This is a genomic window from Pseudoalteromonas sp. 2CM39R, assembly GCF_023161845.1.
The window spans coordinates 114,326-171,996 of the sequence record NZ_JALNTM010000010.1 but is presented as its reverse complement, the minus strand read 5'-3'; the positions used below and the strand labels follow the sequence as shown (position 1 = coordinate 171,996).

Annotated in this window: 52 protein-coding genes (2 of these 52 running past the window's edge); 22 read left to right on the top strand and 30 right to left on the bottom strand. The window is 42.5% G+C overall.

All coding sequences use genetic code 11. The features are described from left to right. The 5 genes from MTF66_RS21940 to MTF66_RS21920 all read right to left on the bottom strand — a co-directional run. Nucleotides 1–1,609: the 5' portion of an ABC transporter permease gene (locus tag MTF66_RS21940; RefSeq protein ID WP_248528722.1), read on the bottom strand. 842 nt of this gene lie to the left of the window's left edge; only the first 1,609 of its 2,451 coding nucleotides appear in the window; its start codon is at nucleotides 1,607–1,609; the stop codon falls past the left edge of the window. Beyond that, the gene (locus MTF66_RS21935) at nucleotides 1,609–2,361 is read right to left on the bottom strand and encodes an ABC transporter ATP-binding protein (RefSeq protein ID WP_054562941.1); all 753 of its coding nucleotides are present in this window, start codon (nucleotides 2,359–2,361) and stop codon (nucleotides 1,609–1,611) included. The genes MTF66_RS21940 and MTF66_RS21935 overlap by 1 nt, the downstream gene beginning before the upstream one ends. Beyond that, nucleotides 2,358–3,635, bottom strand: a complete 1,278-nt coding sequence (locus tag MTF66_RS21930) for an efflux RND transporter periplasmic adaptor subunit (RefSeq protein WP_248528719.1) — start codon at nucleotides 3,633–3,635, stop codon at nucleotides 2,358–2,360. Before MTF66_RS21930 ends, MTF66_RS21935 begins: the two co-directional genes overlap by 4 nt. A 154-nt stretch (nucleotides 3,636–3,789) precedes the next feature. Further along, the gene (locus tag MTF66_RS21925) at nucleotides 3,790–4,452 is read right to left on the bottom strand and encodes a response regulator transcription factor (protein ID WP_054552322.1); all 663 of its coding nucleotides are present in this window, start codon (nucleotides 4,450–4,452) and stop codon (nucleotides 3,790–3,792) included. Nucleotides 4,453–4,564: 112 nt separating this feature from the next. Beyond that, nucleotides 4,565–6,856, bottom strand: coding sequence for a TonB-dependent receptor (locus MTF66_RS21920; RefSeq protein WP_248528717.1), 2,292 nt, complete (start codon nucleotides 6,854–6,856; stop codon nucleotides 4,565–4,567). Between the two features lie 295 nt (nucleotides 6,857–7,151). On the opposite strand from MTF66_RS21920, the gene MTF66_RS21915 reads away from it, so the two are divergent. From MTF66_RS21915 to MTF66_RS21855, 13 genes are all read left to right on the top strand, one after another. Beyond that, on the top strand, nucleotides 7,152–8,453 hold the full coding sequence (locus tag MTF66_RS21915; protein ID WP_054562937.1) for a GntP family permease: 1,302 nt from the start codon (nucleotides 7,152–7,154) through the stop codon (nucleotides 8,451–8,453). Nucleotides 8,454–8,462: 9 nt separating this feature from the next. Then, nucleotides 8,463–9,650, top strand: a complete 1,188-nt coding sequence (locus MTF66_RS21910; RefSeq protein WP_063527829.1) for a homoserine O-acetyltransferase — start codon at nucleotides 8,463–8,465, stop codon at nucleotides 9,648–9,650. A 4-nt stretch (nucleotides 9,651–9,654) separates the two neighbouring features. Next, a complete protein-coding gene (locus MTF66_RS21905; protein ID WP_054552326.1) occupies nucleotides 9,655–10,416 on the top strand; it encodes a 3-hydroxybutyrate dehydrogenase in 762 nt (253 codons plus the stop codon). 9 nt (nucleotides 10,417–10,425) lie between these two features. Beyond that, complete coding sequence (locus tag MTF66_RS21900; RefSeq protein ID WP_119853699.1) at nucleotides 10,426–11,133, top strand: CoA transferase subunit A; 708 nt, start codon at nucleotides 10,426–10,428, stop codon at nucleotides 11,131–11,133. Nucleotides 11,134–11,144: 11 nt separating this feature from the next. After that, nucleotides 11,145–11,804 carry a 3-oxoacid CoA-transferase subunit B gene (locus tag MTF66_RS21895; RefSeq protein WP_054562936.1) on the top strand — a complete coding sequence of 220 codons (660 nt, stop codon included), beginning with the start codon at nucleotides 11,145–11,147 and terminating at the stop codon, nucleotides 11,802–11,804. Nucleotides 11,805–12,031: 227 nt separating this feature from the next. After that, on the top strand, nucleotides 12,032–13,273 hold the full coding sequence (locus MTF66_RS21890) for an OprO/OprP family phosphate-selective porin (protein ID WP_235377697.1): 1,242 nt from the start codon (nucleotides 12,032–12,034) through the stop codon (nucleotides 13,271–13,273). A 12-nt stretch (nucleotides 13,274–13,285) separates the two neighbouring features. Next, nucleotides 13,286–14,251: a Bug family tripartite tricarboxylate transporter substrate binding protein gene (locus tag MTF66_RS21885; protein WP_374237575.1), complete on the top strand. Its 966-nt coding sequence runs from the start codon at nucleotides 13,286–13,288 to the stop codon at nucleotides 14,249–14,251. A gap of 9 nt (nucleotides 14,252–14,260) precedes the next feature. Further along, a complete protein-coding gene (locus tag MTF66_RS21880; protein ID WP_248528714.1) occupies nucleotides 14,261–14,725 on the top strand; it encodes a tripartite tricarboxylate transporter TctB family protein in 465 nt (154 codons plus the stop codon). A 3-nt stretch (nucleotides 14,726–14,728) separates the two neighbouring features. Beyond that, the gene (locus MTF66_RS21875) at nucleotides 14,729–16,267 is read left to right on the top strand and encodes a tripartite tricarboxylate transporter permease (protein ID WP_054552331.1); all 1,539 of its coding nucleotides are present in this window, start codon (nucleotides 14,729–14,731) and stop codon (nucleotides 16,265–16,267) included. A 14-nt stretch (nucleotides 16,268–16,281) separates the two neighbouring features. Further along, the gene (locus MTF66_RS21870; protein WP_248528712.1) at nucleotides 16,282–17,904 is read left to right on the top strand and encodes a sensor histidine kinase; all 1,623 of its coding nucleotides are present in this window, start codon (nucleotides 16,282–16,284) and stop codon (nucleotides 17,902–17,904) included. 37 nt (nucleotides 17,905–17,941) lie between these two features. Next, nucleotides 17,942–18,670, top strand: coding sequence for a response regulator (locus MTF66_RS21865; protein ID WP_248528710.1), 729 nt, complete (start codon nucleotides 17,942–17,944; stop codon nucleotides 18,668–18,670). Nucleotides 18,671–18,879: 209 nt separating this feature from the next. Further along, entirely contained in the window at nucleotides 18,880–20,967 is a 2,088-nt protein-coding gene (gene fusA / locus MTF66_RS21860; protein ID WP_248528707.1) for an elongation factor G, read from the top strand. A gap of 434 nt (nucleotides 20,968–21,401) precedes the next feature. Further along, the gene (locus tag MTF66_RS21855; RefSeq protein WP_152996539.1) at nucleotides 21,402–21,818 is read left to right on the top strand and encodes a hypothetical protein; all 417 of its coding nucleotides are present in this window, start codon (nucleotides 21,402–21,404) and stop codon (nucleotides 21,816–21,818) included. A gap of 85 nt (nucleotides 21,819–21,903) precedes the next feature. Here the strand turns inward: MTF66_RS21855 and MTF66_RS21850 are convergent, their stop codons facing one another. The 12 genes from MTF66_RS21850 to MTF66_RS21795 form a co-directional block, all read right to left on the bottom strand. Then, entirely contained in the window at nucleotides 21,904–24,681 is a 2,778-nt protein-coding gene (locus tag MTF66_RS21850) for an ExeM/NucH family extracellular endonuclease (RefSeq protein ID WP_248528704.1), read from the bottom strand. Nucleotides 24,682–24,813: 132 nt separating this feature from the next. After that, complete coding sequence (gene hemB, locus MTF66_RS21845) at nucleotides 24,814–25,824, bottom strand: porphobilinogen synthase (protein ID WP_062566302.1); 1,011 nt, start codon at nucleotides 25,822–25,824, stop codon at nucleotides 24,814–24,816. A 13-nt stretch (nucleotides 25,825–25,837) separates the two neighbouring features. Beyond that, nucleotides 25,838–27,694 carry a diguanylate cyclase gene (locus MTF66_RS21840; protein ID WP_248528701.1) on the bottom strand — a complete coding sequence of 619 codons (1,857 nt, stop codon included), beginning with the start codon at nucleotides 27,692–27,694 and terminating at the stop codon, nucleotides 25,838–25,840. Between the two features lies 1 nt (nucleotide 27,695). Further along, the gene (locus MTF66_RS21835; RefSeq protein WP_248528697.1) at nucleotides 27,696–28,478 is read right to left on the bottom strand and encodes a TatD family hydrolase; all 783 of its coding nucleotides are present in this window, start codon (nucleotides 28,476–28,478) and stop codon (nucleotides 27,696–27,698) included. Then, a complete protein-coding gene (locus tag MTF66_RS21830; RefSeq protein WP_248528694.1) occupies nucleotides 28,478–29,017 on the bottom strand; it encodes a hypothetical protein in 540 nt (179 codons plus the stop codon). The genes MTF66_RS21835 and MTF66_RS21830 overlap by 1 nt, the downstream gene beginning before the upstream one ends. Continuing rightward, nucleotides 29,018–29,758, bottom strand: coding sequence for a twin-arginine translocase subunit TatC (tatC, locus tag MTF66_RS21825; RefSeq protein ID WP_248528692.1), 741 nt, complete (start codon nucleotides 29,756–29,758; stop codon nucleotides 29,018–29,020). Nucleotides 29,759–29,808: 50 nt separating this feature from the next. After that, a complete protein-coding gene (gene tatB / locus MTF66_RS21820) occupies nucleotides 29,809–30,141 on the bottom strand; it encodes a Sec-independent protein translocase protein TatB (RefSeq protein ID WP_054562925.1) in 333 nt (110 codons plus the stop codon). A 5-nt stretch (nucleotides 30,142–30,146) separates the two neighbouring features. Further along, nucleotides 30,147–30,386, bottom strand: a complete 240-nt coding sequence (gene tatA / locus MTF66_RS21815) for a Sec-independent protein translocase subunit TatA (RefSeq protein ID WP_054562924.1) — start codon at nucleotides 30,384–30,386, stop codon at nucleotides 30,147–30,149. 76 nt (nucleotides 30,387–30,462) lie between these two features. After that, complete coding sequence (ubiB, locus tag MTF66_RS21810) at nucleotides 30,463–32,064, bottom strand: ubiquinone biosynthesis regulatory protein kinase UbiB (protein ID WP_175079415.1); 1,602 nt, start codon at nucleotides 32,062–32,064, stop codon at nucleotides 30,463–30,465. Nucleotides 32,065–32,081: 17 nt separating this feature from the next. Continuing rightward, on the bottom strand, nucleotides 32,082–32,687 hold the full coding sequence (locus MTF66_RS21805; RefSeq protein WP_058586104.1) for an SCP2 domain-containing protein: 606 nt from the start codon (nucleotides 32,685–32,687) through the stop codon (nucleotides 32,082–32,084). A 28-nt stretch (nucleotides 32,688–32,715) separates the two neighbouring features. Next, nucleotides 32,716–33,471 carry a bifunctional demethylmenaquinone methyltransferase/2-methoxy-6-polyprenyl-1,4-benzoquinol methylase UbiE gene (ubiE, locus tag MTF66_RS21800; RefSeq protein ID WP_055020565.1) on the bottom strand — a complete coding sequence of 252 codons (756 nt, stop codon included), beginning with the start codon at nucleotides 33,469–33,471 and terminating at the stop codon, nucleotides 32,716–32,718. 121 nt (nucleotides 33,472–33,592) lie between these two features. Further along, nucleotides 33,593–34,579, bottom strand: a complete 987-nt coding sequence (locus MTF66_RS21795; protein ID WP_055020636.1) for a GGDEF domain-containing protein — start codon at nucleotides 34,577–34,579, stop codon at nucleotides 33,593–33,595. A gap of 359 nt (nucleotides 34,580–34,938) precedes the next feature. Here MTF66_RS21795 and MTF66_RS21790 point away from each other — a divergent pair, with 359 nt between their 5' ends. Next, on the top strand, nucleotides 34,939–36,717 hold the full coding sequence (locus tag MTF66_RS21790) for a DUF885 family protein (RefSeq protein ID WP_054562920.1): 1,779 nt from the start codon (nucleotides 34,939–34,941) through the stop codon (nucleotides 36,715–36,717). A gap of 112 nt (nucleotides 36,718–36,829) precedes the next feature. Then, entirely contained in the window at nucleotides 36,830–38,314 is a 1,485-nt protein-coding gene (locus tag MTF66_RS21785; protein WP_248528689.1) for an FMN-binding glutamate synthase family protein, read from the top strand. 51 nt (nucleotides 38,315–38,365) lie between these two features. On the opposite strand, the gene mtnK is transcribed toward MTF66_RS21785, so the two are convergent. After that, a complete protein-coding gene (gene mtnK, locus MTF66_RS21780) occupies nucleotides 38,366–39,583 on the bottom strand; it encodes an S-methyl-5-thioribose kinase (protein WP_248528687.1) in 1,218 nt (405 codons plus the stop codon). Nucleotides 39,584–39,728: 145 nt separating this feature from the next. Between mtnK and mtnA the strand changes: the two genes are divergently transcribed. Beyond that, nucleotides 39,729–40,757 (top strand): S-methyl-5-thioribose-1-phosphate isomerase, encoded by a 1,029-nt coding sequence (mtnA, locus tag MTF66_RS21775; protein ID WP_248528684.1) that lies wholly within the window; start codon nucleotides 39,729–39,731, stop codon nucleotides 40,755–40,757. 1 nt (nucleotide 40,758) lies between these two features. Here mtnA and MTF66_RS21770 read toward each other — a convergent pair whose 3' ends face one another. The 5 genes from MTF66_RS21770 to MTF66_RS21750 form a co-directional block, all read right to left on the bottom strand. Continuing rightward, on the bottom strand, nucleotides 40,759–42,921 hold the full coding sequence (locus MTF66_RS21770; protein ID WP_248528681.1) for a winged helix-turn-helix domain-containing protein: 2,163 nt from the start codon (nucleotides 42,919–42,921) through the stop codon (nucleotides 40,759–40,761). Nucleotides 42,922–43,052: 131 nt separating this feature from the next. Further along, a complete protein-coding gene (locus MTF66_RS21765) occupies nucleotides 43,053–43,394 on the bottom strand; it encodes a gamma-glutamylcyclotransferase family protein (RefSeq protein WP_248528678.1) in 342 nt (113 codons plus the stop codon). 1 nt (nucleotide 43,395) lies between these two features. Continuing rightward, a complete protein-coding gene (locus MTF66_RS21760; protein WP_248528675.1) occupies nucleotides 43,396–43,938 on the bottom strand; it encodes an acireductone dioxygenase in 543 nt (180 codons plus the stop codon). Continuing rightward, nucleotides 43,935–44,621, bottom strand: coding sequence for an acireductone synthase (gene mtnC / locus MTF66_RS21755; RefSeq protein ID WP_248528672.1), 687 nt, complete (start codon nucleotides 44,619–44,621; stop codon nucleotides 43,935–43,937). Before mtnC ends, MTF66_RS21760 begins: the two co-directional genes overlap by 4 nt. Next, nucleotides 44,618–45,247: a methylthioribulose 1-phosphate dehydratase gene (locus tag MTF66_RS21750; protein WP_055020556.1), complete on the bottom strand. Its 630-nt coding sequence runs from the start codon at nucleotides 45,245–45,247 to the stop codon at nucleotides 44,618–44,620. Before MTF66_RS21750 ends, mtnC begins: the two co-directional genes overlap by 4 nt. A gap of 99 nt (nucleotides 45,248–45,346) precedes the next feature. Here MTF66_RS21750 and MTF66_RS21745 point away from each other — a divergent pair, with 99 nt between their 5' ends. The 3 genes from MTF66_RS21745 to MTF66_RS21735 all read left to right on the top strand — a co-directional run bounded on the left by MTF66_RS21745 (nucleotide 45,347) and on the right by MTF66_RS21735 (nucleotide 48,731). Next, the gene (locus tag MTF66_RS21745) at nucleotides 45,347–46,489 is read left to right on the top strand and encodes a methionine aminotransferase (RefSeq protein ID WP_308200160.1); all 1,143 of its coding nucleotides are present in this window, start codon (nucleotides 45,347–45,349) and stop codon (nucleotides 46,487–46,489) included. Continuing rightward, nucleotides 46,477–47,250: an amidohydrolase gene (locus tag MTF66_RS21740; protein ID WP_248528669.1), complete on the top strand. Its 774-nt coding sequence runs from the start codon at nucleotides 46,477–46,479 to the stop codon at nucleotides 47,248–47,250. Before MTF66_RS21745 ends, MTF66_RS21740 begins: the two co-directional genes overlap by 13 nt. A gap of 65 nt (nucleotides 47,251–47,315) precedes the next feature. Beyond that, nucleotides 47,316–48,731, top strand: a complete 1,416-nt coding sequence (locus MTF66_RS21735) for a mannose-1-phosphate guanylyltransferase/mannose-6-phosphate isomerase (RefSeq protein ID WP_248528666.1) — start codon at nucleotides 47,316–47,318, stop codon at nucleotides 48,729–48,731. A 240-nt stretch (nucleotides 48,732–48,971) separates the two neighbouring features. On the opposite strand, the gene MTF66_RS21730 is transcribed toward MTF66_RS21735, so the two are convergent. Both MTF66_RS21730 and MTF66_RS21725 read right to left on the bottom strand, forming a co-directional pair. Next, entirely contained in the window at nucleotides 48,972–49,403 is a 432-nt protein-coding gene (locus MTF66_RS21730; RefSeq protein WP_248528664.1) for a TIGR02444 family protein, read from the bottom strand. Continuing rightward, nucleotides 49,390–51,309 (bottom strand): ATP-binding cassette domain-containing protein, encoded by a 1,920-nt coding sequence (locus MTF66_RS21725; protein WP_248528661.1) that lies wholly within the window; start codon nucleotides 51,307–51,309, stop codon nucleotides 49,390–49,392. The genes MTF66_RS21730 and MTF66_RS21725 overlap by 14 nt, the downstream gene beginning before the upstream one ends. A 129-nt stretch (nucleotides 51,310–51,438) precedes the next feature. On the opposite strand from MTF66_RS21725, the gene MTF66_RS21720 reads away from it, so the two are divergent. Then, nucleotides 51,439–51,642 (top strand): YheV family putative zinc ribbon protein, encoded by a 204-nt coding sequence (locus MTF66_RS21720; protein WP_054562906.1) that lies wholly within the window; start codon nucleotides 51,439–51,441, stop codon nucleotides 51,640–51,642. Between the two features lie 42 nt (nucleotides 51,643–51,684). On the opposite strand, the gene MTF66_RS21715 is transcribed toward MTF66_RS21720, so the two are convergent. Together MTF66_RS21715 and MTF66_RS21710 are read right to left on the bottom strand one after the other, a co-directional pair. Further along, nucleotides 51,685–51,897, bottom strand: coding sequence for a SlyX family protein (locus MTF66_RS21715; protein WP_054554490.1), 213 nt, complete (start codon nucleotides 51,895–51,897; stop codon nucleotides 51,685–51,687). Then, the gene (locus MTF66_RS21710; RefSeq protein WP_063529198.1) at nucleotides 51,884–52,882 is read right to left on the bottom strand and encodes a WD40 repeat domain-containing protein; all 999 of its coding nucleotides are present in this window, start codon (nucleotides 52,880–52,882) and stop codon (nucleotides 51,884–51,886) included. The genes MTF66_RS21715 and MTF66_RS21710 overlap by 14 nt, the downstream gene beginning before the upstream one ends. A gap of 200 nt (nucleotides 52,883–53,082) precedes the next feature. On the opposite strand from MTF66_RS21710, the gene fkpA reads away from it, so the two are divergent. Continuing rightward, entirely contained in the window at nucleotides 53,083–53,838 is a 756-nt protein-coding gene (fkpA, locus tag MTF66_RS21705; RefSeq protein ID WP_054562904.1) for an FKBP-type peptidyl-prolyl cis-trans isomerase, read from the top strand. A gap of 54 nt (nucleotides 53,839–53,892) precedes the next feature. Here fkpA and MTF66_RS21700 read toward each other — a convergent pair whose 3' ends face one another. Together MTF66_RS21700 and MTF66_RS21695 are read right to left on the bottom strand one after the other, a co-directional pair. Continuing rightward, a complete protein-coding gene (locus MTF66_RS21700; protein ID WP_248528658.1) occupies nucleotides 53,893–54,939 on the bottom strand; it encodes an LD-carboxypeptidase in 1,047 nt (348 codons plus the stop codon). Nucleotides 54,940–55,080: 141 nt separating this feature from the next. Continuing rightward, nucleotides 55,081–55,551 carry an Rsd/AlgQ family anti-sigma factor gene (locus tag MTF66_RS21695; RefSeq protein WP_054562902.1) on the bottom strand — a complete coding sequence of 157 codons (471 nt, stop codon included), beginning with the start codon at nucleotides 55,549–55,551 and terminating at the stop codon, nucleotides 55,081–55,083. 613 nt (nucleotides 55,552–56,164) lie between these two features. On the opposite strand from MTF66_RS21695, the gene hemE reads away from it, so the two are divergent. After that, nucleotides 56,165–57,229 (top strand): uroporphyrinogen decarboxylase, encoded by a 1,065-nt coding sequence (hemE, locus tag MTF66_RS21690; protein ID WP_054562901.1) that lies wholly within the window; start codon nucleotides 56,165–56,167, stop codon nucleotides 57,227–57,229. Nucleotides 57,230–57,288: 59 nt separating this feature from the next. On the opposite strand, the gene sthA is transcribed toward hemE, so the two are convergent. Continuing rightward, nucleotides 57,289–57,671, bottom strand: the 3' portion of a protein-coding gene (sthA, locus tag MTF66_RS21685; RefSeq protein WP_058586120.1) for a Si-specific NAD(P)(+) transhydrogenase. It continues 1,048 nt past the right edge of the window; the window shows 383 of its 1,431 coding nt (coding positions 1,049–1,431); its start codon lies beyond the right edge, outside the window — the gene reads right to left on this strand; its stop codon occupies nucleotides 57,289–57,291.

Below are 57,671 nucleotides of genomic sequence, written 5' to 3'. Positions count from 1 at the left end.
TTTTACCGTTTACATCAGTCAAGGTGTTGGCGTTTTGTCTTTGCGAAACAGGGCTGTGACCCAGGGCAACATCATCAATACCTTGGCTATCAAGCAAAACCTGCTTGTATTGCAGCATATGTTCGTAGCGCTCTGCCAATGACATTTGATTATTTGGCTGGAATAGGTTGGCAAAATATAGGTTTTCGGTATCACTGCCGAGCGGACGGTTTATCGTGCCCATGGCTTTACTCACTACCATCACTGAAAAGCTAACGAGCAACGCGGCAACAAACATTTGTGAGCCAATTAAAATACGCACTGTACGACCTGATACCTGCGAAACTCCGCCTTTACCACTGTTCTGCATTTGCGTATTTAGGGTTTTGTAATTTACCAAACGCGCTGTAATTACAGAGAAAATATAAGCAAGAGCAATACAAAGTATGATGGCAACAATGACCAACGTGCTATCCACGGCCAAGCTATTAACCAGTGGTAAACGCCCTTCTGCTAGTACTTTAAATAAACGTATGCCCCATACCGATAAAAACAGCGCAATGCTTACCGATAAGGTCATTAAAATCAGTGACTGTAAAAAGATACTTTTAAATAATGTGCTGCGTTTTGCACCTAACACCGCCTGCAAAGCGAGGGTTTTATGTTGAGCAAGAGCGCGCGAGAAGAATAAAGTGCTTACATTAAGTACTGCAATAATTAGTAGCCCTACTGCACCGGCTAACATCATTAAGCTTAAGTCATCGTTATTACCCAGCTCAACATCACGATACGGGGTTACTTCAGGTTTTACATCGGTGATACCGCCATTGTTTAGCCACTCCGATTTAACCGTATCAATTTGCTGTTTTAAATCGACTTTAACTTGATCTATGGTGACCCCAGGCTTTAAAACTGCAATCAGTTTTAGGTTTTTAAAAGTGTTTGTCCATGGGCTTTGCCAATCGTCATTGTGAAAGAAACGACGGTCCGCACTTGATGGAAACCATACCTCAACATCACTTGCTTTAAACATGTAAGGTGGGCTGAATGAATCATCAACAACACCCACGATACGGTGAACATAATCGGTTTCACCCGCCATGACTGAAAGTGTTTTACCAATAATGTTCGGGTCGCTGTTGTAATGCTTGCGCCAAAAATTGGCAGATATAACAACGCGGTCATCAGGAGTTTCCAGCGTTTCTCCAAGATCAAAACCTTGTCCCATTAAAAATGGCGTGTTTAATAAGTCAAAATAGTTGCCGCCAACATACAGCACTGGTTCTTTCGGTTCGCCATCAAGGTTTGCAAAGATTTGCTCACCCGCATTGATCATCATACTTTGTTCAAAGCTTTGGTTATGCTTAAGCCAATGCACCATCGACTGATAGCTTTGAAAGCCGGTGGCATCGTAGTCATCATAGGTAAGTGATTGCTCAACCACTACCATGCGGCTTTCATCGTACACATCAAGGGGCTTTAAAAAGTAGCTGTTAACAAGGCTAAGCACCACAAACAAGGTGGCCAATGTTAAAGCAAGTGTTGCGATAACTGCAGTGACAAAGCCCGGTGCATTCATTAATGATGCCCACGCTAAGCTTAATTGGGCGCGTGTTTTGGTTAATTTCATTACATCACCTCAGCGCTTTCAAGTGCATGCTCAGTATTGTCGCTGCTAGGTGCTTGGCGAGCTTCAGAGTAGGAAACAATTTCACCATCTAGCAATTTAAGTTGCGTTTTAGCACGTCCGGCATAACGTAAATCATGGGTTACCATGCAAATCGTGGTGCCTTTTTTATTCAGCTCATCAAGCAAGTCCATGACGGCATCACCATTTTTTGAATCTAAGTTACCAGTTGGCTCATCCACCAATAAAATGCTTGGCTTGCCAGCCAGTGCACGGGCAATGGCAATACGCTGTTGCTGACCACCAGATAATTGGTTTGGTTTGTGCTGAGAGCGGTGGCCCATTTCAACTTCATCAAGGGCCTGTTTTACCGCAAGCTCTATTTCGCTCGGGCTCATGGCTGGCTCTCGATAAGTGAGCGGCAGTGCTACGTTGTCAAACACCGATAATTCATCAATTAGGTTAAACGACTGAAATATAAAACCAATGTGAAGGTTTCTAAGTTCAGCTTGCTGATCCATATCGAGGGTTTTTGTGTCGACTTCTTTAATGAAATAGTCGCCAGCAGTTGGGCTATCGAGTAAGCCTAATAATGACAGCAACGTCGATTTACCACAGCCAGATGGGCCGCTAATGCAGATATAGTCACCTTGGTTAATATTCAGGCTGATGTCTTTTAATGCATAGGTTTCAACATTTTGGCCGCGATAAACTTTGGCGATTTTGTTTAATGAGATAAGCGTATTGGTTTTCATAAACTGTCCTGTTCGATTTTTATTGTTGCCAAATGCTGCCATTTAGAAAGGTCTGAAATGATCAGCTGTTCGCCCACGGTGGCACCGCTCAAAAGTTGAATTTGATTGTCACTGAGTGTACCAAATTCGATATTGGTTGGCGTTGCTAACTGGGTATTTGGATTAAGTTTAAATAGCGTGGCTTCGCTATTTGCTTGCGCCTTTTGTGGCACGTTAATGGTTAATGCATCGGGAATAATGTTGCTAACCACATAGCCTTCAATGCTTAAATCTGGGCGGGCATTCGCAGGCAATGTGCCTTGTAAATCAAGTTCGATAATGACTCGACCATCGGTTACAATAGGGTCAATTCGGGTGACTTTGGCATCAACTTCACCGTGATCTGCTTGGCTAAAGGTGTTTACTTTCGCTGCCATATTGAGTGCCACTTTTTCGGCATCTGCTTGCTTAACGCTTAGCTCTGCTTTGAGTGCTTTATTTGAGCCAACCACCGCAAGGCGGGTACCGGGCACGAGATTTTGGCCAAGTTCAACATTCAATTCTTGTAGCATGCCATCTATACCTGCCGTTATTTGCAGCTGATCAAAAGCGCGTTGCTCAACCTGATAATTAAGCTCAAATTGGCTTAATAGTTCTTGCTGTATTTTGCTACGTTGTAAGTGCATTTCTTTAAGCTGTGCAAGGCGTTGCTGCTCGATACTTACGCGCTCTGTAAGCTGTGCAACGTTTAGCATGCTTCGTTTGTAATCGAGGCTTGAAACAATCCCTTGCTCGATCAGTTTGCTTTCAGCATCGACTCTAAGCTCTGCACTTTGCAGCTCACTTTTTAATATGGCGAGATTTGCTTGGCGCTCAAGTAGTTCACTTTGCTGGTTAATTCTTTGCTCATTAACACTGGCTTTTTGGCGAGCAAGTTCTAGCCGAGCGACCGATAAACGCTGCGCTTGCTGTGGGTTGACGAGGCTTAAAATCACTGTGTCTTTTTTAACGATAGTGCCGGGGTATACATGGATAGCTTCGACCATTGCGGTGTCGTTATTGGTTAAATAACGTTGATACTTTGGCTTTAAACGACCAAAGCCACGTATTTTTACCACAAAATCGGCTTGTTCTACGGTTGCTATTTGCAGTTGGCTTGCAGCAACCACAGTGGGTGTCGCCCATTGATACACCATTAAAGCGCCAAGAGCCGATACGCCAATAGCTGCACCAGCCAGCCATTTTTTAGCTTTTGATTGCTGAGGTTTGCGTTTTAGTGTGCTGTCTAAATCCATGATACTGAGAAATATAAATAATCATGGAATAGCTAAGGCGAGTTTTGTGCCAAAAGTTAAAGTGTTGAAAAATAATAACTTATTGTTTTTTTAGAACGTGAGCTTTTCCCACTACTGGGAAAGCGAGTTTTAAAACTGGGAGTGAATGTTTAAATTAGCTTTCTTCGATTTTGCCAACCTGCGAAAGCTGATTAAACAAAATGCCCGCTTGAGTACGGTTATAAACATTGAGTTTGCGTAAAATCGCTGATACATGTTGTTTGATTGTGGTTTCTTGAATCGACATTTCAAAGGCGATTTGTTTATTCAATAAACCGTCGGCAATCATCGCTAGTACGCGGTATTGCTGGGGGGTTAGTTTTTCAAGGTTACGAGCAAATTCGCTTTGTTCGTCGTTGATCACCACATCGGTTAAATCCACTTCAGGTGGTAACCAAGTGTCGCCGTTGAGTACATGGCTAATTGCTTCACTGATGACATCTAAAGAAGATGACTTAGGAATATAGCCAGCAGCACCAAGGCTCATAGCTTGTTTGATTATGGCGGGTGTCTCATTGGCTGAGACCATGATCACTAAGATATCAGGGTAGTGGTTACGCAGTTGCGAAAGGGCTTGTAGGCCATTTGCACCTGGGATCGTAAGGTCTAAAAATATTAATTCAATCTCAGGGTGAGCGCTTAACAGTGCAAACAAACCATCAATGTCACTGGTTTCTTTAATATGTTCTTCAGGCACTGATGTCGCGGCAGCTTGACGCAGCGCACTTCTAAATAACGGGTGATCATCGGCGATTATGGTGTTCACAGCTAAAGACATTCCCTCGATTCTCCAATGCGTTATGTTATAAGTGATTTTGCGCTTTGAAACAAGGTTTGCCTGAAGGGAAGTTTCAGACAAACCTTTCTCACACAAGGATTTAGATTCTATTTTAGAAACGGTAACCAACAGTGAAGGCTACAGTGCGAGGGTCGCCGTAGTAACCAATCAGGGTATTATCACCACCTAAACCTGGGGTGTATTTGCTGATATCAGTTGGGTCTGTTGGATCAGGTGCCACGAATTGGTAACCACCAATCATGTACTCTTCATCCGTTAAGTTTTTACCGTAAAGACCTGCAGTCCAGTGACCATCAGTGCTGTACCAAGTGATACCCATATTAAAGATACCGTAAGCATCTTGCGTTAATAGGCTATCTTCTTCGAATAGCGCGTAGTCGCCTCTGTGGTAGTAGTTACCATTGACAACAAAGTCACCCATTTCTGTGTACATACGGTACGTTGCACCCAGGTTAAAGGTTAAATCAGGTGTGTTTGATACCGTAAAGCGGTCTGATTTATCGAATGCTTCACCGGTTTCTGGGTCGTAATCAATTACGTTATCGAAGCTACTATCGATGTAACCCACTGATGCATCAAAGCTGAGTGATTCTGTTGCAACATAGTTAAGCTCAAGCTCAATACCATCTGATGTTGACTCACCAATGTTACCTAAGCGTTGGTTCAGATCTGCAGCGCTATCGCCCGGTAATACCGAAATATATTGACGGTCTTTATGGTCAAGGGTGAATAAAGTGACGTTTGCACGTAAGTTGTTGTTCCACTCACTCTTCATACCGATTTCGAATGAATCAACGATTTCTGGTTTTGCTGCTGGCTCTGCAGTCGTTGCACGTGGGTTGAAAGTACCTGACTTAAAGCCTTGCGCATAACTTGCAAAGAACATGATGTCACGATTGTATTGGTATTCAACACCTGCACGTGGTGTGAAGCGTGACCATTCTTCTTCATCATCGAGTACTGTTGGAACCAGTTGGCCTTCTGGGCGAGTATAACCTGGCACCCAACCTGACTCAGGGTAAACAATATCAAAGATTAGGCCATTGTTAACCTGTGCTTCTTTTTTGTCTTTGGTGTAACGCGCGCCGAGTGTCATTGACCATTTATCGGTTAAATCAATTGAGCTTTGGATATACGCTGCTTTACTGTTTGAGTTACTACAACCGCTTACTTCACGAGTCAGACCCGGAGCACCTAGGCTTTGACCTAAGATACCTAAAATAGCCTCAAATTGACCGCAAGATTCACCATCATAGTAGTAAAGACCCGAAACCAGTTTGTAGTTATCACCTTGATGATTTAGCTGTAACTCATGAGTGGTTTGCTCATCATCGTAAATAGCAGGTACATCGAAAATTTGAATTGACGTGTTATCAAAGTCGATATTCGTTGGTGAGTAGCTCTCACGGCTTGAACCAATATATTTAATGCTAGTGCTGTCAGTCATATCCCAACGAGCAGTTAGGCTATAGCCTTCTAGTTCAACTTTGTTCCATGTTGGTAAGCTGGTGTAAGAGTCATACACGCTGTCTGGAACTGGTGCATCAGTAAGAATACTTGGTAGTAAACGGTAACCACCTTTTGCGTTTGATTTGTCTTCTGTTTTATCCCACGCGAAACGGAAGAATAAGTCGTCAGTCGGAGTGTATTCGAGTGTAACGCGTGCTGCGGTTACGTCTTTGTTGTAGTTTTCGCGGTCTTGGTTATCAAGAGCCGATGTTAAAAACTCGCCAAAGCCGTCACGATTTAACGTTGCAAAACCAAAACCAACGTAAAGTTTTTCGTCAACAATTGGTAATTGGCCGGTGATTTTTAAATCTTTCTGGTTATAGCTACCAACAGTGCCTTGAATATTTAAGGTAGCATCACCGCTCATTTCTTTGGTGACATATTTAATCGCACCACCTATGGTATTTTTACCGTAAAGCGTCCCTTGTGGGCCGCGTAATACTTCGATTTGTTGCACATCAAGAAGGTCAAGCACGGCACCTTGTGGACGAGCAAGGTAGACATCATCAATATAAATACCTACGCCTGGCTCATACCCCCAAAGAGGATCTTGCTGACCTACACCACGAATAAACGCGGTAATTGTAGAGTTAGTACCACGGCTTGCTTGCAGGGTGGTATTTGGCGAGAACTGCTGAACTTCGGTCATAACGACGATGCCATTTTCTGCCAGTTCTTCAGCACCCACTGAGGTTACAGTAACAGGAACTTCTTGCAGGTTTTCAACAGTTTTACGTGCTGTTACCTGAATACGTTCAAGTTCACCTTTTTTTGCTGCAGGTTCGGCTTGTTCTGCCGCTTGAGCACTGACACCTGCCAAAGCAAGTGATACAGCCAGAGTAAGTGGCGCGACTTTTGGGTTAAGCTTTATCATGTTGTATTCCTTGTTATTGTTGTCATTAGTCTTATGGCCACTCACATTGATGTTGCCGAAGACTTAATAAGATTTGCCCGTGTCACCTGTCAATTAATGTAGAAGATAGTTGCAGAAATTGAATTAGTACCATAGTGCTATACCCGCCACAGCCCTTTATTTATCAAGCAATTAAGCTATTTTTAAAACAGATAGTACCTTAGTGTTATGTATTTTTTTAACGCTTAGGGTAAGACTGAAAGCATTATTCCGATGTCACCTCATCTGTGTAATAACAATAATTATAGGAATGTCTATGCTGAGCATGATAGGACTGTTAGGCGGTTTAATACTGCTGATCATTTTAACGCTGCGTGGGGTAAATTTATTTATCGCTGCGCCAATCTGTGCACTGTTAGTTGCACTTAGTAGTGGCATGGCCATTTTCCCTGTATCGGCAGATACAAACTTTATTAACGCCTATATGGATGGCTTTGCAGGCTTCTTAAGTGCGTGGTTCTTTATGTTCTTACTGGGTTCTTTATTCGGTAAGTTCATGGAAGACACCGGTGCTGCAGACAGTGTTGCGAGCTACATTGTGGGTAAACTAGGTATGAAGCACGCCGTTCTTGCGGTTGTGATTGCCTGTGCTGTTTTAACCTACGGTGGCGTGAGCGTCTTTATTGTTGCGTTTTCTGTCTATCCAATGGCATTAAGTCTGTTTAAAGATGCAAACTTACCGCGCCGCTTTATTCCAGCAACGCTGGCATTTGGTTCGGTGACCTTTACCATGACCTCGGCAGGCTCGCCAGAAATTCAAAACTGGATCCCAGTTAAGCACCTTGGTACGTCACCCTATGCGGCATGGGAAGTGAGCTTAGTCGTGGCTATTTTTATGGCGACAGCAGGTTACTTTTGGTTAAACAAGATGATCAAAAAGGCCGTTGCTAATGGCGAAACCTTTGAAGCGCGTGATGATGACCCTGTCATTATTGAGCGTCGTCGTCCGCATCCAATTACGGGTGTGATCCCGCTGATCGTAGTGCTGCTTTTATCATTTACGCTACATGATGTACTACAGCAAACAGCGCTTATTGTTGCCTTACTTGGTGGTGTACTGAGTATTGTGATTATTAACTTTAAGCATTTTCACGATATGGGCAACGCTATTAATGTTGGTACAACCGGCGCTTTAGTAGCAATCGGTAATACCGCTGCTGTGGTTGGTTTTGGCGCTGTGGCGAAAGTATCACCGGCATTTACCGCCGCTGTCGATGTGATGACTCATATGCCGGGGAATGAGTTGGTTGGTGCTGCGGTTGCGGTCAGTGTGATTGCTGGTTTAACTGGCTCTGCTTCTGGCGGACAAGCCATTGCATTACCACTTGTCGCACCAGGTTATTTAGACATGGGTGTAAACCCTGAACAACTGCACCGAGTAGTGGCGATTAGTTCTGGAGCCCTCGATACCTTGCCGCATAATGGTTATGTGGTCACAACAATACGCGCTATCTGTAAAGAAACGCATCAACGAGCGTATTGGTCAATGGCAGCTCTGACAGCGGTTATTCCGCTTATCGGTGTCGCATTGGCACTTGGACTCTTTATTATCTTTTAAGGAACAGCAATGAAAACCAAATTAATAATTTTGCTATGGCTGGTTGTATTTAGTAGCACTGCCTTTGGCGCTGCAAACAAAGCCGACACCATGCTGGTGGAAAAACAGCATTTTACGACAAAAGATTTTACCACTGTGTCTGGTGTGACTTTAGAGCAAGTGGATATTGGCTGGGAAAGTTACGGAAAACTAAACGCCAATAAAGATAACGTGATTTTAATCACTCATTATTTCTCTGGTACTTCTCATGCCGCAGGTAAATATAAAGCGGATGACGCCCTACCGGGTTATTGGGATGCGATTATCGGCCCAGGTAAAGCTATCGATACGAATAAATATTATGTGATTAGCTCAGATACCTTAGTGAATGCCAACTGGCATGATGAAAATGTAATCACCACAGGCCCTGCATCAACTAATCCAAAAACAGGCAAACCTTATGGCTTAGATTTTCCTGTGGTTACGATTACTGACTTTGTGAATGTGCAAAAGCGCTTACTCGACAGCCTAGGTATCACTAAATTACATGCTGTGATGGGCGCATCAATGGGCTCGTTTCAAGCACTTGAGTGGGCAACACGTTACCCAGATAAAGTAGAGCGTTTAATTCATGTGATTGGCGCTGCAACCATGGATGCATGGACAGTCGCGGCACTTGAAAAATGGGCGTTACCAATTCGTTTAGATAAAAACTGGCAGCAAGGTAATTACTACGGTAAAGAGCGCCCGTTAGATGGCTTAGCGGCAACCATGCTTAATATTACACAAGATGCGATGCATCCAATTATTTATAACGCGAGCTTCCCTGACTTTAATGTATTGGATGAAGGTGCATTAAAAGATATTCGCACTTTGCCTAAGTTAAACCAAGTACTCGCTCAACGTGCAATGGCACGAGCGAAAACGCAAGATGCCAACCATGTACTTTATTTGGTCCGGGCATCACAACTATTTACCGCTGGCATGCAAAGTGATTTAACAACGGCACTTAAAAATGTCTCTGCCAAAACATTATTACTACCCGCAACGAACGACTTACTGCTTCGCCCTGAAAACATGCGTACTGTGTTTGACACCATGAAAGCGGCAGGTAAAGACGTTGAGATTTCAGAAATTGAAGGGGGCTGGGGACACCTTGATGGTATTTTCTCAATCGCCCCTAAAGCGCAGCTTATCAGTGAGTTTTTAGAGGAGTAGCCCGATGAGCAAAACAGTTTTAATTACCGGTGCAGCCAGTGGTATCGGTCTATATGTTGCCCAGCAACTGGCGATGCAAGGTCACACTATTATTGTGACTGATTTAAATCAGCAAGCTGCACAACAAGCGGCGGCAGGCATTGTTGAGCAAGGTGGTAGCGCCGAAGGGTATGCGCTTAATGTGGCAGATAGTGATGCAATAGAGCAGTTTTTCACTGAGCTTAATCAGCCAATTGATGTACTTATTAATAATGCGGGTATTCAGCACGTGGCAAAGCTTGAAGATTTCCCGGCTGATAAATGGCAGTTCTTACAGCAAGTTATGCTCGTTGGCCCGGCGATGATGACCAAGGCCGTACTCCCTCGCATGCGTGAGCAAGATTTTGGTCGCATCATTAATATTGGTTCAATCCATGCCATGGTGGCGTCTAAATATAAGTCGGCTTATATCGCTGCAAAACATGGCTTAATCGGCTTTGCTAAAACCATGGCACTTGAAACTGGCGATGCCAATATCACGATTAATACCGTGTGCCCAGCGTATGTAAAAACGCCGCTTGTGGAGCAACAAATTGCCTCGCAAGCCAAAGAGCATGGCATTTCTGAGCAACAAGTGATCGACACGATTATGCTAGCACCGATGCCAAAAAAAGCATTTATCGGCTTAGATGAGATCCTGCATACCGTTAGCTTTTTAATGGCCGATGCAGCACGCAATATTACCGCCCAAGCAATCGCCATTGATGGCGGTTGGACTGCACAATAGGAGGAGCCAATGGCAGGTTTTGATAAAGTAGTTACAAGTTATAGCGAAGCGATGGCTGGCCTTGAAGATGGCATGACAGTGATAGCCGGTGGTTTTGGTTTATGCGGTATTCCTGAAGGACTAATTGCGCAAATTAAACATCAAGGCACCCGTGGTTTAACAGTGGTATCGAATAACTGTGGCGTTGATGGTTTTGGTTTAGGAGTGCTACTTGAAGACAAGCAAATCAGCAAGATGGTTGCCTCTTACGTTGGTGAAAACGCGTTATTTGAGCAGCAGTTATTAAATGGTGAACTTGAAGTTGAGCTCACACCGCAAGGCACTTTAGCTGAAAAAATGCGAGCTGGTGGTGCGGGTATTCCTGCATTTTATACCGCAACGGGTGTCGGTACACCGGTGGCTGACGGTAAAGAAACCCGCAATATTAATGGTCGCGATTATTTATTAGAGCCAAGCATTACTGGCGACTTTGCGATAGTTAAAGCGTGGAAAGCAGATCGCTACGGTAACTGCATTTATCGTCATACGGCAATGAACTTTAATCCGATGGCTGCAACCGCAGGCAAAATTACGGTTCTTGAAGTTGAAGAAATTGTTGAGCCAGGTGAGCTGGAGCCAAGCCAAATTCACACGCCGGGTATCTATATTGACCGAGTGATTAAAGGTGAATTTGAAAAACGCATCGAGAAAGTTACCACTAAGCAAGAGAATCAATAAGGAGCACGCTGATGGCATTATCACGAGAACAAATCGCTAAACGCGTGGCGATGGAACTACAGGATGGTTACTACGTTAACTTAGGTATAGGTATTCCAACCTTGGTTGCTAATTACGTCCCTGATGGCATCGAAGTGATGCTGCAATCTGAAAATGGTTTACTCGGTATGGGGCCATACCCAAGTGCAGACCAAGTTGATGCCGATATGATCAACGCAGGTAAAGAAACGGTCACCGCTGCAACGGGGGCGGCTATATTTAGCTCCGCAGAAAGCTTTGCCATGATCCGCGGCGGCCATGTTGATTTAACCGTGCTGGGCGCGTTTGAAGTAGACCAAAACGGCAACATTGCCAGTTGGATGATCCCGAAAAAACTGGTTAAAGGAATGGGCGGTGCGATGGACTTAGTTGCCGGTGCTAAAAACATTATTTGTACCATGACCCATGCCAACAAGCATGGTGAATCAAAACTGTTGACCGAATGTAGTTTGCCGTTAACGGGTGTTGGTTGTATCAATAAAGTGATCACCGATTTGGCACTTTTAGAAATTAAAGACGGTGCATTTCATTTATTAGAGCGTGCTCCAGGTGTCTCGGTTGATGAGATTATTGCTAAGACACAGGGCAAACTTATTGTCTCTGGTGACGTTCCTGAGATGACTTTTAGCTAGTTTTGCGACTTTTAAGCAGCTAATTTGCCTAGATTTTATACTAACCCCCAGTAATGTGCTTTTTGTTCATGAGTTTTATGAACAAAAAGCCATTTATCACCATCAATGCAACTTACCCCCTAAACATTTCGTTAATCTATCGTTAACACTATGCTCCAAACCAGATCGCCATTTGCAGTAGGCCGATCAACGACAACAAATAATTATAATCTGGTGTGGAGTAATTCATGAAAGCAAGTAACACACAGCTCGCTTTAGCCGTTGCAGCGGCGTTAGCAAGTACATCAGCATTCGCACAAAGCGACACTGAACAACTACAGCAACAACTCGATGCACTTCAAAAAGAAGTGGATTCATTAAAAACATCTAGCGGCTTCAATCTAGAATTTGGTGGCCGCGTGCAACTTGACTACAACTATTTTGACGGTGCTTACAATGCCGACAATGATGGCGCTGGAGGCAGCGACTTCTTCCCACGTCGTATCCGTACTTATGTTGAAAGTGAACATGGTAACTGGGATCACAAATTACTACTCGAATTTTCTGAAGGCACGGCTGAAATCGTGTTAGCGCGGGTACGTTATGCATTCGACAACGGCTTAAAAGTAAAAGCTGGTAAAATTCGTGAAGATATGTCGCTCAATGCGCTAACCAGTTCTAAACACATTAATACCATTGAGCGTAGCACCCTTGCTAACACCTTCTCGCCTTTCTTCCGCTGGGGTATCTCGGCTTATCAATACTTTAAAGATTCAGGCTTACGTTACGCCGTGGGTGTTTACAAAAACGATGCGTTTGGTGCCTCAGGCCATGACGAAGATGACAAACTGACATTGGCTGTAACAGGTCGCTTAACGTGGTCAAGTGCAGCGCCGGGTGATGTGATTCATTTAGGTGCTTGGCACTCTTATCGTGATATGGGCGACAATGATTTAAGCGCTCGTTTTGCCCGTGGTGAAGTGCGTGAAACCAATGTTCGCTTAGTGGATTACGCAGTCGGTGGTGAAACCGCAGCGCTAAATAGCATGTCGCAAAGCGGTCTTGAGTTTGCCTACCAAGCTAATGCATTCACTCTAGAGGCTGAATATGCCAGCCGCTACCTCGATACGGTAGATAGTAGCAACGAACTTGATGGTGAACGTTTTGATGGCTTCCATGTTTCGGCAAGTTACTTCTTAGGCGGTGAGCAGCGCCATTACAAAGCAGGCTCAGCATTATTTGTACAACCGAAAGGAATTAAAGATGCATGGGAGCTTGTTGCACGTGTGTCACAAATGAACGCTAGCAGCAAACAGCAAGGTACCGACGTAACCACTTATACATTAGGCACATCATATTACCTAAGCAGCGATATCAAATTTATGGGCAACCTGATTTACAGCGATGTTGATGGTGCCGGTGCTTCTACGCTGGTAGGTGATGAAGATTCAGGTATGGGCATCAGTGCTCGTATGCAGTACTTATTTTAGGAGTCGTGCATTATGACTATGTTTAAATCATTAAAAAGCTCTGTTTTAGCAGCTTCATTATTAGTAGCCAGCCCACTGGCATTAGCAAACTTACACTTTTTGGTACCGGGTGGCCCAGGCGGCGGTTGGGATACCACAGCACGTGGTGTCGGTGAAGCAATGGTAAAAGCGGGCATTGAAGATAATGCATCGTTTCAGAATATGTCGGGCGGCGGCGGTGGCCGTGCAATTGCTTACTTGATTGAGTCGGGCACTAAAAAAGGCGATATTTTGATGGTTAACTCAACGCCTATCGTACTGCGCGCATTATCAGGCAAAATTCCTTACAGCTATCGCGATTTAACACCAGTTGCTAGCATGATTGCTGATTATGGTGCATTTGTGGTGCGTAATGACTCGCCATTTAAAACATGGCAAGACGTTATTGATGCAATGAAAAAAGACCCAGGCTCTGTAAAAGTAGCAGGTGGCTCTGCGCGCGGCAGCATGGATCACTTAGTGGCTGCACAAGCGGTTAAAGCGGCGGGTCTTGATGGTCGTCGATTACGTTACATTCCTTATGATGCCGGTGGTAAAGCGAAAGCTGGTTTACTGTCGGGTGAGGTCAACTTACTTTCAACAGGCTTAAGTGAAGCACTCGAAGTCGCTAATGGTGGTCAGGCACGTATTTTAGCGGTGACTTCTGCAGATAAATTGCCAGATTATCCAGCAATTCCAACCTTAAAGTCGCTAGGTTACGACATGGAGTTCGTAAACTGGCGCGGCTTTTTTGCAACCCCAGATTTACCAGCAAACAAACTAGCCGAGTACACAGAAAAGCTACGTAAGTTGCAACAAACCCCTGAATGGGAAGCGGTTCGTGCCCGTAATGGTTGGCTAAATCTATTTCAAGAAAAAGAAGCGTTTATTAAATCGCTTGAGCAGCAAGAAGCGCAATTACGCGTTGTAATGAAAGAACTTGGTTTTATCCGAGGCTAAGGTTAGACGATGTTAAACCGTGAACTAATTGGACCGAGTTTATTCTTGGTCCTCTTTACCCTATACGCCCTTGTGGCTTGGCAAATTCCACTTATGCCATTTGAAGAGTACGAAAGCGTTACTTCTGCAACCTTACCAAAAGTGTATGCAGTATTTGGTATCGTGGTGTGTGTACTATCGATTGGTGCCAACTTATTAAAGCAAGCGCCTGCAGAAAAAGCAGAGCTACTCAGTAAGGGCAACTTACTACGTACCTTTGCACTGTTGGTTTTAATGGTTGCTTATAGCGCCATGCTTGAACCGTTCGGCTTTTTAATTGCCACCAGTGCATTTTTAATTACGGGCTTTTTTATCATGGGCGAACGCCGTAAGACAGTGCTGCTGTTTGCTTCTGTGCCTGTGGCTGTGGTTTTTTGGTTTTTAATGACACAAGTACTGGGCATTTACTTAGTACCTGGCAACCTGTGGAGTTAAGTTATGCTTGATGGAATTATGTTAGGTTTGTCGACCGTACTCGACTGGAACAACTTGTTATATGTGATTGTAGGCTGCTTTGTTGGCACGTTCATCGGTATGCTACCTGGCCTTGGTCCAATTACCGCGATTGCGTTGATGATCCCGATCACTTACAGCATCGGTGCTGATTCGGGCATGATTTTAATGGCCGGTGTTTACTACGGGGCTATATTCGGTGGCTCTACTTCTTCTATTTTGATTAATGCGCCGGGTGTAGCGGGTACGGTAGCGTCATCGTTTGATGGCTACCCGCTAGCAAAGCAGGGTAAGGCAGGTAAAGCCCTTGCGATTGCGGCTTATTCATCCTTTATAGGCGGGACGATCGGCGCCATTTTATTGATGGTGGCTGCGCCATTATTAGCGAAAGTGTCATTAAGTTTCCAATCGCCTGATTATGTTGTACTGATGTTTTTAGGCTTAACGGCTATCGCTGCGTTCTCTAATAAAGGGCAATTTTTAAAAGCCATGATGATGACGGTATTTGGCTTAATGCTGGCAACGGTAGGTATTGATCCCTCTTCAGGTACCGAGCGCTTTACTTTTGGCCAAGCTGATTTATTAGATGGTATTAGCTTTTTATTAGTAGCAATGGCAACGTTTGCGTTGGCTGAGGCACTAATTAATGTGGCGCGCCCTGAAGCTGAACCAGATAAAAAAATTGATGATCCTGATACGCCAAAAATTGGTTCAACAAAACTGACTAAAGAAGAAGTAAAAGACATGGCTCCTGTGGTTGGTCGCTCATCTTTACTTGGTTTTATTGTCGGTGTTTTACCTGGCGCAGGGGCAACCATTGCCAGCTTTATGGCCTATGCCACTGAACGTAACCTTGCTCCAAAGGCGCTGAAAGATAAATTTGGTAAAGGCTCAATGCGTGGCTTAGCCGCACCTGAGTCTGCTAATAATGCTGCCTGTACGGGCTCATTTGTACCATTACTGACTTTAGGTATTCCAGGCTCTGGTACGACAGCGATCATGCTAGGTGCATTAATTGCCTACGGTATTCAGCCGGGCCCTATGTTAATGCAAGAAAACCCAAGCGTGTTTTGGGCTGTCATTGTTAGTATGTACTTTGGCAATATTGTATTGCTGATTTTGAATCTGCCGTTGATCCCATATTTCGCTAAAGTGTTGGCAATGCCTAAATCTGTGCTGACAGTGATGATTTTATTCTTCAGCTTAATTGGTGTGTATTTAGTGTCATTTAACACCTTTGATTTATTTATGATGGTGGGCTTTGCGCTGGTGGCCTTGGTGCTTCGATTGTTAGCTTTCCCGATGGCGCCTTTATTACTTGGCTTTATCCTCGGTGATATGATTGAGCGAAACTTCCGTCGTGCCATGATGATTTCAGATGGCTCGCTGAGCTTTTTATGGGACCGCCCATTAACACTGAGTATTTTTGTGATTTCGATCTTAGTGTTGTTGTTCCCACTGAAAGACTATATTGTCCAACGTCGTAAAGAAAAAGCAGCTACGCAAGCAGAGCAACATGCTTAGAACAAGGCACTGATATGAGATACACCAATACGCTAAACCCATTTCAGCATGTGGTTAAAAAACCTAAGCGCTTAGAAACGCGACTCATTATTTGGGTTACCGGTCTATGTGTTTTACAGGCTGTATTGTTTGGCGCTTTGGTGTATCAGATCACTGCAGAAAGCTTACATAACCACATGGGTGATAAAGCGCTTGCGCTCGCAACCAGTATTGCCTCACGAGATGATGTGCAAAACGCATTGCAAACCAAGCAAGGGCTTTATGAGTTAAATACGCAAATAGAGCATATTCGTGAACTCACTGCAGCTAGCTTTATTGTGATTGGCGATAACAATACCCGTCGCATTGTTCACCCAGACCCCGACAAGCTCGGTAAGCCGATGGTGGGGGGGGATAGTAAAGCGGCGCTACGTGGTGAGCGTTATGTGTCGATTGCAAAAGGGAGTTTGGGCGAGTCTATTCGTGGCAAAGTCCCGGTGCTTTCAGAGCGAGGCGAAGTCATCGGCTTGGTTTCGGTTGGCTTTTTAGTGCAATCAATTGAACCGCTTATTCGTGCTCGCAGTGCTGAAATTATGCTTTGGGGCTTATTGTTAGTAGGTTTAAGCATTTTGGCCGCGGTGTATATCGGTCAACGGGTTCGTAATGCTATTTTTGGGTTACAGCCTGACGAAATAGCACGGTTGTTCTCTGAGCAGGATGCTATTTTGAATACTGTTCGTAGCGGCATTATCGCCCTTGATCCTGAAGGTAATGTGCGTAACTTAAATCAACGTGCCTGCGAAATCCTCGGTAAACCGATTAGCTGTATTCATCAGCCGCTTAAGCTTGCAGACTTACTTCCTGAACATAGCGAGTTTTTAATGCATAACCAACAGCGTCCGATTGTAGGTTTTGAATTATTTGCAGCCGATAAACGCATTGTGTTGTCGCGATATGCATTGCAAGTGCAGGGTCAGGCTGATGGTATTTTGCTAAGTATGCGCCCTGCGGATGAGCTTGAATATTTATCGCAACAATTAACCAAAGTGCAAGCCTTTGCTGAGTTATTACGAGTGCAAACGCATGATTACTCGAACAAGCTAAACTTAATTGGTGCGTTAATTCAGATGGGGCAAACGGATCAGGCGATTGATCTCATTGGTCAAGAAAGTAAAGGCTCGCAAGCGCAGATCCATCATTTACTCGAAAGGATCCAAGATCCGGTACTAGCAGGTTTATTGGTTGGTAAATACCATAAAGCCCGTGAATTAAACGTGATTCTTGAGCTCAACCCAGACAGCTTATTGGGATCGATCACCCGTAAAGATATGCTCGAACGGGTTGTCTCGATACTTGGCAATTTGATTGATAACGCAATTGAAGCTGCTATTCGAGCTAGCGATACACGTACTCCTAAGGTTCGTGTTACGGTTGACGAAACCAGTAAAACATTATTGTTTGATGTTGAAGACAGCGGCTTTGGTTTAGGCGATGACAAGGATGTGATATTCACACCACAATACAGTTCTAAGTCAGGGGCAGAGCATGGTATTGGCTTATATTTAGTTAAAACCAACTTAGATTCGTGTCGTGGTAGTTTAGAAATAGGTGAGTCTGATCTGATGGGGGCACGTTTAAGTGTCTACATTCCAAAATAATAAAAACTGATCAGCCTCTAAATAAAAGGTAAAGAACATGACTTATTCAGTTGTCATTGTTGAAGATGAAGTAGAAGTAGCCCAATTGTTGGCGCAATACTTATTACTTCCACATGGCGTTGCTGGTCAACAAGGGGCGCGGCAAACCCTGCGTCAGGGGCAGTATCAGGTTGTGGGTATTGCAGGCAATCTTGTCACCGCGAAAGCGCTGTTATCGGCCATTAATGCCGATTTAATTTTACTCGATATTCATTTACCTGATGGCAATGGACTTGATTTACTCAATGAACTACGCCGCGAAGAAATGAAAAGCGAAGTAATGCTGTTAACCGCAGCAAAAGAAGTAGAAACACTGGAAAAAGCCATGCAGCTTGGCGCTTGTGACTTCTTAGTTAAACCATTAATGCTAAATCGCTTAGATCAAGCACTTGCTCGATTCGAAGCAAGGCAGCAATGTTTATCGGATGCTGATGAAGTAACCCAATCTATGGTCGATACTTTATTTGGATCGCAAGAGCAGTTAAAAACACCCGTTAGGTTGCCAAAAGGGGTGGATCAGCTCACTTTGCAAAAGATCTTAAAAGCCTTTAAGGCGAATATTGGCACGACTTTTACTGCTCAGCAAATGGGGGATTTAGTGGGTGTAAGTCGCTCAACGGCCCGTCGTTACCTTGAATATCTGCTTGAAGCAGAACAAGTCGGTGCTGATCAGAGCTACGGAAGCATTGGCCGACCCGAGCGCTGTTATAAAATGACAAGTAGCTAATCACATCATTTAATAACCTAATCATCGCTAAATTAGCGATTTTAGTAGCATAAATTCACTGATCGGCACCTTAAAAAGTGCCGCTTATCTTGACCATAGAAAAATTTTATAAAATTGATTGCATTTTAAGCGACTTCGATGGTGATGTTCGCTTTAAGTAATGCTATACTCCCGCCGAATAATTTTTCGACTTTATTAAGAGTAAAATAATGGCAGATTTATCGAAGTACAGAAATATTGGTATTTTCGCCCACGTTGACGCGGGTAAAACTACCACCACTGAGCGTATCCTTAAGCTTACGGGTAAAATTCATAAGACTGGTGAGGTACACGACGGTGAGTCTACTACTGACTTCATGGACCAAGAAGCTGAGCGCGGTATTACAATCCAATCAGCTGCTGTAACTTGTGAGTGGAAAGGCCACCGCTTAAACGTTATCGATACTCCGGGACACGTTGACTTCACAGTAGAAGTATACCGTTCACTTAAAGTATTAGACGGTGGTGTCGGTGTATTCTGTGGTTCTGGTGGTGTTGAGCCGCAGTCAGAAACTAACTGGCGTTATGCGAACGAATCAGAAGTTGCACGTGTAATCTTCGTAAACAAACTAGACCGTATGGGTGCTGATTTCTACCGTGTTGTTGGTCAAGTTGAGAAAGTACTTGGTGCTAACCCACTAGTTATGACTTTACCAATCGGTATCGAAGACCAATTCACTGGTGTTGTAGACGTACTTGAGAAAAAAGCATACGTTTGGGATGACACTGGTCTTCCTGAAAACTACGAAGTACAAGACGTTCCAGCTGACATGGTAGACAAAGTTGATGAATACCATGAGATGCTTGTTGAGTCTGCTGTTGAGCAAGACGAAGACTTAATGATGGCTTACATGGATGGTGAAGAGCCGTCTTTAGAAGACATCAAGCGTTGTATCCGTAAAGGTACTCGTGATCTTGCATTCTTCCCAACTTACTGTGGTTCTGCATTCAAAAACAAAGGTATGCAGTTAGTACTAGACGCGGTTGTAGATTACCTACCTTCGCCTACAGAAGTTGATCCTCAACCTCTAACTGATAAAGACACAGGTGAGCCTACTGGTGAAGTAGCAACTGTTTCTGCAGATGAGCCACTTAAAGCGTTAGCGTTCAAAATCATGGACGACCGTTTCGGTGCACTTACGTTCATCCGTATCTACGCTGGTCGTATGAAGAAAGGTGACACAGTACTTAACTCAGCAACTGGTAAAACAGAGCGTATCGGCCGTATGGTTGAGATGCAAGCTGATGAGCGTAACGAACTTACTGAAGCACAAGCGGGTGACATCATCGCTGTTGTTGGTATGAAGAACGTTCAAACTGGTCACACTCTTTGTGATCCTAAGCACGAATGTACACTTGAAGCGATGATCTTCCCTGATCCAGTAATCTCAATCGCTGTTGCTCCTAAAGACAAAGGCGGTAACGAGAAGATGGGTATCGCGATCGGTAAGATGGTTGCAGAAGATCCTTCATTCCAAGTTGAAACTGACGAAGATTCAGGCGAAACCATCCTTAAAGGTATGGGTGAGCTTCACTTAGATATCAAAGTAGATATCCTTAAGCGTACTTACGGCGTAGACCTAGTTGTTGGTCAACCTCAGGTTGCTTACCGTGAAACTATCACGAAAGAAATCGAAGATAGCTACACGCATAAGAAACAATCTGGTGGTTCTGGTCAATTCGGTAAGATCGATTACCGCATCAAGCCAGGCGAGCAAAACTCAGGCTTCACGTTCTCTTCATCAGTTGTTGGTGGTAACGTACCTAAAGAATTCTGGCCTGCAGTTGAGAAAGGCTTCGCATCAATGATGCAAGAAGGTGTTCTAGCTGGCTTCCCAGTATTAGACGTTGAAGTTGAACTTTTCGACGGTGCTTTCCACGCAGTTGACTCATCAGCAATCGCGTTCGAAATCGCTGCTAAAGGCGCTTTCCGTCAGTCTATCCCTAAAGCGGGTGCACAACTTCTTGAGCCAATCATGAAAGTTGACGTATTCACTCCGGAAGACAACGTAGGTGACGTAATCGGTGACCTTAACCGTCGTCGTGGTATGATCAAAGACCAAGAAGCTGGCGCAATGGGCGTTCGCATCAAGGGTGATGTACCACTTTCTGAAATGTTCGGTTACATCGGCCACTTACGTACTATCACTTCTGGTCGTGGTCAGTTCTCTATGGAGTTCTCACACTACGCACCATGTCCTGCAAACGTTGCTGAAACAGTAATCGCTGCAGAAAAAGAGAAAAAAGCTGCTAAGTAATTAGCCTCTTAACTTCTATTAAAAAAACCCGCACTTGTTGCGGGTTTTTTATTGCCTAAAAATCATAAATGTATTGTCGTAATTTTTTCGATTACAAAATAATCATTTCTTTCCTTTGTATGTTAATTAACCATTCAGCTTTGAGTTATTAATGTACCGGTACAGGCATCGCACTTTTAAAGTATTTTCTAAATAGTGAATACGATTTAAGTGCTGCCGCTCTTAAATTGTACGATTTTAATACAAATTTAATTTTCCAGAAATATATAAGGTTATTAGTATGTTGTAAGCTAATTACTTTGTTCTAGTAAAAAAGTGCTTTTTTGTACCTTGTGTACCTTTTTTAGTCTATGTAAAATGGCGCCCGAATGATTTTTTAATCATTTTGTATTAAACGTCTGCTTATTAAATATTACAACTATAGAAATATACTCATGAAAACGATTAAGTTAAGTCCTAATTGGACTCTACAGGGAAGCAAGATAGCACTAGCTATTCTTGTTGCATTAAGCGTTAGTTTGCTAGGAGCATCAATTTTGATGCTATTGTTGCCCGTTCTGCTATTTATTACTCTATTAAATTTTTTAGAATTGCGCTTCTTACACTGTTACAAGGCGGGGATTTGTTATTCGCGAGGATTAGGTAAGCGTTACATCAACGCTGAAGATATTGTCACTGTTGAATTTAACCCAATGGCATTCATCACAGTATTTAAAATTACCTTAGCGAATGGTAAAACACACCAGTTTATGAACTGGCAGATTGATGAGCAGCAACAGAGTGACATCGCTAAGCTCTATAAGTCAAAAGCAGGTTGTGCCATAAAGCCTAATCTGCAATGTAAAGCCTAATACTGGCAAGTCTCAATATTGCTAAATAAAGTGAACTGAAATAAAAAAGGCCGCGAAATGCGGCCTTATTCATATGCAGTGTCGTTTATTTTTTCATACGACGACGAAGTGCAAACGGTAAAGCAAGTAAGCTTAACCAAGCAAATGAACCAGAATCATCGTCTTTTGACTCTTCTTCTGTTTCTTCTTCAACTTCTTCAGCTACATCTTCTGCTTCATCATCAGCCTCATCGTTTGTGATGTTGATGTATAGCAGTTGTGCTTCTGATAGGTTACCTGCGCTATCTTCTGCACGGATCATCAGCGTAAGCTTGTCTTCTTCTTCGAAGTCTAGCTCTTTAGCCACTGTGATTTCACCTGCAGCACTGATTGCAATCGCATCAGCATGCTCACCTTCAATACTAAAGCTTACTACTGGGGTGTAATCAGCATCACCATCAGAGAAAACTAGTTGGCCAATCACAGCGCCAATTTCACTATTTTCTACGATTTCGAATGATTGACTCGCTTCGATTACTGGTGCCTGCTCTGCAGGAATAGGCTCTGCAGATTGAATATCAACAATCACTGGGTCGTGATCAGATGCGCGGTATGCATTGTCAGCGTATAGGCTAGCTTGTTGTGTCGATGACTTATACTCAAGGTTGTAGTCTAGGCTAATTGGCTCATCGGCATTGATATGCCAATCCGTAGCAGCAACAACTTTAGCAAGCATAGATTCAGAGACTAGTGCGTGGTCAAGGCTGCCAATGCGGCCAGAGAAGCTATAAGAGTAACCAAATGTGTCGCCGTCTAGTTCAGCAACCGCACTCTTTAGACCTTTGTCTGCAAATGCACGGATAGGATCTTCCATCGCATAAGCGTTCATATCACCGACTAGGATGATATCTTCATCTTCAACCTCAGTTGGGTAAGTTGCTAACCAATCAGCATATGCATTTGCACCTGCAACACGGATTTCATTCCAACATGCTTGACCATCGCCTAAGTCAGCATTATTACCTTCAGCGCTACCACAGCCGCCTTTAGATTTTAGGTGGGCAACGGCAACAGTGAAGATTTCTTCGCTTTCAAGAGATTGGAAGCTTTGTGCAATTGGCGGGCGATTACTGTAATTGAAAGGTTCTACTGTTGTATGAGCAGCCTTACCAACTTCAGATACTTTATTTGAGCGATAAATCAGTGCTGTTGTGATTGCATCAGTACCAATTTGGTCAACACCGAAATCAACAAATGCGTAGGTATTTTCTGCATCTTCATCATTAAGTGCAGATACTAGGCTAGCAATAGCGCTATTTTCACCGAAACCGTCATTTTCGATTTCCATTAAGCCAATAACATCAGCGTTAATAGCTGTAATTGCGCTAACTAATTTAGCTTCTTGGCGAATCAGCTCTTCTTCGCTATCTGCACCACGGCTAGTAGGGAAGCCAGCGCCTTGGCCATCACCATTGAAATAGTTTAATACGTTGAAGCTTGCTACACGTAGGTCTGCACCTTCGTTAAGCTCTGGTGCATCTGTACGAGGGTTAGTCGCAGTGAATTCAGGTTGTACTGTAGGGTGAATACGGTAACGGTCGAAGCTGTAACCCATTACACCGGTAATTGTATTAACAGTATCGCCTAAACGTAACGTGTTATAGGCATCAAGACCCGTACCTGGGTAGGCAATAGGATCAAGGTTTTGCTTTGTTGAACCATCGTCGATTAAGATTTGTTTTTTCAGGTTTTCAGCTTCAACAGCATTTGCTGCATCACCTGGTAGCGCAACTTGAGTACCTTGGTATAAACGCTCAGTACCTAAGTCAACTTCACCATAGCGACCAAGACCGTAGTTGTTATTAACGACTAAAGGTTGATCTATAGTTACTAACATACCTTCGTAAGCTTCAAGGTCTGCCACGTCAGTAACTGGTAAAGAAATAGCGGTTGCGTCAGTAGATAAACCTGTCGCACAGATCTCAACTTGGCTAACATCGCCTAGTTGTGTTGCGCTGTAGTATTCAGCCACGCTACCTTTAACGCGCACATGGTCACCAACAGCAACGTCGGTATCTGCGAAATAAACGAATACACCTTCAGAAGTAAGTGCATTTTCATCAATATCAGCAGCAAGTGAGCTAATGAAGAAGCCTTTTAGTTGATCATCACCTTGGAAGTCAGCTGTAACAACACCTTCAACTTCTACTTCAGTGTCTATAAGCGGGCTGTCGCCGCCTTCACCTTGAATTGCGCTGATTAAGGTTTTTTCTGCACCACACTCAAGAGGAGTAACTGGCTCTGGTTCAGGCGTTGGCTCTGTGCTCTCACCATATTGACCTATATTGCTGAAATCGTCTTGGTCGAATTGCTCCCACTCATCGCTTGGGTTAAACGCTGAGGTTGCATCAGTACGGCCTGAAGTGATTGTAGCTTTACGGCGCAGTGTTTTATTTTGTGTTGAAACGCCGCCTTCATCCCATGCTGAACCTGGATCTACGCCCAGTTGACCAAAGCTATCAACAATTGCACCGTCTTTAGTTAGCACTAATGCGTCATCACCGTTGAAATAAGTGATTGTTGATTCAGTATTGCCTTTTGCTTTTAGTTCATTAACTGAGCCTGCATTAACAATAACATAGGTCGCATTGGCGGCTAAAGTGCCGCTAAGGTCTAACGTGCTGTTTGCCTCGGTTTTACCATTTGAGTATAAAGAGATGGTGTAACCGTCAAGCGATAGCTCAGCACCAGAAGTGTTGTAAAGCTCTACCGCTTTATTGTTAGAGCTTCCTTCAACGTATTCAGAGATGATTAGGTTGGCAGAAGCAGGTGCGCTCAGGCTTGCAATCACAAGCGCGAGCGGCGTTAATTTTGTATTTATCATTATTTTTCCCGTGTATGTATTATAAAAGTCCCAATATGGGACACAGTACTTTAAGAAAAATCTATGACAAATTAAATACAAAATGTTAATAAAATAGGAATAATTACCAATTTTTAGAACATTTACTTTAGGTTAGTTATTTTTTAACCAAATAGCTGCTTGTTTTGCAAAATAAGTCAGGATGCCATCGGCGCCAGCACGTTTAAATGCTAATAACGATTCCATGATTATTGCTTCTTCTGCAAGCCAACCGTTATCAATGGCTGCTTTATGCATGGCATATTCACCACTTACTTGGTAAGCAAATGTCGGTACACCAAACTCATCTTTTACGCGGCGTACTACATCTAAATACGGCATACCTGGTTTTACCATTACCATATCTGCACCTTCTTGCAGATCGAGGGCTACTTCACGAATAGCTTCATCAGAGTTGGCAGGGTCCATTTGATAAGTCTTTTTGTCGGCACCTTTTAAGTTGCCTGCAGAGCCAACTGCATCACGGAATGGGCCATAGTAGCTTGAAGCGTATTTAGCAGAGTAAGCCATGATACGAGTGTGGATATGACCTTCAGCTTCGAGTGCTTCACGAATTGCACCAATACGTCCATCCATCATGTCTGATGGTGCAACTACATCCGCACCTGCTTCGGCATGCGATAGCGCTTGTTTAACTAAAATTTCAGTTGTTACATCGTTAATCACATAACCGTCTTCATCGATAATGCCGTCTTGACCATGAACGGTGAATGGGTCAAGTGCAACATCTGTGATCACACCTAATGTAGGAAAAGCTTCTTTAAGCGCGCGGACAGTGCGTTGTGCTAATGCATCTGGGTTATAGGCTTCTTCAGCAAGTAGAGATTTTTTATCGCTCGGTGTTACCGGGAAAATAGCCACTGCAGGAACACCTAATTCAACAAGCTCTTTTGCTTCTTCAAGTAGTAAATCAATAGAAAGACGCTCAATGCCAGGCATAGACTCAATAGCTTCGCGGCGATTTTTACCTTCTAACACAAATACAGGAAAAATAAGGTCATTAACAGTTAGTTGGTTTTCAGCCATTAGGCGACGAGAGAAGTCATCACGACGCATGCGGCGCATACGTGTATAAGGGAAAAGGTCGAGTCCTGATTGGGCCATGCTTTGTATACTCCTAGTCTGGTAGAGGATAACTCACTACGCGATTTCGACCTGTTTGCTTGGCATGATATAAGGCTTTGTCGGCATAGTCAGTGAATAAACTTGGGTTATTAATGTCTTCAGCAATTGCGCTGTAAACACCTGCACTCAAAGTAAATTTAATCGTTGTTCCGGCAACTATTATATCAGTATTTTGGGCTGCTTTGCGTATTTGTTCGGCAATTTCTAATGCACCTGCCAGTGGCGTATTAGGCAACAGCACGACAAATTCTTCACCGCCGTAGCGCGCCACTTCATCGAGAGGTCGTTTCAGGTGCTGTTTAATGACATCGGCAGCTGATTGAATGGTTTGATCACCGGTTAAATGACCGTAGGTGTCATTAATTGCTTTAAAATGGTCAATATCCAACATGATGATGGCTAAAGGGGTTTGTTCACGTCGCGAGCGTCGAATATCCATCAGTAGCTTTTTATCGAAGTAACGGCGGTTCTTGGTTTTTGTCAGCGCGTCTTCCATATTGAGCTGTTCAAGCTCTCGGTTTTTCTCTTCAAGCTCGCGTAATGTCACTTGTAACTCAAAGGTACGCTCCTCGATATTCGCTTCAAGGTCTTGGCGAGCTTGTTCTTGCAGTTCAAGGCGCTCGCGCATTAAGGTATCTTTAGCTTTGCTTTCAGCTAAGGCATTTTGTTGTGCTGCAACTTCAGCATCGCGCTGCATCAAAAACAGTTTTATAACTGCATAGCTTAAACTTAAGCTACAAACCAAAAAGCAAATAAAGGTAAGTGAAAGCACCCCGATATTTAAATTAAACGGGTTAAATACCCCAAGTGCGCTGTAAATAATAGCGCAGAAAAAAGCGAATAGGGCTATTAGAAAAGCGCTACAAGGCTGTTTATACTCACGGTTAAACTGCTTTAGAGCAATACTTGCAAAGATGATAAGCACCACAGGTAAACTTAATAAGCAAAGTGTAATTGCAATATGAATTGGTAAGAACCACATTATTACGGTGACAAGCACTACGACCCAAGCTAACCAATACTGAAAACGATTTAAGCGAGATTTGGCAAAGCCGAATATATAGCCTTGCAAGGGCACAAATAACGCACCACAGATAAAAAATAGAGTCGGAATAGTCAATTGTTGAAACGATGAACCGCTCGGTTGTAAGTAACGATAACCATAGCCATAAAGGTAGGCTAGCGACAACCAAAGTAAGGTAAGTAATAACCCTGTGTAGGCGAAATAGCGGCGTCTAGAAAAGCCATAAAGTACTAAATTAGTGAGTGCGAGAGATAAAATAAAACCGACTAATAAGCCGTACAATAAATTGAACTTACTTTTATGTTTTAGATATTCAGAGGGGCTCCAAAGGCTTAGAGGCACTCTTAAACCACCATTGTTTTTAACTTTGAGGAAGATTTCGGAATGGCTGGCTTTTGGAATAGTTAATGAGGCTAGCAGCGATTCATTTTTAATTTGCCGACTAGCTAAAGGAACGGCATCACCTATTTTGGTGTTAAATAACACATGCCCACCTTGCAGATGAAAGACGCTCACTTCATCGAGTAAAGGGTTATCTATCGATAATATCAGGGGGACATCATCTAATGAGGTGTTTTTTATGGATAGCTTGAGCCACAGAGACTTTAAAGTCATGCCTAGATTTAAGGTTTCACCTCGGTTTTTCAGCCATTTTACATTAGCATTGCTAAAAGCTTGTTGTTGAGTAATAGGATCAAGGGTGTACTCAACATTTAGCGTGTGTTGAGACTTAAATTGTGAGCTAACAATAAGTGGGTTAGCCAATAAATAAGGAGTAAATAAAAAAACGAAGAGTACGCCACAAAGTGACCATAGGCGCTTCATCTTAACCCTTTATGGAAAATAATTGCTGAAAGTTTAGTGTAGTTTGTTTTGCCACTTCAGTAAATTCACAGCCTTTTAAATCAGCAATTTGCTGACACACATAAGGAAGGTTCTGAGGTTCATTGCGACGAGACTTCGGTCTTGGTCTAATATTTCTTGGCATTAAAAAAGGCGCATCAGTCTCGATTAACAAGCGTTCTAAAGGGATTGATGGCACTAAGGCTTGTAGTTGCTCACCACGGCGTTCATCGCAGACCCAGCCCGTAACACCGATATAAAGCCCCATTGCTAGGTAACTTTGTAGCGCTTTTTCATCCCCCGTAAAACAGTGCAATACGCCTCGTACTTTGAAGTCACTTAAAATTGCGAGCATATCTTCACTAGCATCTCGCTCATGCAAGTACACTGGCATATTCAGCTGCTCAGCTAGCTGCAGTTGGCGTCTAAAAACGCTGCGCTGAACGTCCCGAGGAGAAAAGTCACGATTGTAATCGAGGCCACATTCACCAATAGCAACTACTTCATGGTTTTGGCTAAGCGTTGTTAAGTGTTCTTCAAGGTGTGCGTCGGCGGTTTTTGCATCATGAGGGTGAACCCCCGCAGTGCTAAATTGCTTAAATTGTTTGGCGAGGTTAAGAGAGGCTTGGCTAGTTTGCAGATCGCAGCCGATAAGAAGCAGCTGCGTTACATTTGCCTCAGCGGCACGTTGTAACACAGCTTCATGAATATCATCAAATTGATGATTGCTTAAGTTGACGCCTGCATCAACCAGCGAAATGCTCATTAGTTAGTGCGCTTAACACGAATCGAACGGTTTTGGCCTTCAATTTTTAAAAGGAAAGAATTGAAAACGCCACGTTCAATAACCACAACATCTTGTTTTTTTAGACGTAAGCTATCAGAGCCAACTTGACGCCATTGTTGACCATTATCAAGTTCGATGATGAGCTCACCGTAAGGGGCTTTTTTCACGCTTTTTACACTAGCGCTAATTTGGTCATCGTTTACTTTAGCAACTTCTTTATGCTCTAAACCAAAGTCTTCATTTTTTGTTCTTACGATTTGTTCATTTGTTGCTCCTGCTGCGGCAACAGGTGCTGAGGAAGCAGCTGCAGCTGAGCTTGCAACAGGTTGTTCAATTTGTTTTTTTGTCGCAGGCTTTGATAGTGATTTACCTGCCATCACGTTGTCGTAACAAAGTAAGCGGTTAAAATCATTTTCAACAAAAGTACACGCTTGTAGTGCTTGTAAGTTAACTTCGTTTGCTTGTGCAGTGCCAGTAATCGTTAACAGTGCAACTAATGGAATGAGTTGTTTTTTCATTTATTCCTCTGATTCCTGTTGAGGTTTGGCGGTATAAAATGCAGCCAAAATTAAACCTAATTCAAATAATAACAGCATGGGTAATGCTAGTAATGTTTGTGACAGTACATCAGGAGGTGTTAAGAACATAGCAATTACAAATACACCTACCACGATATAAGGTCGTTTTTCTTTTAAACTTTTCGTTGTTGTTGCGCCACTCCAGCATAACAGCATGATGGCAACTGGTATTTCAAAGGCAATACCAAAAGCAAAAAATAGCTTTAAAGCAAAACTTAAGTAGCTACTAATATCGGGCGCTAATGTCATCATATCAGGGCCAGTGTTAGTGAAAAACCCTAAAATAATGGGTAGCACTACAAAGTAGCAAAATGCGATACCACTATAAAATAGCAAGATGCTAGAGGCCAAAATTGGCATTAGCATACGCTTTTCATGTTGATACAAGCCAGGTGCTATAAAGCTCCAAACTTGGTGCAGTATCATAGGAATAGCAGCAAATAACGCCACAAATAAGGTGAGTTTAAACGGTGCAATAAAGGGGGATGTAACATCCGTTGCAATCATGGTGGCAGTGCTAGGCAAGTTTGCAATAAGTGGTGCTGCAATAAAGTCATAAATATCGTTGGCAAAGTACACCAAGCTAATAAATATAATCAAAATGCTTAACAAAGCTTTCATGAGTCGATTTCGTAACTCAATTAAGTGGCCAACAAAGCCTGTGTGAGCTTGCTCGGTCATAGTTTACTATTCATCATCATTGTTATTGACCACAAAAGCAGAGACTAAATTCACTTTTTTTCGTCATTATTGTTACTTTCTGCTTTTTCAGGCGTGTCTTTTTTGTAACTGTGGGTGACTGACTGAGCAGCCTTTTGAAGTTCGTTTACAGAGTCTTGCAGATCTGGAGATAGTTCTTGCAAGTTTTGTTGCTCTGCTTTTTTTAAGTTTTCGTGAAGCTCATGGATACGGAGTTCTTCGTTCACTTCTGCTTTCACTGAGTTGGCGACTGACTTTAAGGTTTTTACCCAGCGGCTAACCGTGCGAATTGCCACAGGCAAGCGCTCTGGGCCTAATACAATTAGACCCACGATCAGTACGACAACAAGTTCCCACATCCCCATGTTGATTAAGCCTTATGGTCGTCTTTGCTTTTCTCTACGGTTTCTTTGTTTTGCGTGTTAGAAGCTTGTTCTATTTGCTCGCTTTTAGCGCTAGCTTGGTCATCATCAGACACGGCTTTTTTAAAGCCTTTTACTGCGCTACCTAAATCACCGCCGATGCCACGAAGTTTTTTTGTGCCAAATAACAACACGATGATTGCCAAAATAATGATTAATTGCCAAATACTGATACCACCAAAACCCATGGGTTACTCCGTTTTTTCAAATTTATCGAATAGACTTGTCTCGATTATACTCACCAAAACATAAATAGCACTTAGTTTATGCACTACGCCACGCTGCAATAAAGCCTGCTATAGCAAAGCCTGCGGTAATTGCACTGGCAACTAAGTCATGCTGCAAATAACATAAGCCTGAAACAATCAAGCAGCTGCCAGCAAAGATGCTAAGTAACAAAGGTTTAGCGGATTGCGGCGCTGGCAATTGTACAGGTTGTTGTTGACGCTTTAAGTTTTGATAAATTAAATCTGGTAATTCAGGCATTTTTTCTGCCCAAAATGGCAAGTTTGCATACATTTTTTTCATTACTGCAAGCGGACCAACTTGTTCTTTGACCCAATCTTCTAGAAAAGGTTTAGCGGTTTTCCATAAATCAAGCTGCGGATACAGTTGTCTGCCAAGGCCTTCAACATACAACAGCGTCTTTTGCAGTAACACTAATTGCGGTTGAACTTGCATATTAAAGCGACGAGCCGTATTAAACAGATTGACTAACACATGGCCAAACGAGATTTCGGCCAGTGGTTTATTGAAAATTGGCTCACACACAGTACGAATGGCAAATTCAAACTCTTCAATGCTGGTATCGGCGGGTACCCAGCCAGAATCAACGTGTAGCTGTGCTACTTGGCGGTAATCACGATTGAAAAAGGCAATAAAGTTCTCTGCTAAATAGCGCTTATCTTCACGATTAAGGGTGCCTACAATACCGCAATCAATACCTATGTATTTTGGGTTATGAGGGTTTTCGCGAGAAACGAAGATATTACCTGGGTGCATATCAGCGTGGAAGAAGCTATCACGGAATACTTGTGTGAAAAATACTTCGACACCGCGCTCAGCTAGTAGCTGCATATTGGTATTTTGTGCCAGCAATGCTTCGGTATCTGATACCGGAATACCGTAAATGCGCTCCATTACTAATACGTTACTGCGGCTGTAGTCGCTGTAAACAAAAGGAATGTAGAGCGAATCTGAATCTTCAAAGTTACGGCGTAGCTGAATCGCATTCGCCCCTTCGCGCATTAGGTCGAGCTCATCGAGCAAAGTTTTTTTGTACTCGTTTACTACCTCAATAGGGCGTAAACGTTTCGCTTCTTTTAATAACTTAGCAACTAAGCGTGCGACTTTTTGCATTAGCATTAAGTCGGCATCAATTTGCTCTTTAATGTTAGGGCGAATGACTTTAATCACCACATCTTGTGGCGCGCCATGCTCATCAATTAAGGTTGCCGTGTGAACTTGTGCAATCGAGGCTGATGCTAAAGGTGTTTGCGAAAAATCACTAAACAATTCACTAATATCATTAATACCCAGCGCTTTTTCGATAAGTTGCTGGGCAAGTTCACCTTCAAAAGGTTCAACTTGATCTTGTAGTAGTGCAAGCTCTAATGCGACATCATGAGGAAGTAAATCACGGCGTGTTGAAAGCATTTGGCCAAACTTGATCCATACAGGGCCAAGCTCTTGCAGAGCAAGTCGTAAGCGCATACCTGCAGGTTTATCTTTATGTTGGTTACGTAACCAAAATAAGCTGCCACGGGCGAGTTTGGCAAACCAAGGCACTCGTTTACGTGGAATTAATTCGTCTAAGCCATAGCTCAGTAGGGTTTTAGTGATGTAATAAAGACGAGCAGACGACACACAAGTTCCTTAGCGCATTAGCGAGACTGTAACAGCGCGTTAATTCGCATCTCTAATTGAGATACTTGGCTTTTTAATTGGCGGTTTTGCTGTTTAAATTCAGCAAGCTCAAGAGGGTGTATAGTCACTGCTAACTCATCTTGGCAAAGCGTTGTTAAGGTGTTTTCTAACTTGCTTTTCGTTTGTGAGCCACGACGTTTTAAAGCTTGAATAGAGAGCCACAACTGTTGTGCTGGGGCATCGCCAATGTACCGAGAAAAATGTTCTGGCCAATCAATATCAAGCTCAGCAAAGGCATTACTGAAACCTTGTGCAAGATTTAAATCGCCTTGTAAGTCGAGCTTATCTTGGCGAATTAGTTGCGTGAGCATTGATGGATCTTTAAGCGCCAACAAGGTGTCGATATCGGCGCTGATCATGCAATCAAAACTACGCTCTTGCGTACTGTATAAGTGAATTTGCTCGTCGCTGTAAACGCACAAAATTGACTGTTGCCAATCACGTATCTCAATCAACAGCTGTTTATCAGCAATTGCTGCAAGCTTACCCTTTAACTGAGGGTCTAACTGCAGCAGTTGATTAATGATTCGTTCGACTAGTGATAACAGAGCGTTTGCTAACATCGCGTTACCTACTTAATTTACAGAGTTTTTAGTATTTAAAACCACGGTGAAGGGCAACAATACCGCCAGTAAGGTTTTGATAACTGGTTTGTTCAAAACCCGCATCTTCCATCATGCCTTTTAATGTTTCTTGATCTGGATGCATACGAATAGATTCTGCAAGATATTGATAAGACTCGCCATCATTCGCTACCAGCTCACCCATCTTAGGTAAGATATTAAATGAGTAGAAATCGTAGGCTTTGCTTAATATTTCTTGTTCTGGTTTTGAGAACTCAAGCACGAGTAAACGGCCACCTGGCTTAAGAATACGATACATTGAACGCAGAGCTTTATCTTTATCGGTCACGTTACGAAGACCAAAGGCAATCGTAATTAAGTCGAAGCTGTTATCAGGAAATGGTAATGCTTCTGCATTCATTTGAACATATTCGATATTGCCAACACGACCAAGGTTACGAAGTTTCTCACGGCCAACTTTCAGCATTGAAGAGTTAATATCGCCTAAGATAACCTGACCGGTTTCACCCACTAACTGACTAAATTTAGCGGTTAAATCACCTGTACCGCCGGCAAGATCTAATACATAGTGACCTTTGCGAACACCTGAACTTGCAATAGTTTGGCGTTTCCATAAACGATGAATACCGAACGACATAAGATCATTCATTACGTCATACTTTGCAGCGACTGAGTGGAATACATCTGCAACCATTGATGCTTTGTCGTTTTCAGCAACGGTTTTATAGCCAAAATGCGTGGTCTTTTCTTGATTCTCGTTCATGATTAATCTCTATCGTGGCAATAAAGACTAGTGTACTTGATTGTAGCTGTGGGGTGCAATTTGATTATAACTAAATCATCAGATTAGCATGGCTTTTCATGACTTAGCGCAGTTTTGAACTTTATTGGCCAGCAATAAAACTACTTTGTCCAAGTGACTTGGCTTTAGCGGCTGCTAAAGAGGCTTTACGAGCTAAACTGTTAAAGTCGCCATCGCCTTCATGTTTAGCGATGCCTAGGGCTAGGGTGATAGCTGGAAGTTTGGTGCCATTTTTTGAGCTGACAAAGCGCAGCTTTTCTACACCATTTCGTACTTTTTCGGCAATTAAGTTGGCAGTTTCAGGCTCTATATCAGCAAGTAGGATGGTAAATTCATCTTTACTTGTGCGCCCAGGTAAACCGCTTTCTTGTACGTATTTTTGCACTTGCTTGGCGACTTTACTCAAAATAACTTCACCAATTACATCGCCATAGTTTTCAATAAAATGGTTTAAGTTCTCAATGTGAATAGAGATAGCGCAAACCGCTTTATTTTGGCCGACCCAGAGTTGGGTTTGTTGATTCAAGTAGTGGCGCTTGTATAAGCCAGTTTGTTGGTCGGTAATGTGTTGTTTGCGTAATTGAGTGAGTTGTTTTTGAGTTTTTTCTTGCAGTGATTTGGCTTTTGCTATTTCTTGCTTAAATTGACGATGCTGGTTGAGCAGTACTTCTGATTGCTTACTGAGCATTTTTAATGCGTGACGTGTTTGCTCAATATTGTTTTCATCGATTGAATGCACACAGTCACTAACTTGATCAGCAAAGCGCACAATATTTTGTTCGTTATTGCTAGCATTACGTGAAAGAGTGTTAATTACTGAGTCAACGTTGCGAACAATGGCGGTTTTCATTTTATGGCCTTGCTCAATAAAATCGAAATAAAGCTGTTCTACATAGACACAATCGATGGTTTTTCTTTGCGCGATGGCACGGTCAATAGCGGCGTTAAGTTTTGGATTAGACTGGCTGACGTAGGTGTAAACAACTTGGTAGTTAAGTGGTGACGGCGGTAATGCATGATGTTCTAAAAAGATACATACCTTTGTCATTTTTTCTTGAGCAATAGCCATGGGATCATGGAACATCATTTTTCAATACCACTAAATACGCATATCAACCAATTAATCATCTCTTCCGTAAAGTTTATTTGCTTCCAAGCATAAATACTGAGTCTACAGTAATCTGTAATCAGTCTATTTAAAAGCAAAATCGCTAATTTTGGAACTTAAATTTGTTTCGTTTGTGTCTATTAGCTGATTTTCTCAACAACTTTAACAAGTGTAATTAAAAATTGCTTAAACCTTGCTCATTCTTATTTACACAACGCTGTTAATTTGAGCGTATTTAATCTGAGCTTGGTCGCATTTGCTTGGGTTTTAGCCAGTGCTGCGCTACTTTAGCGATACTGATTAAAACTAAAAAGAATGCTATGAAACAAACACTGTCGCGAACTTTAAACCGTTCTGTTATTGCGGTTGCTTTAGCTTGTACTTTAAGCGCTTGCCAAGTAACAAATATTGATGCTGATCAGCAATTTACTCAAGTAGCCGAAAATATTGTTAATTACCGCCAAAGCATCAGCCCATATGGTAAAGAAAATGGTGTTGATGGTTATTTATTAGAAAATCTATCGGCTGAATTTTTAGAACAAAAATATAAGAAGAATACTGAGTTACTTGCCGAGCTAGACGCTATCGACCGTGATAAGTTATCGGAAGAAAACCGAATTAACCTGACTATTTTGCGTGGCCAAGTGCAAAATAGTGTCGATGAATATGTGTTTAATGCGCACTATATGCCGCTGACATCTGAGTATGGCTTCCATTCTAGCCTATCATTTATGATATCAAGCTCAGATTACACAAAACCACAAGATTACCAGCTATATCTTGCTAAATTACAGCAAATTCCTCGCTATTTTTCGCAAAATATCGGCTGGATGCGAAAAGGCCTTGAAGTGGGTCTAACTCAACCAAAGGCTGTTTTAGAAGGCTATCAAGACTCAATCACGGCTTATATTGTTGATGATGCGACACAGTCTGAATTTTACAAACCATTTTTAAATAACACGGCAGGTTTAAGTGATAGCGAGTTTGCAGCGCTACAAAAGCAAGCGCAAACCATTATCAAAGAACAAGTTATTCCGGCATATCAAGGTTACTTAACTTTCTTTAACAATGAGTATCAACCGGGTGCACGTACAGATATTGGTATTTCAAGTACGCCGAATGGCAAAGCGTTTTACGAAAATCGCGCTAAGTACTACACCACCACAGATATGACGCCAAAAGAAATCCATGAGTTGGGTTTACAAGAAGTTGCGCGTATTCGTGCAGAAATGGAAAAAATTATTGAGAAAGTAGGCTTTGAAGGCTCGTTTGCTGATTTTGTGCACTTTTTACGTACTGATCCGCAATTTTACGCAAAAACACCAAAAGATTTACTAAAAGAAGCGTCTTACATCGCCAAGAAAATGGATGCGCAGTTACCTAAGTTATTCCACACCTTGCCAAGAATGCCGTACGGTGTTGCGCCAGTGCCAGAGAGTATTGCCCCTAAATATACAACCGGCCGTTACTCAGGTTCTCGCCGTGATGACCAAGCAGGTTATTACTGGGTTAATACCTATGCGCTAGATAAGCGCCCGTTGTATGTTCTTGAAGCATTAACTTTACACGAAGCTGTACCAGGGCATCATTTACAAATCTCGCTAAATGCTGAACTTGAGTCATTACCAAGCTATCGCCGTAATGCATATTTATCGGCATTTGGTGAAGGTTGGGGCTTATATTCGGAGTTTTTAGGTATCGAGGCGGGCTTTTATCAAGACCCATACAGTGATTTTGGTCGTTTAACCTATGAAATGTGGCGTGCAGCACGTTTAGTGGTTGATACAGGTATGCATATGTATGGCTGGAGCCGCGAACGCGCAATGAAGTTTATGAGCGAAAACACCGCGCTATCATTACATAACGTGAAGACCGAAACTGACCGTTATATTTCATGGCCTGCACAAGCGTTGTCATACAAAATTGGTGAGCTAACAATTAAACGTTTACGCCACGAAGCTGAACAAGCGCTTGGTCAAGATTTCGATATTCGCGAATTCCACCATCAAATATTACGTCATGGCTCAGTGCCAATGTCAGTGCTTGAAGAGCAAATTCAACTTTATATTAAAGCTGAATTAGCCAAACGAGCAGCATAGCGGCATAAAAGAAACGAAAAGGCGTGACTTACATCACGCCTTTTTTGTTTATTGCACGTAATATAAACACCTTATATGCTTTGAAGGATGTCATTTCACAAAGGGGCCTTGGATGAGTGATTTTATAATTTTTAGTATCGATGTTTTTGCCAGCTTGTTTATTTTTGCACTCGGCATAGGCTTGCTGGTGATTGTGTGCTTTTACATTAGTGATGTGACGCAATCTAAGCAGGCGATTCGCCGTAATTACCCTGTGATCGGCCGCTTTCGTTATTTTTTTGAACGCCAAGGTGAATTCTTCCGACAATACTTTTTTGCCATGGATAGGGAAGAGCTACCATTTAATCGTGCTGAGCGAAGCTGGGTTTACCGCGCTGCGAAAAATGTTGACCGCACTACTGCCTTTGGTTCAACCCAAAGCCTTGAAGCAACGGGAACGGTGATGTTTATGAACTGTGCGTTTCCAACCTTAGATGAAGATGCACTCGACCCGAGCGAAGTTACGTTAGGGCCTTATTGCCACGCTCCTTATACAACAAACTCGTTATTTAATATTTCAGGTATGAGCTTTGGTGCCTTATCTAAGCCAGCGGTGCGCGCACTATCGCGAGGTGCAAAGTTAGCTGGTTGTTGGATGAATACCGGTGAAGGAGGGCTCAGCCCTTACCACCTTGAAGGTGGCGCTGATATTGTGTTTCAGATTGGCACGGCAAAATATGGTGTACGAGATGAGCACGGTAAATTAAGCACCGAAAAACTCAAAGCGATTGCTGATCACGAACAAGTTAAAATGTTCGAAATTAAAATGAGTCAAGGTGCTAAACCCGGTAAAGGGGGTATGTTACCAGGGCGCAAAGTGACTGCTGAAATTGCAAAAATTCGGGGTATTCCTGAAGGGCATGACTCTATTAGTCCAAATGGTCATCCAGAGATTAAATGCCCAGCAGATTTACTCGATATGATTGAAACGGTACGCAGTACCACAGGTAAACCAACCGGTTTTAAAGCGGTTATTGGTGAATACACTTGGCTCGAAAGCTTGTTCAGCGAAATTAATAATCGTGGTATTGAATCTGCCCCTGATTTTATCACTATTGATAGTGCCGACGGTGGAACGGGCGCTGCCCCTCAACCCTTGATGGATTCAGTTGGTTTACCATTACGAGAGAGCCTACCTTTGGTTGTTGATCTGCTAAAAAAACATGGTCTCAGAGAGCGTGTAAAAGTGATTGCATCGGGTAAGCTAATCGTACCGTCAAAAGTGGCTTGGGCACTCGCTCTGGGCGCTGATTTTATTGTGTCGGCGCGTGGTCATATGTTTTCGCTTGGTTGTATTCAGGCTCTACAATGTAATAAAGATACCTGCCCGACTGGTATTACGACTCATAATGAACGCTTACAACGAGGCCTAGATGTGACCGATAAGGCGCAACGAGTCGCTAATTATAATAAGTTTATTCATTATGGTGCAGGGCTGATTGCTCATTCATGTGGTGTATCAAGTGCCCGTGAGTTAGCTCGGCAGCATGTGCGAGTGGTACAAGAAAATGGTTTATCAGAGCCGCTCGATAAAATGTATGAGCACTACAATAAATAATCTAGTTGAATAATTAAAAGGCGCATTAAGCGCCTTTTTACTTTTTGACAATTAGTTTAATAAACTGATTAATAACGAAAAAAACTCATCTTTATTGTTACAGCTTGTGGCATTGAGCATCAGTTGCTCGCCAAGTACAAGCGTTTGTTGTTGTACTGCTAAACGAGCTTGTACATCTTCAATACCGTCTATATCTGCAACATGGGCTAAACCAATAGTACGGCGAATAAGTTCAGCGCCACAGTAGCCAATCGCATCACGCAATACGTGTTGTAAGTAATCTTCGCTAAAAGCGAGGTTTGCAAAGCTAATATCAGTTGCCTCGCTGCTTGCTAGGTTTAGCCAGTGTTGTTCAAATTGGCTATAACAGTCTTGTAAGCAGGTTAATAAATGGGTTTGATACTGACGGCGTTTTGCTTGCTCTGTAATACGGGCGTTTTGGGCACAGTAATTTAGTAGCAAGTTACCCATAAATGAGCCGATATCAAAGCCAACAGGGCCAAAAAAGCCAAACTCTGGGTCGATCATTTTAGTGGTTTTGCTATCAACAAAAATGCTGCCACTGTGCATATCGCCATGCAATAAAGTTTGTGGGCACGATAAAAATTTAGCTTTTAATTTGGCCGCTGCCAGTTTTAAACCATCATTATTTCGAATACTTTCGACGTGCTCATTAAGCTCAGTTGGGAAATTATTGCGCTCATGCTCAATGTACGGATCAGTAAAGAATAAGTCTTCTGTGATCTTACATAAATCAGGATTAATAAATTGACTGACTTTGGCTTTTTTATCTTCAGCAGATAAGTAAAAGTCTGAGTTATAAAAGCCTGTTCGGCTTAAATAGAGCGCAACATGACTGGCCAATAATGGAAATTGCTCTGCGTTGATTTGTGCGCCACGTAAAATTTGTAACTCACCTAAATCTTCTAACACGGTTAATGCCAGCTCTACATTGTGATGCAATATCGCCACGGTATGCTCTGGGCATAACTTACCATGATTAATCAATACTTCGGCTTCGATTCTGGCGCGGTCTAACGATAATGGCCATGACTCACCTACGCAGCGGGCATAAGGGAGTGCTTGCTTAAGAATTACACTGTTGTTGTGCTGATCAGCAACCCGAAAAACTAAGTTTAAGTTTCCGTCTCCAAACTCGTATGCAGTCAGTGTTGCATCAGCAGGGAAGACTGAAATTAGTTCACTTTTAACAAGTTCTTTAATGTAATCAACAGCATGCTCTGCATTAAAGGCAGTGTATTTAGCCATGGCTTTATCTCGTAATACAATTAACTTTGAGCATTCTATACCTGCAACCGTTTAGATGTCCATACATCTAGCTTGTTAGTTGTTAAAACTGATGTAAAATAACTATTCACTTAAATTAGTTATTCATTAGTTATTCGGATTCAGTATGCAAGATCTCATCGCCAGCAGTATTAAATATCAGCAAGGTACGCTAACCGTGCTTGATCAGTATTTGTTGCCACATCAACAGCATTGGCATATATGTAACGATGTTGAAACGATGAAAGATTTGATTCTGACTTTGAAAATCCGTGGAGCGCCTTTAATCGGCTTAGGTGCTAGCTTATTGGTTGCACACCTAGCCGAGCAGGGCATGAGTCAATCAGCACTTGCGGTTGCTATAGATGAACTAGAAGCAACCCGCCCAACAGCGGTAAACCTTATGCACTGCATGGCCAAGTTACGCGTAGCGCTTGCAGAAACTGATTATGTTGCAGCTATTGTCTCTACTGCTGAGCAGTTATTTAAAGAAGATATTGCCCTTTGCGATAGCATGGCAGAGCGTGGTGCTGCCTTGGTTGATAAAGGCGATAACATTTTAACCCACTGTAATACCGGTGCGTTAGCGACTGCGGGCGTAGGCACTGCATTAGGTGTGATTTATAAAGCGCAGCAACGTCATGGTGATATTCATGTTTGGGTTGATGAAACAAGGCCGTTACTGCAAGGCGGCCGCTTAACGGCTTTTGAGCTTGAGCGCTGGCAAATTCCTTATACCTTGATTTGCGATAACATGGCGGCCAGTTTAATGGCGGCAGGTAAAGTCGATAAAATCTTTGTTGGTGCCGATCGCATTGCTGCAAACGGTGATTTTGCCAATAAGGTAGGCACATATAACCTTGCAGTGTTAGCGCGTTTTCATAACATTCCATTTTATGTCGTTGCGCCACTTACGACACTTGATACACAAACGGTGTGTGGTTCAGATATCGAAATTGAGCAACGCAGCCCTAATGAAGTGCGCGGTGTTAGTGGTAGTTTTGGTGAAGCAATGTGGGCACCGACTAACGCGAAGGTTTATAACCCAGCATTTGATGTTACACCGGCGAGCCTAGTCACAGGCTGGGTGCTCGATAGCGGCGTTTATAACCAGTCCGATATCGAGCAAGGTATTCTAAAACAGTTAAAGTCGTAAATTACTCTGCGCTTTTTTTAGTGTAAAGCTCAATGCTATTTTGATTGTTGGCAGTTAAGAAGGTCACTGCCAGCTTGTTGTTTTTAGCATTAAGGCGCGATATATAGTGAGAAGGCTTCATTTGAAGTACTGACTCAACGCCCTGCATTTTGGCTAAATTAATGCTGAAAACTTCAGTATCAGTGGCGATATACAAGCTATGTAGGTTACTTGCCATCGACACAATAGAAGGCTTTAACTCAGTTAGTTTGTCTGGTGTAGTCAGCTCACTATAGGTATTGTTATCGCTGTCTAAAAGCAGGTATTTATCGTATTTAGAATGCACAATCAGCTGTGTATCGTCATACCATGCAATAGCTAGGGGTGTATCTATAGTGCTTTTGATCACTTCATCGCTGTTGGTGTGAAGAATCATTATTTGATTTAGCTGATTGCTAAGATCGGTATATAGCACGGCAATCTTGTTACCTCTTATAGCTGCCAGCTTGGTACTACCTGGAAGTGTCCAGTGCTTAATTTCTGAGAAATCAGCAGCATTTAATAATGTTAATTGCTGATTGGTTTTATTAAAACTAACAAGTCGGCTACTGTCACTATTTGCTGCAATTACTGAACTATCTTCACCAATTTTGCCAGTGATATTGATGTATTGGTTTGCTTTTCTGAGCCAGTGTTGTCGTTCTGAAAACTCAAAGTCAGAGAAGTACACATCATTATTGGCTAATGCGACTAAGTCGTCTTCATGCTTATTCGCTGTGGCGATGTAACTCATTGTTTTTGAATTAAGGTCAAAGACTGCGGCATCTTTATCGTGAAGGTCTGTGCTGATCAACACACTTTCTTTGCTTAAAGGGTAAGCATAATTTGCTCGTTTTACTGGCGCTTTTATAGCGGGTTGTCGACTCATACTATCAAAAGAGAATGATTCAATAGTTGAGGTGCCGCGGCTATACCAAATTAGTGAGTTGGTCTGCTCATCATATGTGGCTACCCATGCACGGTAATCGTTGGTAGTTAAAAGCTTTAGCGAGCTGCCATCTAAATTCGCCATGTATATCTCTACTTGGCCAACATTATGGCGCTCAAAGATGATGCGGCTCGGGTTTTTTATAGTTGTTAAAATAAAGTCCCCAGTGCCAGTGATGTTGGGTGTGCTAATGCGAATTTCTTCACCGGTTTTTAAATCTTGTGCATATAAAGCATATAAATGAGTTAAGCCACGGTAATTATTACGCCTTGAAATTGCGACATCACCCACTTCAATGTACTGACTTGGCTGAGAATTAAGCAAAGATTGGTTGATACGTGGCTTTATTAACGCTTCACTTGATAACAGGTTGCTTGCTTGCCAAGTGATGCAATCGCTGTAGTCTTTGTTTTCACAAGAGCCGTAAAATAATCGCTCTCCATCCTCAGACCAACCCTGTAAAAAGATATTGCCAGAAGCAATCACGTATTCTTTTTTAGTGGTTAGGTCGACGACAAAAAGACTTTGACCATCATTTTCTAGAATATAAGCAAGCTTAGTTTTGTCATGGCTTAGCATTAAACGATAGTGAGAGCCTTTATGCCATGAAATGGTTTCAGCTTGCAGGTCTAAAAATGGCGCTTCGTTTTGTACTTCATCATTTGCTTTAGGCTGTTGTGAAAATAACCAAATAGCAGTAATCAATAAACCAAGCACTAACGCTGCAAAAGGCCATGGCCAGCGTGAAGAATTCGCTTTTTGTTCATTAATGGCCGTAGGTTTAACTTGAGTATCAGCGTCTTTATCTACTGTTATTACATTTTCTGTTTTTAGCGGCTCTGTACTCACAGTGTGATCAAGAGGCTTAACTTCAATAAATAGGCTATAACCTTTGCGATAATGGGTTTTAATGGTTTGCCCGGGCTGTTTTTCTGATTTAAGAGTTTTTCTTAGTTCAGAGATGGCACGGTTAATGGCATTGTCATCAACAAAGCTTTGTTGCCAAATATTCTCAACCAGCTCTTGGCGAGTGATAATGCGATCATTATGCTCAATAAAGAAACACAGTAATTTAAATAATAAAGGTTCTAGTTCACGCTTATGAGTACCATCGCTGATGGTTTGCTGCTGAGTGTTAAGTTGCCACTCACCTACATAAATAACGGTATCGCGTAAGGGTGAAAATGCCGACCCCATGTTTAGTCCTTTAACTAAAAATTTATACCAATGCACTTAAATAAGCGATTTAGTATTAGTAATAATCTTGATGGGGAGGATAATAGCAGCTTTTGTTCTTAATTTGGGTCTTTTTGTTTTATATTTGTAAATTAAAGGCTGTTTTTTGCAACATATAGCCAAGCTTGGTTGTTACATTGGAATGTTTCTGCAATTCGCTGATAATCATCTACTTCGTAAGCATCTGCCTGAGCAAGCTCTTGTTCGGTGATTAAATAAATAGCGCCATTAACAATATCACTTTGTTTGCTTGTTTTGATTAAAGCCGGGTGAAAACGTTGACCACTACTTTTAAGTACGGCTTCGTCGGTGATCTCGACTTCACCAATGACATACCCAGTTAGCGTAGCAGGTTGACCTTCGAGCAAACGCCCGAAGGTATCAAGCTGAACCTGCGGGTACTGTAAGGTACCGTACGAGAATAGTTTTTCCATGTTAGTCCAACAGTGGGAAGTTGGTAGCAATGGTTGACTCTGTGCTTTTAGCAATCCAACCTTCGGTATTATTGAATAAGCGAATTGCAGTGAATTCAGGGTCGCTGCCCATATCAAACCAATGTGGTGTGAGTTCTGGTACTGAAATTAGGTCGCCTTGTTGGCACAGCACTTGATACACTTTGTCGCCTAAGTGTAAGCAGAATAAACCTTGGCCTTTCACAAAAAAACGAACTTCATCTTCGCTATGTGTATGTTCAAACAAGAACTTACTGCGTAGTTCGCTGGCATTTGGATTACCCTTAGCAAGCGAAATAACATCCACTGTTTGATAGCCCCCTTCAGCTTTTAAGCGCTCTATATCTTTAGCATAAGCAGTTAAAATTGCGTCATGACTGGTCTCTTTGTCAATCTGTGCTGTTGCTTGCCACTGCTCAAAGCGAACGCCAACTGTATTTAGTTCATTGGCAATAACGCTTAAGTCTTCACTATGAAACAGTATGTCGTTTGCGTTGTTATCGTTATAAATAGTTAATTGACTCATGCTAACAGCTCCGCGCTAAATTCCGAAAAGTCGTTGATATATGGGTGAGCATCACTTACCGCTTGGCCATCGCGAACAAGGTGCAAAGTTCCAAGGCCAGCAGCTTTGGCAGCATCAAGCTCTGCTACCACATCGCTTAAGAACAATACTTCGGCAGCGTCAAATGGTAGCTCGGCAATAATATTCTCATAAGAGCTTTGCTGTTGTTTCGCACCGACTTTAGTGTCGAAGTAATCACTAAATAAAGGTCTAACATCACCGTAGTCAGAAAACTCAAAAATCAGGTGTTGGGCTTTTACTGAGCCTGATGAGTAGACATATAAACTTTTACCAGCATGTTTTTGGGCTTGTAAAAAGTCATAAGCATCTGGGTAAAGGTGGCCAGTAAAATCACCACTTTCGTAGCCCGTTTGCCAAATTAAGCCTTGCAACTGCTTGAGTGGGGTAATTTTTTGATCTGTTTCAATCCAATGAATTAAATGTTTAATGACCGTGTCGATATCGGCTTCGGGTTGTTCAACATGTGCTTTAACGGCCTCAATTTGAGCTGCAACTTCTGGGTCTGATTGATGTGACTTTACAAACTCAGGTAATTGCCCTGCCGCGTAAGGAAATAATACGTCTTTAACAAATGAGATGCGGGTAATAGTGCCTTCAATATCGGTTAAAATTGCTTTGATCATGGCTGAACTCCAGCTTGAATACCTTCTAGTTTTAGGCGCTCAAGCTCACAGCTAAATAGAAACTCTAATCCTTCTAAATGGCGAAGTACTTCTTTGATATCTCGGCCAACGACATATAAACCATGGCCACGAATTAATACGGCATGCTCAATAGGGGTGTGAAGGTGATGATCACTGACCAGTAAGCTTAAGCGGTCAATGTCTTGGTCATTATCAAAAATAGGAATAGTTAAGGTATCTAAGTGCGATTTGACACCGCTTAAAGATTTTTGCATTTCGTAGCCATGCAAATTGATAGCGTGGCCTTTGATCACGCGAGATAACACGGTTGCCGCAACAGAATGAGTGTGCAAAACAAATTTAGCTGATGGGATAAGCTTATACATATTCAAATGTAGCTCAGTTTCAGCTGATGGATTGCCAGAACCTTTAGTACGATTGCCTTCATGATCAAATTCAATAAATGCATGAGTGCCGAGTTGACCTTTATCGAAGCCACTTGCTGTGACGACATAACCGCTTGCAGTGCGGGCTGAAAAGTTACCACCAGTAGCAGGGACCCAGCCACGTTGGCTTACCCATTTACCAGCTTCAATTAGTTCTGAAATAGCGGTATTGTTATGCATATATTCCTCGACATTCTAAAAGTTATTTAGACGGCTATACATCTGTTTTAAGCAATGATAGCATCGCTTCGGGTGCAAAACCATCTTTAAGGAACCTCTGTGTTTGAAAGTAAATTGCCGAATTTAGGCACCAGTATTTTTAGTCAAATGACCGCTCTAGCAAATAAGCACCAAGCGCTTAATTTATCTCAGGGTTTTCCTGAATTTGATGCACCAGAATTACTAAAAAAACAGCTCAATCATTATGTACTTGAGGGGGTAAATCAATATGCGCCTTCAAGTGGGGTTGTAAAGCTACAACAGCAAATAGCGGCTTTGATAGCTAGAAAATACCATAACAACATAAATTACGAGCAACAAGTTACCGTCACTTCAGGGGCAACAGAGGCATTATTCGTAGCAATTCAAGCGCTTGTTAAAGAGGGTGATGAAGTTGTGGTATTTGACCCCGCTTATGACTCGTATCAACCGGCAATTGAGCTTGCTGGCGGTCGCTCAGTTCATGTTGCTTTGCATGCGCCAGACTACAAAATCGATTGGCAAGCTGTAGCTGATGTTATTACAGACAAAACACGTGTCATCATCATCAACACGCCACATAACCCAAGCGGTAAAATCTTTAAAACAGAAGATATTAATGCCCTTAAAGCGCTTGTTACTAAGCATGATTTATATGTAATTAGCGATGAAGTGTATGAGCACATTACCTTTGATGGCGCTTTGCATTTAAGTGCGCTGACCGACCCTGAGTTATTTGCACGCAGTTTTGTGATCTCAAGCTTTGGCAAAACTTTTCATAGCACCGGCTGGAAGATGGGTTATTGTGTTGCACCTGCCCAATTAATGGGGGAGTTTCGTAAAATTCACCAATATGTGACTTTTTCAAGCTTTACGCCTGCCCAGCATGCACTAGCCGATATGCTCGAGTTAGAGCCAGAACATGTTGATGAACTTAGTTGTTTTTATCAACAAAAACGCGACTTGCTCAGCGAAGCACTAGCGCAAAGCCGTTTTAAAATATTACCAAGTGAAGGCACCTACTTTTTGCTACTCGATTATAGTGATGTGTCTGATCTTGATGATGTTGAGTTTTGCCAATGGCTGGTTGAGCAAGCGGGTGTTGCAGCTGTACCACTCAGTGTGTTTTATAACAGTACAAGCAGCGATAAAGTGATTCGTTTATGCTTTGCAAAAAATGATGACACATTAAAACGTGCCGCGGAGATTTTATGCCAACTTTAACCTTAGCTTTAGTGCAGTCATCACTGCATTGGCTTGATAAAAGCGCCAACCTTGCGCACTTTACAGAGCAGCTTAACAGTTTTAACGAGCAGGTTGATTTAATTGTCTTGCCAGAAACATTTGCCACGGGTTTTGCGATTAATCTAGATTGCAGCGAACCAGAACAAGGCGAGGTACTTAGCTGGTTAAAAGCCACAGCTAAGCAAAAAAATGCTGTGGTTGCAGGCTCTGTTTTAGTTGCGAAAGGCGACAAAAAGGCTAATCGCTTTTATTGGGTTTGGCCAAATGGCGAAGTGAAGTATTACGACAAACGCCATTTATTCTGTTTAGGTAACGAAGGCAATTTCGTCGCAGCAGGCGAGCAGCGCGAGATATTCGCTATCAATGATTTTCGGATTTTGCCGCAAGTGTGTTACGACTTACGCTTTCCTGTATTTCAGCGTAATTGCAACGACTACGATGTGATGATCAACGTAGCTAATTGGCCAGCAGCTCGTCGCCATGTCTGGGATACTCTTCTAAAAGCACGCGCAATGGAAAACCTGTGTTATGTCGTGGGTGTGAATCGCATAGGTGCTGATGGTAATGATGTTGCCCACAGTGGTGGTACTGCCGTTTATGATTTTAAAGGTGACACCTTGGCAAAGCTTGAAGATGACCAATCGGGCATCATTATTCAGCGCTTAGAAAAATCACCGCTTTATGACTTTCGAAGAGTGTTTCCTGCTCACTTAGATGCTGATCAATTTCAGTTACTGTAATTGCTCGAAGCCGCATACTCAAAAATTTGTTAAACTCATGGTTGGATTATTTACTTTAAGCAATCATGAGTCGCAAAATCACCCCCGTTATTCTTGCTGGTGGCATAGGTTCTCGTTTATGGCCTTTGTCGCGTAAAGCGATGCCTAAGCAGTTTTTATCTTTACTAAGCGAAAAATCACTCTTACAGAGCACGTTGTTACGAGTGGCTGACTCACGATTTAATGCGCCAATTTTAGTGTGTAATGAAGAGCATCGTTTTATTGCTAAAACGCAAATTGCAGAAATCACAGATAACTATACTTTATTGCTTGAGCCTGAAGGTAAAAATACCGCGCCAGCGATTGCCTTGGCCGCTGAATTTGCATTGCAAAAGGGTCTAACCGATCCCTTGCTAGTCATGCCTGCTGATCACCATATCAGTGATTTTGATAAGCTTATTGCCTGCTTAGATAATGCGATAGCGCTTTGTCAGCAACAACAATTAGTAACCTTTGCCATTACTCCCACTGAGCCACATACTGGTTATGGTTATATTCGCCAAGGCGAGCAGTTAGCTCATGAAGGTTGTTTTAAGGTGGCTGAATTCAAAGAAAAACCAGCCCTACAATTAGCCGAAAAATACCTTGCCAGTGGTGAGTATGGATGGAATAGCGGCATGTTTTTATTTTTGCCAGATGTGTATTTAAGCGAGCTTAATCGTTTTGCCCCAAAGATTGCTGACAGTGTCGCAAAAGCGGCAAGCTTCACCACAGATTTAGGTTTTCAACGGCCTGTTGCGGCAGAGCTTACAGCATGTCCTAGTGATTCTATTGATTATGCTATTTTGGAGCGTAGCGCTAACGTTGCTGTTATTCCTGTTGATTTAAATTGGAGCGATGTTGGCAGCTTTTCAGCATTGTCGAAAATCGCAGAAAAAGACCATCATGGTAACTATTTAGCCTCACAAGGGGTGAGTTTAGATAGCGAGAATAATCTACTTATCAGCGAAGCCGACCATACTATTGCGGCGCTCGGCGTGAGTAATCAAGCAATTATACATACTCACGATGCCACCTTAGTGGCAGACAAAAGTGCGCTCGATAAACTCCCTGATTTACTTAAACAGCTTGCTGTTGTCGATAGCGATAAACTAACCCACCATCAAGCCGTATTTAGACCTTGGGGCAATTATCGAACTTTAATTGAAAGTACAGGCTTTAAAGTAAAGAAAATAATCGTAAACAGCGGCGCAAAGCTCTCAACTCAACGCCATCAGCACCGTGCAGAGCATTGGGTTGTTGTTTCTGGAGTGGCAAGCGTGCGAGTTGGCGATGATGAATTTGAATTAACAGCTGATCAATCTTGTTATATTGCGGCTAAACAATTACACAGTCTTGCTAATCAACAAAACACGCCACTGATCGTTATCGAAGTACAAACCGGAGCGATACTTGATGAAACTGACATTGAGCGATTTGATGATAGGTATGGGAGGGAGTAGGTTGGTTTGAGCGGAGCGAAACCCAACGTAAGCAGAGCTATCAGCTTTCAGCCGTCAGGCGTCAGTTGAGCGGTGGAGTTGTTGAGTGCGCTGTCTTACTCAGAAATAAAATACCGTAGGAGGCACTTTAGTGCCGAATTAGAACCATTCTCACAATTAGGCTTGACCTAGACTCTTTAAACTTTACTCTCGCTAACTCGCTAACTCGCTAACTCGCTAACTCGCTAACTCGCTAACTCGCTAACTCGCTAACTCAGTACCGACATAAAGCCTTATATTTTCAGCATTTGTGTACTGAGTGAATGCCATCGTATTCGCTGTGTTTATCAGTAATTGTTGCTGTTGTTTTTCTAGTTTTAGTTCTGCACTAAGTAGCTCTTTGCGAATGGTAGGGTAGTCTAAAATCTCGTTTTGAATGGTTTTAAGGTAGGCGCGTGTGGCTCGTAGGGGCTGTAAAGCCTGTTGATCAAATTCAGCAATGCACGACTCAAGCTCACTCAGTTGAGAGGGTGTTACAGCCAGCTCTAAAGAATCAAGATAATAAAGCAGCAGGCAAAGGTTCACATTTTTGCCTTGCAGGTCTTGATAGCTTAGTAGCTTGGTTTGCATGCCGTCTTTGCTGTAAAGCTTGCATGCAAACTGCCAAAACTGTTCGCTGTTAAGCGGTTTCATCGGCAAAGGCCTGCTCTTTTTCTTCAAGCTCTTCAAGTGCCATGAGTAGCTCTTCTTCAACGTCATTAAGCTTGGGTGTTAAGCTTGCTTGCTTAGCGAGTAGCTCTGTCAGTTTGGCTTTATTTTCATCACTGTATAAGTCATTGTCGGCAAGTGCGTTTTCGATTTCTCCAAGCTCTGTAGAGTACTTATCAAGTTGCTTTTCAAGCTTTTCGATTTGCTTTTTCAACGGCTGCACTGATTTTCTAAACTCAGCTTCTAAGCGCTTTTGCTCTTTGCGGTTAACGCTTGAATGGGCTTTAGGCGCATCGTCTTCAGGGCTTTTAGCGGCTTCTTTATTGGCATTCAGTAGCCATTGGTAATAGGCATCAAGGTCATAACCAAATTGTGTTACTTCGCCATTATCAACAAGGTAATACTCATCAGCGGTATTTTTAAGCATATGACGGTCGTGCGATACGGTAACCATAGCGCCTTCAAAGCCTTGCAGTGCCATAACTAAAGCATGGCGCATTTCTAAATCGAGGTGGTTAGTTGGCTCATCCAGTAACAGTAGGTTTGGCTTTTGATATACCAGCATTGCTAGTACTAAACGGGCTTTTTCACCGCCAGAAAATGGCGCAACTGGCTCAAGTGCTTTATCGCCAAAGAACGCAAAGCCACCTAAAAAGTCACGCAGTGATTGTTCTGGAGCTTGCGGATTTAAACGTTGTAAATGGGTAACCGCACTGGCTTTTAAATCAAGTGACTCAAGCTGATGCTGCGCAAAGTAACCAATATTTAAGCCCTGATGCTGAAATACTTCACCTGCTTGAGGTTGTAAATCGCCAGCTAATAATTTAATCAGTGTTGATTTACCCGCACCATTTCGGCCAAGCAGCGCAATACGGCTACCCGGCACAAGGTTTAGCTTGATGCTATGCAAAATGGTGGTGTCGCCATAGCCTGCTTTGGCTTGGTCGAGAGTCATTAACGGGTTTGGCAGCGCTGTTGGCTCGGCAAATTCAAAATCAAAGGGAGAGTCAACATGGGCTGGGGCCAATTTCTCCATACGCTCTAGCGCTTTTACACGGCTTTGTGCTTGCTTAGCCTTACTGGCTTTTGCTTTGAAGCGTGTAATGAATTTTTCTAGATGAGCAATTTGCTCTTGTTGCTTTTCGAACATCGCTTGTTGTTGTAATAAGCGCTCTGCTTTTTGGCGTTCGAATTGCGAGTAATTGCCTTTATAAACATTTATTTTTTGTGCGTCTATGTGCCAAATTTGGTCAACAACGGCATCTAAGAACTCTCGGTCATGGGAAATAAGCACAAGTGTGCCTGTGTAGGCACGTAAAAAGCGTTCTAACCAGTAAACCGCATCGAGATCTAAGTGGTTGGTTGGCTCATCCAGCAGTAATAAATCGGCATCACGAATAAGTGCTTGTGCTAAGTTTAAGCGCATACGCCAGCCACCAGAAAAGGCACTCACTGGGTTGTCTATTTGCTCATTACTAAAACCTAAACCGTGTAATAGCTCACCTGCTTTTGCCTCAATGCTATAGCCTTGAATATGTTCTAGGCCAATATGTGCTTTTGCCTGCGCATCGCCGTCGTTATTTTGCTCAGCTTCGCGAAGTGCAATTCTTAGCGCGTAATATTCCGGATGACCTTGTAATACATAATCTAGAGCGCTGATTTCGAGCGCGGGAGTTTCTTGCTTTACAGAGGCAATTGACCAGTCTTTAGGAATTTGGCATTCACCGGCATCGAGTTGCAATTCAGACTTTAATAGCGCGAACAGCGTTGATTTACCACAGCCATTAGCGCCAACAAGGCCGACTTTATGCTCTGGGAATAAGGTTGCAGAAGCCCCTTTTAGTAAGGCGTTACCACCACGTAGAAGTTCGATGTCTGAAATTTGGATCATGAATGTTTACTTGCACAGCACTGATTTAATTGTCGCTATCATAACACGGATCACATTAGCCTTCGCAATCGTATCAAACAGAGAATTATTAGGCTAAAATAGCCGCCTACATGCCACGGGAGATCATCTATGAGACAAAAGAAACGCTTTATTGCTGGCGCATCATGCCCTGAGTGTAAGGCCATGGATACCATGATGCTTTATAAAGAACATGATGTGGAAAAAGTGGAGTGCGTACAGTGTGGCCACAAAATGACGCAACCAGAGCAGGCAGTGCAAGCCTCAACACGCCAATTTGAGCAAGTGATTGGTGTATTTAAGCCGGGCGATTAATTCCCGGCTCTATCACTACCTAATTACTCTATCACTAACTAATTAATAGTGCGGCGGTGGCGGCTCTTGCATTTGTGACATTAAAGATGGCTGCTGTGCTTCTTTGATCTTTTCTGCAAGTAACTCTGTCTGGCGCTTCATTTTAGCCAGCTGCTGTTGGTGCGCTTTAAGCTCATCGTTTAATATTTCAATTGTTTCATCTTGAAAAGCGACTTTCGCTTCAAGTTCCATTAGACGATCTTCAATTGTATTCATTTGATTCTCTTAGATTAAAACTTTCAGCGAATCCGCTGGAGCTTTCGGTTAATAACGCTTGGTTGTTATCAGTAAACGCAACATCTAACACCACGGCTGATTTCGGGCGGCTTCCTTCACGAGGAATCACTTGCCACGTTTGTAATTTTTTACCTGACTCTAGCTGCCATAAATCAACCAATCGATTGGGTGAACCGGTGGCAATTAAAGTGCCTTCGTCGTTAAAACGGACGGCGGTAAAAATTTTCTGACGCGCAATATACGCCAGTTTGCTAACAAGATCACCTGTAGTCAGTTGCCATACATTTGCTTGCTTCATACTGTCTGCGGTAAATGCGTAACGACCTTGTGGATCAAGGGCGACTTGAGTAACGCGACTTGGGTGATTAAAGCGGTGGATCACTTGCCCTGTGCGAGTATCCCAAAAGTAAGCAACATAATCATTTGAGCCGCTAATGGCGTAGTGACCGTTAGGTGATAGATCAACAACATTGACTTTTTCTTGGTGGCCAAGGAACTCTATGCGCCTGCCACTCTCTAAGTCGAGGTAAACGACTACACCGTCGGCGCGACCATATAATACACTGCGCCCTTGGTTACTTATGGCGATATCTCTAATTGTTGAGGCGTGTATTTTGTAATAACCCGTGTTGTTGCCCGTGGCAATGTCCCACACTGCAAAGGTGGACTTTTCAGCGGTAACTGCATGGCTATTGTCGTATGAGATAGCAACAGTATGAACTAGGCTATCTTGATTTTGTTGTTGGAACCATTGGTATTTTAGCACTTGTTGTTGATTATCCCACAGTGCGACCCCATGGTGTATTGATGAGATTAAGCTGTATTTACCATCGTGCGACAGCGCGGATGCAAAGGCACCTTTAGCCGCATGCTCATAGCGTGCAGTTGATTGCTCATGTTGCTCAGAGCAGGCTACAACTAAGCAAAGGCTGAGCAGATACAAAAAAGTACGAAATATCGACATATTACGAGTATTTCCCCTTAACTCTTAGTGATTGAGAGGTTAGACTAGGTCTCGTTGAAGGCCTAGGTTGTTAGTCTAATCGCTGATCATGCATAGGCATGACGTTAGTTATTAGACAAGCAGCCTACCATGTAGGTCGTTAATCTTTAACTAGTAATAATACAATAATTGACAACTGCAAAGTGTGTCGGAGATATAAAATGAGAAAGACGATTAAATTGTCATTGATTGCAGCGTCAGTTTTAGCGCTTACAGCTTGTAATCAGGAAGCAAAAAAAGAACAGCAAGCTGAAGTTAAACTAGAGACTGAAGCTCAACAACAAGCATACGGTATTGGTGCATCTGTTGGTAATTTCTTAAACCAAGACCTTGCTGATAAAAAAGCGCTAGGTGTTGAACTAGACGAAGCACTTCTTAAGCGTGGTTTTGAAGACGCACTAGCGGGTAACGCTAAACTTGATGACGAAAAAATTCGTGAAGTGTTAACTGCACTTGATCAAAGCATTCGCACTAAACAACAAGAAAAAGCGAAAGTAGAATCTGAAAAGAGCAAAGCTGAAGGCGAAAAATACCTAGCTGAAAACGCGAAGAAAGAAGGCGTTACAGTAACTGAATCTGGCCTACAGTACGAAGTGATCACTGAAGGTGAAGGCGAAAAGCCAGTAGCAACTGACGTTGTTAAAGTTCACTACAAAGGCACTTTATTAGACGGTACTGAGTTCGATAGCTCTTACTCACGTAACGAACCAACTACTTTCCCACTTAATCGTGTGATCCCAGGTTGGACTGAAGGTTTACAATTAATGCCAGTTGGCTCTAAGTACAAGTTCACTATTCCATCTGAACTTGCATACGGTGAGCGTGATCTTGGTAAGATCCCTGCAAACTCAACGCTTGTTTTCGAAGTAGAATTACTTGAAATCCAAAGCGATGACAAAGCTGTACCAGCTGAGTAATATTTAACTCAATAAAAAAGGGCTTTTTAGCCCTTTTTTTATGCGTGAATTTTATTAACTAAATGCCGCTTCTTTCATTTTTAATGTGCCACTATTTGCATCAAGCTCAACCACAGTGCCAACAGGCAGAATAAATTGGCGCTTAATATGGCCAATCATAGCACCACGATAAGCAGGAATTCCCAATGGTTTTATATAATCTGCAAAAATATCATCAAGGGTTAAAGAGCCATAACCACGGCCAGGCTTACAGTCATTACAATCGCCAAATACAAAGCCTGCAATCTTATCCAGTGCACCCATAAGCTTTAGTGTGCTCATCATCCTGTCAATTCGATACGGCGCTTCGTCGATATCTTCTAAAAATAAAATTGCGCCATTAAAGTCAGGTAAATAATTCGAGCCTGCAAGGGCTGTCAGTACTGTTAAGTTGCCACCGATTAATCGTCCCGTGGCTTTACCTGATGTAATCGTTTGGGTCAGGTACTGAGTGTTAACAAGCTCATCATCGGCTTTTGGTAAGTTTTGGAAATGCATCAATTTACGCGCTTCGAACATGCTCTTAAATTGCGCGACATGAAACGGGTTCCAGTCACTTGATGCATTTGGACCATGAAAGCTGATTAACCCAGCTTGAGACAGTAATGCATTGTGAAGAGCGGTAATATCTGAATAGCCCATTAGAGGTTTTGGGTTGTTACGGATCATTTCGTAGTCGAGCAAAGGTAGAATACGGGCAGCGCCTGAGCCGCCACGTAAACACAAAATGGCATCAATCTCTTTATCGCTGAATAAACTATTTAAGTCGCCGGCTCGCATTGCATCAGTGCCAGCTAAATGCCCACGTCTTGCTAAAATGTTTGGTGCAAGCTTAGCCTTGTAGCCTAGTGCTTCTATAACGCCTTGTGCTAATAAAATATCAGCGTGCGCAGCAGTGGCAGCTGAAGGGCTACATATCCCAATTGTGCCGCCTGTAGGAAGAGCTTTTGGCTTAATTAATGTTTGGGTACTAGCATTCTGTGCCGCTATTAAGGGAGCTGATGTCAGACTTGTGCCAGCGGCAAGGATTGAAAGTGACTTTAAAAATGACCGTTTATTCATAGCGAGCCTCATGTTTTTATAGTATGAGTATCGCATTGAAGAAAATATTTCAAATATTTGTTATGAATGGAATAGATGATTCTTTTTGGAAAGGCAGAGACACTTCAGCAGAGAGTGCTTCTCTGCTGTGCAACTATGCTGTTAGCTGGTGTGATTAGAATATAAGTTGTCGATTAACTCATCTTCTAGCTCAAAGCGCAGTTCAAGTGCTTCGCCTAAGATTGATAGGTCTTTATCAAACTCATCAAGCAAGTCATCTTTGTCAACTTCTGCGTATTTGTCGTTAAAGTCGAGTGCTACATCTGTGGTTTCAGAAATGCGCGGGTATAAGGCATTCGCCAGCTTTTGGCTCTCAGGGCCTTTTTCTTCACACGCTTTGGCAATGTCGTCGTAAATTTCGAAATGGCCAGCAGAAAGGTAATCCATCAGAATTTGGCAAAAGTTTTGAATTTGCAGCTGATCAGGAAGGGCGTGATCTTTCTTTTCGTACGGTGAAAAGCCTGCAATACGGCAGAACAACACAAGCAGCTCTTGACGTTCTGTGAGCCATTTGTCGATTACAGAGTGACTACCACCCCACTTTTGTTGAGCTTTTTCCAAACGCGTCAGCATATTTCATCTCCTCGCTGAGTAGGTTTTCCTTTGTATATATAAAAAGGAAATATGACACAAAGATCAACTAAATTCTTAGTGTCTAATTGCAACAGATTGTAAAAGTCATTCTAAAGTAATATTTTTCAGCACAGGGTTGGCCATAAAATAACCTAGCTTTTTAGAGTGGACTTTTTTTGCTCTCATTGCAGTGTATGGGAATTGATTCAAAACTACTAGTATTAATTTTGCGATTTTTATCTAAGCGGAGGAGTTATAATTTGCTGATTTAGAAAAGAAAAAACCACCAAAATTGGTGGTTTAATTCTTTTTCTAAGACTTGTTAAAACAAGCGTTCTTATTATTATGGGAAGATTGTTGTTCTTATTGTTATAAGATTTTTATTATTGTTTTTGTTAACGCGGGATAAGTTATACCAAGCTTTTTTGGATGTTGCAAATTTATTAATAGAAAGTTTTAAATTTATTTTATTTTCGCTCAAAAAACGCACATTAGGCTTAGGCTAGCTTAAAAAACATGATCTATATCTAGCCTTGATTATCTATCCATAGTGAGACGCGCAATATGGTGATACAATCTGCTCAATTTCATTCAGTTCTAGGATTCTATACGCATGAGCGAATTAAAAAACGATCGTTATTTACGTGCACTACAAAAGCAACCTGTTGATGTCACACCGGTATGGATGATGCGCCAAGCTGGCCGTTATTTACCTGAATACCGTGCTACACGTGCCCAAGCAGGCGACTTTATGAGTTTATGTAAAAACGCTGAACTTGCTTGTGAAGTAACGTTACAGCCATTACGTCGTTATCCGCTTGATGCTGCAATTCTATTCAGTGATATTTTAACTATTCCAGATGCTATGGGCTTAGGTCTTTACTTTGAAACAGGTGAAGGTCCGAAATTTGAACGTCCGATTTCTTCATTAGCAGATGTTAAAAAAATCCCAAATATCGATCCAACTGATGAACTTGGTTATGTGATGAATGCGGTAAGTACGATTCGTCGTGAATTAAAAGGTGAAGTACCGCTAATTGGTTTCTCTGGTTCACCTTGGACCCTTGCTACTTACATGGTTGAAGGTGGTAGCAGCAAAACATTCGGTAAAATCAAGAAAATGGCCTTCGCAGAGCCACAAACACTGCACCTATTACTTGATAAATTAGCTGACTCAGTAATCGACTATTTAAACGCGCAAGTTAAAGCGGGCGCGCAATCGTTAATGGTATTTGACTCATGGGGCGGTGTATTAAGCCCACGTGACTACAATGAGTTTTCATTACAATATATGCACAAGATTGTTGATGGCTTAATTCGCGAACATGATGGCCGTAAAGTACCAGTGACGTTATTTACTAAAAATGGTGGTCAGTGGATTGAAGCAATTGCAGCAACAGGCTGTGATGCAGTAGGTCTAGACTGGACTATTAACATCGGTGATGCAAAACGTCGTGTTGGCGATAAAGTAGCGCTGCAAGGCAACATGGACCCAGCAATGCTGCATGGCACGCCTGAGCGTATTCGCCAAGAAGTTGCCACTATCCTAGAAGACTTTGGTACAGGCTCTGGCCATGTATTCAACCTAGGTCACGGTATTACACCAGATGTAGACCCAGAAAACGCAGGTGTATTTATCAACGCTGTTCATGAATTCAGTGGTAAATACCACAAATAAGCAAAAGCTAATCGTAAAAAAGCCCGCATTAAGCGGGCTTTTTGTTGTAATTTACTTCGTTACTTAAACAAACGATTTAAACCATTTAATGCAGCTACTCGATAGGCTTCAGCCATGGTCGGATAGTTGAACGTGGTATTTACAAAGTAATCAATGTTATTACCGCCGTTCTTTTGCTCCATAATCGCTTGACCGATGTGAACGATTTCAGAGGCACGCTCACCGAAGCAGTGCACACCCAGTACTTCTTTGGTATCAACGTGGAATAAAATCTTTAAGCTACCCACCTCGGTGCCAGCAATTTGCGCGCGCGCTAAATGCTTAAATTGAGCACGGCCTACCTCGTAAGGGACCTTTGCAGCTGTTAATTCTTGCTCTGTTTTACCCACTGAGCTCATTTCAGGGATCGTATAAATACCTGCTGGAATATCAATGATCAGCT

Coding starts and splice junctions, on each gene's coding strand:
- MTF66_RS21935 (WP_054562941.1), bottom strand. CDS start 2,361: ATGAAAACCAATACGCTTATCTCATTAAACAAAATCGCCAAAGTTTAT.
- MTF66_RS21930 (WP_248528719.1), bottom strand. CDS start 3,635: ATGGATTTAGACAGCACACTAAAACGCAAACCTCAGCAATCAAAAGCT.
- MTF66_RS21925 (WP_054552322.1), bottom strand. CDS start 4,452: ATGTCTTTAGCTGTGAACACCATAATCGCCGATGATCACCCGTTATTT.
- MTF66_RS21920 (WP_248528717.1), bottom strand. CDS start 6,856: ATGATAAAGCTTAACCCAAAAGTCGCGCCACTTACTCTGGCTGTATCA.
- MTF66_RS21915 (WP_054562937.1), top strand. CDS start 7,152: ATGCTGAGCATGATAGGACTGTTAGGCGGTTTAATACTGCTGATCATT.
- MTF66_RS21910 (WP_063527829.1), top strand. CDS start 8,463: ATGAAAACCAAATTAATAATTTTGCTATGGCTGGTTGTATTTAGTAGC.
- MTF66_RS21905 (WP_054552326.1), top strand. CDS start 9,655: ATGAGCAAAACAGTTTTAATTACCGGTGCAGCCAGTGGTATCGGTCTA.
- MTF66_RS21900 (WP_119853699.1), top strand. CDS start 10,426: ATGGCAGGTTTTGATAAAGTAGTTACAAGTTATAGCGAAGCGATGGCT.
- MTF66_RS21895 (WP_054562936.1), top strand. CDS start 11,145: ATGGCATTATCACGAGAACAAATCGCTAAACGCGTGGCGATGGAACTA.
- MTF66_RS21890 (WP_235377697.1), top strand. CDS start 12,032: ATGAAAGCAAGTAACACACAGCTCGCTTTAGCCGTTGCAGCGGCGTTA.
- MTF66_RS21885 (WP_374237575.1), top strand. CDS start 13,286: ATGACTATGTTTAAATCATTAAAAAGCTCTGTTTTAGCAGCTTCATTA.
- MTF66_RS21880 (WP_248528714.1), top strand. CDS start 14,261: ATGTTAAACCGTGAACTAATTGGACCGAGTTTATTCTTGGTCCTCTTT.
- MTF66_RS21875 (WP_054552331.1), top strand. CDS start 14,729: ATGCTTGATGGAATTATGTTAGGTTTGTCGACCGTACTCGACTGGAAC.
- MTF66_RS21870 (WP_248528712.1), top strand. CDS start 16,282: ATGAGATACACCAATACGCTAAACCCATTTCAGCATGTGGTTAAAAAA.
- MTF66_RS21865 (WP_248528710.1), top strand. CDS start 17,942: ATGACTTATTCAGTTGTCATTGTTGAAGATGAAGTAGAAGTAGCCCAA.
- fusA (WP_248528707.1), top strand. CDS start 18,880: ATGGCAGATTTATCGAAGTACAGAAATATTGGTATTTTCGCCCACGTT.
- MTF66_RS21855 (WP_152996539.1), top strand. CDS start 21,402: ATGAAAACGATTAAGTTAAGTCCTAATTGGACTCTACAGGGAAGCAAG.
- MTF66_RS21850 (WP_248528704.1), bottom strand. CDS start 24,681: ATGATAAATACAAAATTAACGCCGCTCGCGCTTGTGATTGCAAGCCTG.
- hemB (WP_062566302.1), bottom strand. CDS start 25,824: ATGGCCCAATCAGGACTCGACCTTTTCCCTTATACACGTATGCGCCGC.
- MTF66_RS21840 (WP_248528701.1), bottom strand. CDS start 27,694: ATGAAGCGCCTATGGTCACTTTGTGGCGTACTCTTCGTTTTTTTATTT.
- MTF66_RS21835 (WP_248528697.1), bottom strand. CDS start 28,478: ATGAGCATTTCGCTGGTTGATGCAGGCGTCAACTTAAGCAATCATCAA.
- MTF66_RS21830 (WP_248528694.1), bottom strand. CDS start 29,017: ATGAAAAAACAACTCATTCCATTAGTTGCACTGTTAACGATTACTGGC.
- tatC (WP_248528692.1), bottom strand. CDS start 29,758: ATGACCGAGCAAGCTCACACAGGCTTTGTTGGCCACTTAATTGAGTTA.
- tatB (WP_054562925.1), bottom strand. CDS start 30,141: ATGGGGATGTGGGAACTTGTTGTCGTACTGATCGTGGGTCTAATTGTA.
- tatA (WP_054562924.1), bottom strand. CDS start 30,386: ATGGGTTTTGGTGGTATCAGTATTTGGCAATTAATCATTATTTTGGCA.
- MTF66_RS21805 (WP_058586104.1), bottom strand. CDS start 32,687: ATGTTAGCAAACGCTCTGTTATCACTAGTCGAACGAATCATTAATCAA.
- ubiE (WP_055020565.1), bottom strand. CDS start 33,471: ATGAACGAGAATCAAGAAAAGACCACGCATTTTGGCTATAAAACCGTT.
- MTF66_RS21795 (WP_055020636.1), bottom strand. CDS start 34,579: ATGGCTATTGCTCAAGAAAAAATGACAAAGGTATGTATCTTTTTAGAA.
- MTF66_RS21790 (WP_054562920.1), top strand. CDS start 34,939: ATGAAACAAACACTGTCGCGAACTTTAAACCGTTCTGTTATTGCGGTT.
- MTF66_RS21785 (WP_248528689.1), top strand. CDS start 36,830: ATGAGTGATTTTATAATTTTTAGTATCGATGTTTTTGCCAGCTTGTTT.
- mtnK (WP_248528687.1), bottom strand. CDS start 39,583: ATGGCTAAATACACTGCCTTTAATGCAGAGCATGCTGTTGATTACATT.
- mtnA (WP_248528684.1), top strand. CDS start 39,729: ATGCAAGATCTCATCGCCAGCAGTATTAAATATCAGCAAGGTACGCTA.
- MTF66_RS21770 (WP_248528681.1), bottom strand. CDS start 42,921: ATGGGGTCGGCATTTTCACCCTTACGCGATACCGTTATTTATGTAGGT.
- MTF66_RS21765 (WP_248528678.1), bottom strand. CDS start 43,394: ATGGAAAAACTATTCTCGTACGGTACCTTACAGTACCCGCAGGTTCAG.
- MTF66_RS21760 (WP_248528675.1), bottom strand. CDS start 43,938: ATGAGTCAATTAACTATTTATAACGATAACAACGCAAACGACATACTG.
- mtnC (WP_248528672.1), bottom strand. CDS start 44,621: ATGATCAAAGCAATTTTAACCGATATTGAAGGCACTATTACCCGCATC.
- MTF66_RS21750 (WP_055020556.1), bottom strand. CDS start 45,247: ATGCATAACAATACCGCTATTTCAGAACTAATTGAAGCTGGTAAATGG.
- MTF66_RS21740 (WP_248528669.1), top strand. CDS start 46,477: ATGCCAACTTTAACCTTAGCTTTAGTGCAGTCATCACTGCATTGGCTT.
- MTF66_RS21735 (WP_248528666.1), top strand. CDS start 47,316: ATGAGTCGCAAAATCACCCCCGTTATTCTTGCTGGTGGCATAGGTTCT.
- MTF66_RS21730 (WP_248528664.1), bottom strand. CDS start 49,403: ATGAAACCGCTTAACAGCGAACAGTTTTGGCAGTTTGCATGCAAGCTT.
- MTF66_RS21725 (WP_248528661.1), bottom strand. CDS start 51,309: ATGATCCAAATTTCAGACATCGAACTTCTACGTGGTGGTAACGCCTTA.
- MTF66_RS21720 (WP_054562906.1), top strand. CDS start 51,439: ATGAGACAAAAGAAACGCTTTATTGCTGGCGCATCATGCCCTGAGTGT.
- MTF66_RS21715 (WP_054554490.1), bottom strand. CDS start 51,897: ATGAATACAATTGAAGATCGTCTAATGGAACTTGAAGCGAAAGTCGCT.
- MTF66_RS21710 (WP_063529198.1), bottom strand. CDS start 52,882: ATGTCGATATTTCGTACTTTTTTGTATCTGCTCAGCCTTTGCTTAGTT.
- fkpA (WP_054562904.1), top strand. CDS start 53,083: ATGAGAAAGACGATTAAATTGTCATTGATTGCAGCGTCAGTTTTAGCG.
- MTF66_RS21700 (WP_248528658.1), bottom strand. CDS start 54,939: ATGAATAAACGGTCATTTTTAAAGTCACTTTCAATCCTTGCCGCTGGC.
- MTF66_RS21695 (WP_054562902.1), bottom strand. CDS start 55,551: ATGCTGACGCGTTTGGAAAAAGCTCAACAAAAGTGGGGTGGTAGTCAC.
- hemE (WP_054562901.1), top strand. CDS start 56,165: ATGAGCGAATTAAAAAACGATCGTTATTTACGTGCACTACAAAAGCAA.